Below are 56,641 nucleotides of genomic sequence, written 5' to 3'. Positions count from 1 at the left end.
TGCTCGCGGTCGAAGCGTCGAAATCCGCGGCCAAACCGGCCGCCAAGCCCGCCGCCAAGCCGAAGGCCCCGCGCAAGCCGGCCGCGAAAAGCGCCGCCAAGCCGAAGGCCGCGGCGGCAACCGCCGCCGAGAAACCGGCGCAAGCCAGCGACAAAGAGGGGGATACCTGATCCATGGATGCCACCCAGATTGAACAAAAGGCGAAGGCGCTTGCCGAACAGGCGGCCAGCCTCGCCGGCGAGATCACGCAATTCGCGGCCGACGCGGGCAGCGTCGCGACCGATGCCGCGACGGCCACGCATTCCGGGCCGTACAGCTTCATCTCGCTCTTCACCGTCTTCGTGCTGGCCTGCTTCGTCGGCTATTACGTGGTCTGGAAGGTCACACCGGCGCTGCATTCGCCGCTGATGGGCGTGACCAACGCGATCTCCTCCGTGATCATCGTCGGCGCCCTGATCGCCGCCGGTCCGGCGGAAATGAACTTTTCCCAGGTCATGGGCTTCTGCGCCGTGGTGCTGGCCTCCGTGAACATCTTCGGCGGCTTCATCGTCACGCAGCGCATGCTGTCCATGTTCAAGAAAAAGCGCTGAGGCGGGAGACACAGACATGACCGAGAATCTCTCCGCCTTCCTTTATCTGATCTCCAGCATCTGCTTCATCATGGCGCTGAAGGGGCTGAGTTCCCCGGACAGCGCCCGGCAGGGCAACATGTTCGGCATTGCCGGCATGACGATCGCGATCCTCACCACCCTGGCGATGCCGGAAGTGATGAGCTACGGCACCATTCTCGCTGGTATCGTGATCGGCGGTTCGATCGGCGCCTTCATCGCGCGCAAGATTGAGATGACGGCGCTGCCGCAGCTCGTTGCCGCGTTCCACAGCCTGGTCGGTCTCGCCGCCTGTTTCGTCGCGGCGGCGGCCTTCTTCCGGCCGGAAGCCTACGGCATCGGCACGCCCGGCAACATCGCCGTCGGCTCGCTGGTGGAAATGGCCATCGGCCTCGCCATCGGTGCCGTGACCTTCACCGGCTCGATCATCGCCTTCGGCAAGCTACAGGGCCTGATCTCCGGCAAGCCGGTCACCTTCGCCGGCCAGCATCCGCTGAACGCGGCGCTCGGCCTGCTGCTGATCGCACTGGTGATCTGGCTTTGCGTCAGCCAGAGCCCGACCGCCTTCTGGGCGATCTTCCTGCTCGCGCTGGTGCTCGGCATCCTGATCATCATCCCGATCGGCGGCGCCGACATGCCGGTCGTGATCTCGATGCTGAACTCCTATTCCGGCTGGGCCGCCTGCGGCATCGGCTTCACGCTCGGCAACTCGCTGCTGATCATCACCGGGGCGCTGGTCGGCTCCTCGGGCGCGATCCTCAGCTACATCATGTGCAAGGGCATGAACCGCTCCTTCTTCAGCGTCATTCTCGGCGGCTTCGGCGGCGAGAGCGAGGCGGCGGCGATGGGCGGACCGGGCGGCGACCGCTCGGTGAAGTCCGGCAGCGCCGACGACGCGGCCTTCATCATGGAGAACGCCTCCTCCGTCATCATCGTGCCGGGCTACGGCATGGCGGTGGCGCAGGCCCAGCACGCGCTGCGCGAACTCGGCGACATCCTGAAGTCGAAGGGCGTGAAGGTGCGTTACGCGATCCATCCGGTCGCGGGCCGCATGCCGGGGCACATGAACGTGCTCCTGGCGGAAGCCAACGTGCCATACGAGGACGTGCTGGAACTGGAAGAGATCAACCGCGATTTCAGCCAGACCGACGTCGCCTTCGTGATCGGCGCCAACGACGTGACCAACCCGGCTGCGAAGACCGACCCGTCGAGCCCGATCTTCGGCATGCCGATCCTCGACGTGGAGAACGCCAAGACCGTGCTGTTCGTCAAGCGCGGCATGGCGTCCGGCTATGCCGGGGTCGAGAACGAACTCTTCTTCCGGGACAACACGATGATGCTGTTCTCGGACGCGAAGAAGATGTGCGAGGAAATCGTGCAGGCACTCGACTAGATCGATTGCGTCGAACCGACAGAAAAGGGAGCGCCTCGGCGCTCCCTTTTTCGTTCGGGGATCAGTCGGCGAGGGCGACGCCCGGCTGAGTCACGACACAGCTCTCTGGCAACAGAACGCGGATCGTGGTGCCGACATCGAGCTCGCTCTCCACCTCGATACGGCCGCCATGGGCGTCGACGATCCGGTGCACGATGAACAGCCCGAGCCCGAACCCGTCCGATTTGCGCACATAGTCGCCGGTCGACTGGTGGAACGGCTCGAAAATCGCGCTCTGTTCCTCTGCCGGGATGCCGAAACCGTTGTCGGTGAATTCGATGACGATTTCCCGGTTCTCGTCCACGCGGACATTGACGGCAATCTTGCCGCGTTCGTCGGTGAACTTGAAGGCATTGGTCAGCAAATTCACGATGACCTGCCGCATCAGGCTCCGGTCCGCATGAATATGGCCGGCCGACCGATCGACCTCGAAGGTCAGGATCCGCGGCGACTTCGTGATCAGGCCATGCATGACCAAACGGCATTCGTTCAGAAGGGCGGACAGGTCGAAGATTTCCGGTTTCAGCTCGCTCTCGCCGCTTTCCATGCGGGAGATGTCGAGAATCGAGTTGATCAGCTCGAGCAGCAGGGTGCCGCTGTGATTGATGCTCTCGATATATTCAACGTAGCGCTGGTTCCCGATCGAGCCGAAGACCTGCGAGCGCATGAGGTCGGAAAAGCCGAGGATCGCGTTGAGCGGGGTGCGCAGTTCGTGGCTGACATTGGCGAGGAACTGGGATTTTGCCCGGTTGGCCCGGTTGGCCTCGCGCAAAGCCAGGTTCGTGGCCTGCTCGGCCGCCTTTCGCTCCGAAATGTTGCGGAAGGTGATGACATGGACGCGCCGATCGTTGCGCCGCCGCTCGAACCGGCTCTTGCTCGGCGGCAGGGTGATGGTGCTCACGACCATCTCGGTCTCGATCGGTTCTCCGTTGGGCTGCGGCAGAGTCAGGTCGAAGGGCTCCCCCGTGAGGTCCGCCTGGATGCGGCCCCAGATCTCCTGGAACAGCTCTGGAGCGAACAACTCCGCCAGGGGCCGGCCGTAGATCTGCGCGCTCGTCACCCCAAGCATCTTCTGCGCTGCCGTGTTGATGCTCTCGACACGGCCGAGACTGTCCGACATGACGAGGCCGTCGAAACTGTCGTCGACCACGCGGCGCATCAATTCGCGCCGGTAGGTTCCGGACATGCGCTGACGGAAGAGCCTGATGGCCTGTTCGTGAAGCGTCCGCAGCAGGTCGACCAGCCACCATCCGGCGAGGGCCAGAAGCCAGCCCGCGACGTTCAGAACCAGCGTGGACCAGGCTTGAAGCGCCACCGAAACTGCGAAGAGCGCCACGCCGGTCCCGAGGACGAAGGCGGCGGAGACCTGCCACCTGCGCCGGACGATCTGCATCCCGACCGGCAGCAGGCAGAGCAGGCCGATCAGCGTGACGAGAGCGGTGCTGCCCTGCAGGGTCCGGCCCTGGATCAGGCTCTCCGCGGCCAGGGCCTGGACATAGACGCCCGGCAGGAATCCGTAGCGCGGTACCGGCAGGTTATCGCCGAGTTCGATCGCCGCCGCGCCGATGAGAACGCGACGCCCCGCGATTTTCGCCGGATCGTAGGTGCCGTCCAGCAGGGACCACATCGAGATATGCGGAACGCTCTCGTAGGAGATCCCGTAATCGATCAGGAAACGGTCGCCGGCGACCTGTCCCTCCGCCACAAGCATGGCGAGGGAGGGCCGTTTCACGCCGCGATGAAGATCGAACGCGTCGTGGCTCCAGATCCGGGAATCCGCCTCCGGGGTGACATTGACGCTGCCGTAGCTCCCGGTCCCCTCCGCGAACTGCTCTGCGGCCCGGTCGACAAGCGCATCCTCGCCCCCATCGCGATGCCCGCGCTGGACGAATCTCGGCAGGACGACCCGCCCCCGGCTCTCGACGATGGCTGTCCGGAGGGCTTCGTCGTCGTCGGCTGAAGATTGTGCGCTGAAATCGATGTCGAGCGCGATCGTCCGGGCCCCGACACGATCCAACTCGGAAATCACCTCGGCATAGATTTTCCGTGGGAACGGCCAGACTCCGACGGCATCGATAGTGACGGGATCGATCTCGACAACGACGATCTCGCCGCTCGCGGAATGCGAGAGCCACCGGAATTTCTGCTCCAGAAGCGCCCGGTCGAACGGTGCAAGCCAGCCTGCGAGACCGAGGCAAATCACGAGCAAAGGTACCAGCCCGATCAGGAACCAGTCTCCCCGGCGGGAGACCAACTCCCCCATGTCCGGAAACGACCATCTGAACCTGGTCATTAGACTGGCGCCTCCCCGTGCATGCCTGGCATCAAGACCTCCGGCGCTTACTTGTTCTTGCCGTTGCCGCCGGCATTGCCGTTGCCATTGCCACCGGAATTGCTGTTACCGCCGGCATTGCCGTTGTCGTTGCCACCGGAATTGCCGTTGCCGCTACCGCCGGCATTGCCGTTACCGTTACCGCCAGAATTGCCGTTACCGTTGCCACCGGCATTGCCGTTACCGTTGCCACCGGCATTGCCGTTGCCGTTACCGCCGGAGTTGCCGTTACCGTTGCCGCCGGCATTCCCGTTACCGTTACCGCCGGCATTGCCGTTGCCGTTACCGCCGGCATTGCCGTTGCCGTTACCGCCGGCATTGCCGTTGCCGTTACCGCCGGCATTGCCGTTGCCGTTACCGCCGGCATTGCCGTTGCCACCGGCATTGCCAGCCAGCGCTACCCGGGTCGCGGCACGTCCGTTCGATTTGGCACTCGCGGACCGGTCGACGACGCGTGCGGATTCAACCGGTGCCCGCGCTGCAACCGCGCCATTCGCGGACACAGACGCATTGCCGAAACCGTTGCCGCCATTGCCGCTGGCTTTCTTCTGCTGCCCCGGAGCCGCGGCGCTGCGCACAAGGCCGTTCGTCGCCTTGGCAAAGTCTATCTTCGCCAGTCCGACAGGGCTGGCAAGGGAGAGGCCTGCAGCCTTCACCGTCGCGGAAGAGGATCCCGCAACACTGGAAACGGTCTGATCGGTCTCGACGACGGTCGCAGAGCCGGACGTGCCGGATTCCTGCGTGACAGACGCCGCAGCGACCTCCACGGCACTCGACGGTTGGCTGTCCGTTGTATCCGCCGCGCTGTCCTGGGTCGTCGCGCTGGCGGAATCCGTGCCGTTATCAACCGGCGTATTGTCGAGCTGCAACCCGCCGCCGGCGGAGGTCCGCGCCGTCTGTCCCGGACGGACGACGACATTGGCACCAGTCGACCCGTCGGTCACCTGAACGGCGCCTTCGACGACATGCACGAGCCCCTGGCCGTCACGCACGTTCACCGTGAAGGATGTCCCCTTGACGACGGCCGCGAGATAGGGCGTCACGACCTCGAAATGCGGCGCGAGCTTCTTCTCGACCTTGAATAGAGCAGTGCCGAGCGTCTGGATGATCCGCGTGCCCCAGCTCGGATCCTGCTCCGGAATGTTGAGCTCCGTGTTCGGACCGATGACGATCGAGTTCTCGCCGCGCGTCAGAATGATCCGCCCGGTCTCGCCGGTGCGGACCACGCTCCGTTCCGTGACGGTTGAATTCACCGACACATTCACGATGCCGGCCGCCTCATCGGCGATCGTGACCTCGCCGGCGATCTCCAGCACCTGCCAGACGACACGGTCCTGGGCACGTGCGGGCGCAGGTGCCAGCATGGCCGCCAGCACGAAGAATGCGAGGCCAAACACACCAAGAGCGCGAGATCGAGTGCAGGTCATCTGTTTCTCCCTTGCGGATTTTCTCCGCGACCATCTGGCTTCTGCCAATTTGCGATCACCAACGACGCTTATCGATAAACCGTGAATTATTTAGCGAACATTTTTATTGAATCTGAACTAAACTAGCTTTATCAATGACTTATGAGTACGTTTGTACCTGCCGACCCGCGAAACTACAACAATATTTTCTGGCGACAAATCCACTTATCCTTATATTTATTATTGATTAACCATTACCCTTTAGACTTGTTTTCGTTTCTATTTTCGATGCGGCCGATGAATACAGCTTCTGCTTCAAAATCGCCTAAAAAGCTGAAGATGAATACGATTTGCGTCATCGGCGTCATAGCGTTGTATTTTGTCGCGTTTTCGGCATCATCCGGGGCCCAACAGGCGACCCCCGTGCGGAACGCGTCAGATGCGCAGATCGAAGAACGGGTTCCACGTGGCGCTGAAAGACCCGCCTCTCGCCCCTCCACTCCCGACGCCCCTAAACCCGCAGCCGAAACCGCCGGAGAAGAAAAGACGTTTCTCCTTGCGGCGGTGACCCTCGAGGGCAACACGGTGTTCGACAAGAACACGCTCGCCCCCTATTACGAGGACATACTTGCGCGGCTCGTAACCTCGGCAGACCTTCAGGCGGCGGCCGAGAGGATCACCCGTCACTATCAGGACCGGGGCTATTTTCTGACCCAGGCCTATCTCCCGCCGCAGGATCTCTCCGCGGGCATCGCGCGGATCCGCGTTGCGGAAGGTTATGTCGAGCGGGTCGACTTTCACGGTAACGGAGAAACGGACGGCTACATCCAGCGCCTGGCGTCTGCGATCGACGAATTCCGGCCGCTGAAACGGTCCGATCTCGAGCGCGTGCTGCTGCTCATCGGGGATTCCTTCGGCCGGATCGTCGACAATGCCGAGATGGAGGAGATCGACCCGCTCGAGGGGCGGTATGCCCTTCAACTCACCCTCAAGGCCAAGCCCGAGAGCGGCGTTGTGGTCCTGGACAATCGCGGAACGACGACCTCCGGCCAGGAGCAGCTCTGGGTTTCGGTCTCGACCAACCGTTTCATCGGCCCCGACACGCAGGCAAGGGTCGGAATTTTCACGATCCCGATGCAGCCGCAGGAACTCAGGTACGGCGAGTTCGAAGTCAGCCGCATGATCGGGAATTCGGGCACGACCATAGGGTCGCTGGTCGCGGCCAGCCAGAGTGACGCCGGCGGGATCGATTCCTTCGACGGCATCGAGGGAGAAAGCGAGAGGATCGTGCTGAAAGCCGCGCATCCCCTCATCCGATCCATGGACAGGAGTCTCTGGCTCAATCTGTCGGCCGACGCCCGCAATGTCTCGGAAGACGACAATGGCGGGCGCAATTTCAAGGACCAGCTCCGAGTCCTGCGCGGTGATCTCTACATGTTTCTGGCGGACGATTTCGGCGGGCAGAACCAGATCTGGACCGAAGTCTCGACCGGTCTCGACGTTCTCGGCGCGTCCGAAAAAGGCGACTTCCGCTCCCGTCTCGGCGCCGACGCCAGCTTCGTCAAGGCCCGTGCCTCGCTCACCCGCCAGCAGGAAATCACCAACGAGATCGGTCTACGCCTCCACCTCGCGGGGCAATATGCGGACGACGAGTTGCTGTCCTCCGAGGAGTTCAGTCTGGGTGGCTCTTCCATCGGCCGGGCCTACGACTTCAGCGAACTCACCGGCGACCACGGCCTCGGTGGAAGCGTCGAGCTGCAGTACGGCGACAGCCTGCGGGACGATTACTTCACCTGGTTCCAGGTCTACGGCTTCTATGACGCCGGCATGGTCTGGAACGAGGGTACGTTCGAATTGCCGCACGAAAGTCTCTCCTCCGCCGGCTTGGGGCTCCGTCTCGACCTTACCGACAGCATCAGGCTTCAGCTGGAATATGCCCGGGGGCTGACCCGCCCCGTCGACGACAGCGGCGGTGATTTCCAGCGTGTCTTCTTCGAGCTCAGCAAGAATTTCTGAGACGCGCCGGAAGACCTGAAAACCGGCACCATTCGGTATGGAAAGCTCCGTCTCAGTTTGGTATGCACAAATCTCAATGAACTGGGGGACCGGATGAGATTTGCGTTACTGGCACTGGCGGCAAGCCTTGCCCTGAGCGGATGCGTCACCACACCGAACGAACCGCCGAAGCCGATCGAGCTGACCGCAGGCAACGGCGCGATGGCGATGAATGTGAGCGTCGATCAAAGCGCAGGGAAAAACTATTACATCTTCACTGTCGCGCAATTCGACCCAAACACCCGACGCGTCATTATGGAAGGCGACAGCCCGAAGTTCCGCGCGAGCTTCACCCAGAGCTTCAATCTCCAGGACGCCGGGGTCGGGTTCTGGAAAAGCCAGCTTCCTGCGGGTTCCTACGCGATCACCAAGATCCAGGCGAAACTCTCCACTGGCATGGGTCCGGGGCAAATTCCCTATGGCGCCGATCCGCTGGCTGTCCTGCTGGTCGGCCTGACCGTCATCGCCATTTCCGAAGCGACGGTGGACGAGCTGTCCTTCATCAACGAGTCCGGTCTGCTGATGGCGGACGCCCCGACCTTCGTGGTTGAGAGCGGCCGGGTGAGCTATCTCGGCAAGATCAGGGTGACCACGGACTCGAAGAGCGCCGATTTCCCGGAATACGACAAGGACGGTCACTGGGACGGCACGAGCATGATCACCAAAACCCAGTACCGCTACATGGCGGACTACAAGTATGACGAACTGGAGCTGAAGCCGTACGAGGAACAACTGAACCTCTCGGCCTATCCGCTGCTGCCGCAGCCGATCGAAGTCTTCAAGACCGTGCGCTTCGTCCTCGAGGATTATGACGGCGTGGAGGAGATCCAGCGGTCGGTGCAGCGTGAGCACAAATCCGCCGAAATCACGGCCCCCGCAGCCCCGGCGCCGGGCGCGCTGGACGGCAAGAGCCGGGCAGAACTGCAACGACTCTATCTCGATGGCGCACTCACGCCCAGCCAGTATGAAGCCGCCCTGAAAACGGCGAGCCAGTAGACACCGACGATCCAGCAGGAAATCACCATGAAACGAGCCTTCCTGATGACAGCAGCTCTCGGGCTGTTCACCGCCGCCTGCCAGACTGTTCCCGAACCGTTGCCGCCGATCCAGATCGCGCCGGGCAAAGGCGTCGCCGCACTCAATCTCTGCGTCGAGCCGACGGTGACGGACTATTCCTTTTCGATCTCGCTGGCGCCCGTGACCGCCGACGGACAGCGCATCGTCGAAGCACCGGCCTCCGTGAAGCAGACGACGACGATCAGCTTCGAGAGCGAGTTCCGCCGACAGGCCAAGCAGAAATTCGAACGGGTCTGCCGGCTCTGGGACCTGGAGCTTGACCCTGGACGCTACACGGTCGCGGATTTCAGCGGTCAGTACGCGGTGTCCGGCACGGACGTCGCCGTCGACCCGCTGTTCCTGCTGATCATCAAGATGGGCGCGGCCGCAGTCTCCGAGGCGAAGAAGAAGGTGATCACCTTCACCGGAAGCGACGGCATCCTCGCTGCCGAAGCACCGGTGTTCGAGGTGAACGAGGCCGAAGTCGCCTATCTCGGCGAGATGATCTTCCGGGCCAATACGCGCGTGCGCGACATCCCGGTGCGGGAGGCGAACGGTTATTGGGACGGTCAGTCGACGGACCGGATCACCGAACTCCAGGTGGTCGCGGACTATTCCGAGCCCGGCGCCGAGATCAGGAACCACGCGGAGCGGCTCAGTCTCGGCACCTACAGCAGCGAGCCGTTCGCGCTTGCCGGCATGACCGGGAAGACTTTCCTGCTCGAGGACTTCCCCGAGATCAAGCCGGGCGACCCCCAGTAACGATCGCTGGTCCTGTCACTGCCGGGGTTTGTCGCCCGGGACAAGCCAGCGCCAGAGCGCGGAGATCATTCGCCCGAGCCGCTGCCAGCGTCCGACCTCGCCGCTCAGGATGAACTCGCCGCGGCGCTTCACGGGCGGCGGCGTCCCCTTGCGTTGCTCAGACAAGGGCCCTCGCCGCGGCCGCGACGGCCTCTTCGGTTTGCGCGAGATCCGCTTCGGTCAGGGCGAGCGAGATATAGAACTTGCTGTCGGGCTTCAGGATGCCGTGCGCCCGGAGCGTGGCATTGAAGATCTTCGCCTGTTCGGCGTTGCCGTCCGTCGTGTCGCGGTAGTTCTTCACCGGCCGGCCGGTGAAGATCACGTCGAACAGGACCGGGTCGCCGACCACCTGGTGCGCGATACCGGCCGCCCCGAGCTCGCGGGTGATCGCGTCCATGACGCGCTGTCCGCTGGCGCGGAGCGTGTCATAGGCGCCCGGCCGCTTCAGCACCTCCATGGTCTTGAGGCCGGCGACGCTCGCCACCGGGTTGCCGCTGAGGGTGCCAATCTGGAAGGTAAAGCCGTCGCCCGCCTTCGCCTTGTCGAAATGGCGCATGATCTCCTCGCGGCCCGCAATCGCCGCGAGCGGGAAGCCACCGCCGATGACCTTGCCAAGCGTGCAGAGATCCGGCGTCACGCCGTATTTTTCCTGTCCGCCGCCATAGGCGAGGCGGAAACCGGTCACCACCTCGTCGAAGATCAGCACAATGCCGCGCTTCGCCGTTTCCTCCCGCAGCATGGCGAGGAATCCCGGCTCCGGCGGGATCAGGCGCTGCAGCGGCTCGACGATCACGCCGGCGATCTCGTGCCCGTGCTCATCCAGCAGGCCGCGGACGAAATCCGGATCGTTGAAGGGCGCGATCAGCATCGCCTCGCGCACCGCCTCCGGAATGCCGGCGCTGTCCGGCACCGCCTGCGGGAAGTTCACCCGCTTCGTCGGCGCGAGGCTCATCAGCGCCTCGCCGGACATGCCGTGATAGCCGCCCTCGAATTTCAGGATTTTCTCGCGGCCGGTATGGGCGCGGGCGAGACGCATTGCGTACATGTCCGCCTCGCTGCCGGTGGAGACGAAACGCACCTGGCCCGCGCAGGCCATGGCCGCCGCGATCTCCTCGGCGAGCTCGATGCCGTGGGTGTTGTTGGCGAAGAAGGTGAAGCCGTGCGCCACCTGCTCCTGCACTGCCTCCAGCACTTCCGGATGGCCGTGGCCGAGCATCATCGGGCCGGAGCCGATCAGGTAGTCGACATATTCCTTGCCGTCCGCGTCCCAGACCCGCGCGCCCTTGCCGCGGGCGATAACGACGCTCGGATCGAAATTGCCGAACCCGGCGGCAGGCAACACCGTCGCCGCCCGTTCGCGCCAGTCCTGGAGGCTCGGAGTGCCGCCCATCGAAATGCTCCCACAAATGTACGGCCGTCATTCAGGCACAGGCGCCGGAAGCATTGCAACGCGAAGAATGTATCGAGACAGGATTACCTGACCGGCTTCACCGTCAGCTTCACGGCGGCGTACCAGTCTGCCGCATCGCGGATCTCGTCATCCGACATCTCGGCGGCGATGGCGCTCATGATCTCGTGCTTGCGCTTGCCGCGTTTGAAGGCCTTCAGCTGGGTGTCGATATAGATATTGGTCTCGCCCGCGAGGTTGGGCGCGTCCTTGAAGAGCGCGAGCCCGTCCGCCCCGTGGCAGGAAACGCAGGCCTGCGGCGCACCTGCGGGATCGGTGCCCGACGGCAGTTCCGCCGTGACCTCGTGCGCCGCGTACCAGCTCGCCACGTCGGCAATCTGCTGGGCGGAAAGTCCCGCCGCGACCACGGACATCATCTCGTGCTGCCGCGCCCCCGTCTTGAAGGCCATGAGCTGGGCCTCGAGATAGGATTTCGGCTCGCCGCCGATATGCGGCGCGATCGGGATCTTCGCGTAGCCGTCGAGCCCGTGGCAGGTGCGGCACATGTTGGCAATCTTGCGTCCCGCCGCCGGATCGTCGGCAGTCGCGGGAACGGCCCCGGCGAGCAGCAGCCCGCCGAGGCCGATGATCATCGCTACTCTCACTTTGCGTAGCTGATCCGGTAGAGCGCGCCCGCGAGGTCGTCGGAGACCAGGATCGAGCCGTCGGGGAGCTGAGCGACATCGACCGGACGGCCGAGATATTCGCCCGTCGCCTCGTCCAGCCAGCCTTCCGCGAACGGCTCCATCGTCGCCTTGCCGTCACCGTCGATGAAGGTGACCATCACCCGCGCGCCGACCGGCGTGGTGCGGTTCCAGGAACCGTGCTGGGCGGAGAAGATCGCATTCTTGTACTTCTCCGGAAACATCCGGCCCGTATAGAAGGTCATGCCAAGGTCGGCCGCATGCGCCACCGTCGCCACGGCCGGCATGACGATGTCGGCGGGCGGCGTCTCGTCCTTGTATTCGTTGGTGCGGGTATCGCCGCCGCCATACCAGGGATGTCCGAAATTCTGCCCCGCGGCGGTCTGCCGGTTCAGTTCGCCCGGCGGAATGTCGTCGCCCATGCCGTCCACCTGGTTGTCGGTGAACCAGAGCTCACCGGTCGCCGGATGGAAATCGTGCCCGACCGAATTGCGGATGCCGTAGGTATAGACCTCGCGCCCGGAACCATCGAGATTCATCCGGATCATTCCGCCGATGCCCCACTTGTCATAAAGCTCGAGCTTGTTGGCCGGCGCCACGTTGAACGGCTGGCCGAGCGAGATATAGATCTTGCCGTCCGGCCCGATCCTGCAGACCCGCGCCGTGTGGTTGAAGCTCTCCTCCTCCGGCGGGATCAGGTCGCCCTGCTTCACCAGATTGAAGGCCGCCACATCCGGACTCTCGTAGAAGAACTCCGCGGCCGGGAACAGCAGCACCCGGTTCTGCTCGGCGATGTAAAGAAAGCCGTCCTTCGAAAAACACGGTCCGTTCGGGATGGCGAAACGCAGCGACGGGGCGAAATCCTTCACCTCGTCCGCCACCCGGTCCTTGTTGCGGTCGGTGACCGACCAGACCTTGTCCTTGCGGGTGCCGACGAAGGTGACGATCCCCTGCGGGCCGACCGCCATGTGCCGCGCATCCGGCACCACGGCATAAAGCTCGATCTTGAACCCGTCCGGCAGCTTGATCCGCTCCAGGGTCTTCTTGATCCCGGCGGCATAGTCCCCGCCCTGCTCGATGAAAGTGAATTCAGTGACGCCGGTGGTCTTGAAGCTGGAGAGCTTCTCCAGATTGTCCGGCACCTGGCCCGACTGCGCGAGCGCCCCGCCCGAGATGACAGAAGACGCCAGTATCGCTGCGATAATCCGCTTCATTGCATTCCTCCCTGCGGCTCGTTTTCAGCCATTATTATACAACCATGATTTGCGTCGCCATCACGTACGTCAAGACGATTCACGGCCTATTTTGTCGGGATTTGATTGAGGAATTAGGGAAGAAAGACTGACACAAGAGACAGCAACTATCTCTTATTGCGGGAAATCTTCCATCTTCTCCAGCGGCTGAATCAGGCCGCTGAGGCGATAAGCCCGCGAAGCCGGGCGGCCACTTGCACGTAGACCGCCGAGAGCCCGACGCACCAGAGCATCATCACGATACCCTGCGTCTCGAGCACGATGCCCCGGTCGATCAGGAGTCCGGTGATGGCCGGGCCGATGGCAGTGGAGAACACCATGGCCGAAACGGCGAGCGCCCGGATCGCGCCGAGGTTCCGGGTGCCGTAGATCTCCGCCCAGACCGCTCCGTTGAGGGCGCTGGAAAACCCGGAGCCGAAACCGATACAGCCGAGAACGACGCCCCAGATCCAGACCTCGTCGCTGGCCTGCAGCAGAACGATCCCGAGCCCTATGGGCAACAGAAAGAGCGGCAGCAGGGCGAGCGCGCCGAACCGGTCGATGATCCGCCCGGCAATGAAGACCGCCGCGATGGCGGAAAACGCATAGGCCGGGTAGCCCGCCGCCATCTCCGCCAGGCTCCAGCCCTTCTCGCCGGAGACATGGGCCTGATGGAAAAAGACCACCGTGCCGATGAAAGCGGGCGTCAGGATGCCCGGGAAGAGCGCCCAATAAGACCAGTGCCGGAGCGCTTCCGGACGGGTCCAGTGCCGCCCGAGCGCCCCCGGCGCCGGCCCGCTCGTCTCGCCGCCCTGGGGCGTGCGATCGCGCGCGAAGAGGACCCAGAGAGCGCCGCCGAAGACCAGCAGCACGGTCGCCGCCGCGAGCCACCAGGCGCCGCGCCAGCCGACCAGCGCGATCGCAAGCACGGCGGTCGCCGGTAGCACGGCCTCGCCGATCCCGTAGCCGAGGGAGGTGATCGCGATCGCCCGGCCGCGCCGCGCCTGGAACCAGCGCGCCGTCGCCGTCATCCCGACATGACTGATCATCCCCTGCCCGAAGAAGCGCAGCCCCAGCACCATGAGGAACAGCATCACGATCGAGTCGTGCAGCGCCATGCCGGCGCAAACCAGCGCGAAGGCGCCGACGACCACCATCGCCAGGGTTCGGAGCCGCATCGTGTCGGCGAATTGCCCACCCTTGATCAGCATCGCCGCCGAGGTCAGCGTCGCGCCGGCATAAAGACTGCCCCATGTCCCGGCGGTCAGCCCGTGCAGCTCCATGAGTTGATCGGCGAAGAGCGAAATGAAGAACGTCTGGCCGAAGGAGGAGCCGAGGGTGCAGAGCAGCCCGGCGGCAAGCCAGCGCGCATTCGAGAGGTAAAAGTTCGGGCGAGGAGGATCCTGATCCATCGACGTGCTTGGCGCCGAATGCCGGACGCTGTCAAGCCCGGGCGCCTCACATCAGCGCTGCCCGAGACGGGCCCGGGCGATCGAGGCGTGCACCTGCGCGCCGTGCAGCAGTGCGGCGTCGTTGAAATCGTAGGAGGGATGATGCAGCGGGGCGCAATCCTCGCCGTTGCCGATGAAGAGGAAGCAGCCCGGCGCATGATCGAGGTAGCGGGCGAAATCCTCGGATCCCGTGACCGGCTCGGCGGCTTCCCCGGCCCGAACCGAAACCGGGCGGGCGGCATCGAGCGCGGCTGCGGAAAGGTCCGCGTCGTTGACCAGGGAAACGAATTCGCGGCTGTAGGTCACTTCCGCCTCGACCGCGTGCAGCATCGCGATCCCGGCGGCGATCCTGCGCATCTCCTCCTCGATGCGGGCGGAGACCTCGGGCCGGAAACTGCGCGCGTCGCCGAGGATCCGGGCGAGGCTCGGCAGGGCATTCCGGGTCCCGTCGGTGGTCAGCTCGGTGACCGAGACGACGGCGATGTCGGCGGGACTGATCCGCCGGGAGACGATGGTCTGCAGTTCCATCACCAGCGCGCAGGCCGGGACCATCACCTCCCGTCCCCCTTGCGGCCGGGAGGCGTGTCCGCCCTTGCCTTTCAGCACGATCTCGAAATTGTCCTCGGCCGACATGAAGGGACCGGAGCGGGTTTCGACATGACCGACCGGCAGGCCCGGCATGTTGTGGATCCCGTAGATCTCGTCGAACGGAAAGCGGCTCACCAGTCCGTCCTCGAGCATGGCGAGCGCGCCCCGCCCCCATTCCTCGGCCGGCTGGAAGATGAAATGAACCGTCCCGTCGAACCCGCCCTCCTCGGCCAGCAGACGGGCGGCACCGAGCAGCATCGCGGTATGACCGTCATGGCCGCAGGCATGCATCGTGCCCGGCGTGGCGGAACTCCATTCGAGACCGGTCGCCTCGGTGATCCTCAGCGCATCCATGTCAGCCCTGAGCGCGATGGCCCGGTTCGAGTTACCCCGCCGGAGCGACCCGACCACCCCGGTCCCGCCGACGCCCTCCGCGACCTCAAGTCCGAGATCGCGCAAGACCTCCGCGACGAAACGGGCGGTCCTCCGCTCCTCGAAGCCGAATTCGGGATTGCGGTGGAAGTCGCGGCGCCACTCGGTCATCTGCCGCTCAAGAAGGGACAGGTCGGACATCGGTTGCTTCTCTCCTGCGGAACGCGGGTTCTGGCCCGGGGCGGATCACTCTAGTCCGGGAAAACGAACGATGTCGCCGGGAAAGCCGTTCCGCGCGCGGACTCGACAAGCGCCTCCGGCTCCAAGCACACTGACGCGATCCATCCTGCCGGGCGCCACTGCCGGACCGAACCAGAAGAGACTTCCGCATGTCCGTTGAGAACATCAACACGCTCGTCATTGGCGCCGGCCAGGCCGGGATCGCGATGAGCGAGCATCTCGGCAAGGCCGGCATTCCTCATCTCGTTCTGGAGCGCGGACGGATCGCCGAGCGCTGGCGCTCGGAACGCTGGGACTCCCTGGTCGCCAACGGCCCCGCCTGGCACGACCGCTTCCCGGGCATGGAGTTCCCGGATGCCGATCCGGACAGCTTCATCCCGAAGGAGAAGGTCGCGGACTATTTTGCCGACTATGCGGAAATGATCGCGGCGCCGGTGCGCTCCGGCGTCGAGGTGACCTCCGTCCTGCGCAACGAGGGCCGCCCCGGCTTTCATGTCGAGACGACGGAAGGCTCCATCGAGGCGGACAATGTCGTGATTGCCACCGGCCCGTTCCAGATCCCGGTGATCCCGCCGGTCGTCCCCGCGAGTGCCGGGATTGCGCAGCTTCATTCCAGCGCCTACCGGAACCCGGACCAGCTCGGCGACGGTGGCGTGATCGTGGTCGGCGCCGGCTCCTCCGGCGTGCAGATCGCGGACGAGCTGAACCGCTCCGGCAGAAAGGTCATCCTCTCGGTCGGCCCGCATCACCGCCCGCCGCGCGCCTATCGCGGACGGGACTATTGCTGGTGGCTCGGCGTGCTCGGCCTCTGGGACATCGCCGCGCCGAAACCGGGCACCGAGCATATCGCGATCGCCGTCAGCGGTGCGCGCGGCGGCGAGACGGTCGATTTCCGGAACCTCGCGCGCCAGGGCATCACCCTCGTCGGCCTGACCGAAGGCTACGAGGACGGAAGCATGCGTTTCGCCGGCGATCTCGCGCGCAATATCGCCGAGGGCGACGAGAATTATCTCTCCGTCCTGCGCCAGGCCGACGCCTTCGCCGCGCGGAACGGGCTCGACCTCCCGCTAGAACCCGAAGCCCATGTCATCGGCCCCGATCCCGACTGCGTCGCCAATCCGATACGGGAGCTGGAGCTGAGGGCGGCCGGGATCGGCACCATCCTCTGGGCCACCGGCTTCCGCACCGACTATGACTGGCTCAAGGTCGATGCCTTCGACGCGGACGGCAGGCCCCGGCACCAGCGCGGCGTCTCGAGCGAGCCCGGGATCTACTTCCTCGGCCTGCCCTGGCTCTCGCGCCGGGGATCGAGCTTCATCTGGGGCGTCTGGCACGACGCCATGCACATCGCCGACCAGATCGCCATCCAGCGCAGCTATCTCGACTACGACGCCGCCGTCCGCGCGCGCGGCGCGGCCGAATAAGGACCGCCGAGGCCCGCAGCAATTCCCACCGGAGACCCGACATGGCCCATGAGCGCCTCAGGACTTTCAACACGAAGGACACCTACCCGGAACAGAAGCTCGACAACGACCTCGCCCAGGCGGTGATCACCCGCGGCGGACGCACGGTCTGGCTGCGCGGCCAGTGCCCGCAGGAACTCGACACGGCGAAGAACATCGAGAGCCACGATCCGGCCGAGCAGACCCACAAGGTGATGCAGAACATCCGGCAATTGCTGGAGGAGGCCGGCGGCTCGATGGAGCATCTGGTAAAGCTCGTCGTCTACATCACCGACATCCGCCACCGCGAGGCGGTCTACCGGACCATTGGCGAGTACATCAGGGGCGTGCACCCGGTCTGCACCGGGCTCGTCGTACAGGCGCTCGCCCGGCCGGAATGGCTGGTCGAAATCGACGGCACCGCCGTCATCCCCGACGACTGAGCCGGAGCCCCCGATGACCTTCTCTCTTGTCGCCCGCTGCACCGAGACCGGCATGTTCGGGATCGCGATCTCCTCCTCCTCGCCCGCCGTCTCGGCGCGCTGCGCCTATACCCGTGCCGGAGTCGGGGCCGTCGCGAGCCAGAACGTGACCGACCCGCGGCTCGGGCCTCTGGTGCTGAACCACATGCAGGCCGGAATGACGGCCGAGGAGGCGATCGAGGCGATGCGGAAGGAAGCCCGGCATCTCGACTACCGCCAGGTGCTCGCCGTCGACAGGAGAGGCGGCACGGCGATCCATTCCGGCGGCAACGCGCTCGGAATCTGGGCCGAAGCGAAGGCGGAGAACGTCGCCTCCGGCGGCAACCTGCTCGCCAACAAGGACGTCCCCGCGGCCATCGTCGCCGCCTTCACCGCCTCGACCGGTCCTCTCGGCGACCGGCTGATCGCGGCCATGCGCGCCGGGCTCGCGGCCGGCGGCGAAGCTGGGCCAGTGCATTCTGCGGGCATGCAGCTGGCGGACAAATACGCCTGGCCGGTCGCGGACCTGCGCTGCGACTGGACCGAGGACTGCCCGATCGAGTCCATAGCGGAAGCCTGGGAGGTCTACAAGCCCCAGCTGGATGCCTATGTCACCCGCGCGCTCGATCCGCGCGCAGCGCCGTCCTACGGCGTGCCGGGGGACGAATAGGCTCAACAATCCCAGCGCATTGTTCTAGAAACGCCTCTGACCGGACTTCGTCCTGCATCTCATTCTGGGGAAAATCGATGCGTTCCATCATGGCGGCGATCGCCATCGCCCTCCTGCTGTCCGCCTGCAAAACCCTAGGCCCGGAGCCGGTCGCGGTTCCACCGCTGACCGTCGGTCCGGGCGAGGGTGCGGTCTCGTTGAAGCTGTGCCGCGAAGGAGACGTGGTCGACCGGAACTATCTGGTGGCCGTCAGCAAAGTCGAAGACGGCTCCGGCACACCCGTCATCAGCGCTGCCCCCGGCGATAGCCGGGCGAGAGGCATCTCTTTTCAGAACGCGACCTTCCTCAGAGATGGCCGCGCCTGTCATATGTGGCAGTTCGCCGCCACGCCCGGAATCTATGTGATATCCGCCATCGAGGAACGCTATCGCCCCGGCCCGGCCTTCAGTCTCCTTGAACTCACGACCCAAACCGTCATCGCCGCGAGCAAGCGGACCGACACGGTCCGCTTCGCGGATTCCTCGGGCCGCCTCGTGGAGCGGGCGCCGACATTCGACATTCGCAACGGCGAAGTCAGCCGCCTCGGCACCCTGATCTTCAATGGCCAGCTGGTTACTTTCCAGGTCCCCGTGCGCGACAAAACCGGATACTGGGACGGGCAGACGTCGGATATCGTCCACGAGCCGCGAATCTCGGCCCTCTATGAGGCTCCGGTTCCGGGCGAGACAGACAACGGCGCCCCGATCGTCGGCAATGTCAGCGGCATGACGCTCCAGACACTGGCCCCGCTCGTCGGCCGCGAGATCGTTCTGGAGGAGCCCGTAAAGCCGGAGTTTCCAGGCAACAGCTGATTCCGTCCGACATGGGACGGGGACCTGACGCCCCCAGACCTCAATGCCGCATGAAAAGGTCCCGCGAAGCCGGGCGGGCACGCAGCCGGGTCAGCAGCCAGAGGCCGATCCCGACCACGCCGAAAACCAGCCAGGCCGGGAGCAGCAGGAGCGTCACCATCACCGGGTGCCAGAGAAAGGGATGGAGATGACGCGAGATCGCCGGCTCGGCGAGCTGCAGGCTGTCCTGGTGCAGCCCGGCCCAGAGCGTGCCGGCATCCATGATGCGCACGGCCTCGGCCTGCCAGCTCGCATAGCCGTCCCGCGCCACCAGCGCCAGCGCGATCAGAATCAGGATCAGCGCAATCAAGCGAAACAACCGCCTCATACATCCCCCGGCGCGCCCCGACCGGCTTCCCGGCGGTCCCGCGCGCACCAACTGCTGTGCCCCCTAACCTGCTGGAAAGCCTACACCAAACGGGTAGGTGGACGAAACAGCGGACACGCACAATCGCCGGAACAGCCCGCCCGCATCTTTTTGCAATATTTCGACGCGCAAACCGTTGCAAAGCCGGAAGGCCTTTTGTATGGTCCGCGCCTCTTCAGGAGGGATGGCCGAGCGGTTTAAGGCGCACGCCTGGAAAGCGTGTTGGGGTGGAAGCCCCTCAGGGGTTCGAATCCCCTTCCCTCCGCCAGAGCCTCCGGGCTCTCCGGTTCCAGACAATCCGCTGTCTGGGCCACGGCGTCGAAGCGCCGTCGGCAACATGATTTCCCTATCCGCACCGCCCCCACCTAGATGCCGCCGAAAGTTGCAAAAAAACCGGCAAGGCCATTGCCATATCTCGCCGCCTCGTGGGACACTCCTGAGTATGTTGTGATGCGATTTTCTCGCAGCCACGCCTACCAGAAGTCACAAGAGAAGAGGCAGTAGACAGATGACGGCCACTGGCACATTCCCGCCCCGCTCGGCCCGGCGCCGGCACGTTTGACGGAGCGCGCGGCGCCATCCGATAAAACGAACGAGATAAACTTAAATTCAATTTTTGAGCGCGCTCCCGCGCCGGAGTTTCATAATGGGTGTCTGGTCGGTCGGAATTATAGATTCAGGGGTAACGAACGAGACCGAGGCCAGGCTCGGGCGGAATCTTTACGAATACGATTACTACTACCGGAACGGCGAGACCGACGGCGGGCGCAGGACCTCTCACGGATCGACCGTTGCCGAGTCGGTCGAGCGGACCAACGCCGCGCTCGAGCGGATCGACCTGCAGGTCACCAGCAACAGCGGATATTCCGTCTCTATTCCGGCGATCCAGAACGCTCTGGGCAAGTTGGCAAGCCTGAACGACGCCGGATGGCATATCGGCGCCTACAATATGAGCTTCGGCAGCCCCTATGCGTCCTGGGCCTCGTCGTTCCAGTCGCAGATCAATGCTCTGGCCAATCGCGGCATCTACGGTGTCGCCTCGGCAGGTAACAGCGGTAGCGCAACCGGTCTCGAGAACCCGACCTATCCGGCCGGTCTCTCCAACGTAATCTCGGTCGGCAGCCATGACGGCGCCGGCAACCCGAGCAACTTCTCGCAAAACAGCCCTGCGACGGTCCACGTGCTTGCAGACGGCGAGGGCTTCCCGGGTTCGACAGATTTCGGAACGAGTTTCGCGGCGCCGCAGGTAGCCGCCACGGTCACCACCGTCCAGGCGCTGGTCGAAGGCGTCACCGATCACCGGCTTTCTTTCGGTCAGGTCATCGACGTGCTGCAACTCGGCGGCGCCGGTCCGCAATCGGCGGCCGACCCGGCGAACGGCGTGACGACATATTTCCTCCATACCCATACCGGGTCGGTCGATTACGCGCTCGCGACCTATGTCGATCCGAATTTCAGCGGGCTCGAGTACATCGCCTCGTACTCCGATCTGGAGGCGGCGTTCAGCAGGGACGCGGGCGCGGCGCGGGCGCATTTTCTCAATGCCGGCGTCTATGAAGGCCGTACGGTCGAGTTCGACGGCCTGGAATATGTCGCCAGCCACCCGGACCTGATCGGGTCCATCGGCACCAACCGTGAAGTGGCGGCCGCGCATTATCTGGACACCGGACGCCGCGAAGGCCGCCTGACCAATTTCGACGCTGACAATTACATGAAAGCGAATCCGGATCTCGCTGCCGCCTTTGGCGGGGACGACGATCTGGCAACCCGACACTACATCACCAGCGGTTATTTCGAGGGCCGTTCGACAGGTGACCTCGATGGTCCGTCCATAGGGGCTCCGCAGATCAGCTGGGGCATTTCAGAGGGGACAACCGATCTGCCCTTTGCCAGAAATACCCACGGATACGTAGGCGTCGGCCAGAGCGTTACGGGAACGGTCGCAGTTCCAGTAGGAGGACAGTACGACCTGGACCTGTTTCGTACGGACCTTGTCGCTGGACAAACCGTCGTCATCCACGCGCGCGGTGGTCACTCGGGTGGAGGAAACCTGCACGATCCATACGTCGCGATCTATGACAGCGACGGTTTCTTTCTGGCCAACGACCGCAATAGCGGCGTCGGTCTGGATGCCGCATTGACCTACACGCCCACTGAAAGCGGAACGCATTACATCATGGTGACCGGCGGCTTAAATCATTTTGGCACCTACACGGTCGATGTGTTGCGGGTCCACAATGCGATGCTCGCTTCCGCGACGGACGAACCGGCCGCGTTCGAACTGTCCGCGGTCGAACCGGCACCGGAGCCCGAATCGGACGATATCCAGCTGAAAGCCGTCGGCCCGGAGCCGGTCTACACCGACTGGGTCTACTGACCCGCGCCCCTCACCGCTGCCCGCGCACCACCGTGCCGGGCAGAGCCTCGGTCGCCTCGCCGCCGCGATAGGTGATCTTGCCGGAGACGATGGTCGCCTCGTAGCCGGTCGATTTCTGCATCAGCCGCTTGCCGTCCGCCGGCAGGTCATGAGTCACGTAGGGATCGGAGAAGCCGACGCGGTCCCAGTCGATGATATTGACGTCCGCCTTCTTGCCCGGCGCGAGCACACCCCGGTCGGAGAGACCGGCGGCGCTCGCCGTATCCGAGGTCAGGCGCCGGATCACGTCGGTCATAGGGAAGCGGGCGCGATCACGGCCCCAGTAGCTCATCAGCCAGGTCGGATAGCCCGCATCGAGGATGAAGCCGACATGGGCGCCGCCGTCGCCGAGCCCCATGATCGCGTTCCGGTCCGCCAGCATCTCCTCCGGCGCGCTCATGTCGTAGTTCGCGTAGTTGACGAGCGGCGTATAGATGAAGCCGCGCCCCTCGCGCTCCAGCAGGATGTCGTAGGCGACCTCGGGCGCCGTCCGGCCTTCCCGCTCGGCAATGGCGGCGATGGACTGGTCCTTCGCCGGCTCGTAATTCGCCGGCGAGCCGAGGCGGAACATCTTGGAGAAGGAGATCCGGTGGATCAGCGGGAAGGTGCTGTTCTTCACCGGATCCTCGGAAAGGATCTTCGCCCGCACCTCCGGGTCGCGCATCGCCGCCACGCGGTCCTTCAGCGGGAGGTCCTGGATCGAGCGGTAGGTCGCGGTGCCGGAGAACGGATTCTGGCTGCCCTCGAGGCCAAGCAGGATGCCGATCGGGCGCGGCGCCACCACCGGGCGGATCGAGAGCCCGTCATTGGCCGCCTCGCCCGCGAGCCGCAAGAGATCGCGCCAGAAATGCGGCCGGTCGTGGCGCTGGTTGAGAGTGAAGACGGCGGTCCGCCCGCTGGTCTCGATCACCCGGCGGAGCATGGCGAATTCGGTCTCCGGGTCTGGCTGGTCCCAGTCAGACACCATCTCGAGAAAACCGGACCCCGCATCCGCCATGCCCATGGCGATGCCGGTCAGCTCCTCCTCCTGCGCGCGCAGGGTGGGCGTGTAGTCGCCGGCGAGGCTCTTGTGGCTGATCGTGCGGGAGGTGGAGAAGCCGAAGGCGCCGGCGCGGACCGCGTCCGCCGCGATCTGCCGCATCTTCGCGATGTCCTCCGCCGTCGCGTTTTCCAGCTGCAGCGCCCGCTCGCCCATGACATAGACCCGGACCGCGGCATGGGGCAGCAGCACGCCGAGATCCATGTCGCGCGGCAGCTTCTCCAGCACGTCGAGATACTCCTCGAAGCTTTCCCACTGCCAGTTCAGCCCCTGGTGCAGGACCGGGCCCGGGATGTCCTCGACGCCTTCCATCAGCTCGACCAGCTTGTCCCGGTCGGCCGGCTTGCAGGGCGCGAAGCCGACGCCGCAATTGCCCATGATCGCCGTGGTGACGCCGTGCCAGGCGGAGGGCGCGAGATGGCTGTCCCAGACGGCCTGCCCGTCATAATGGGTGTGGATGTCGACGAAGCCGGGCGTGACAAGCTTGCCGCGCGCGTCGATCTCCTCGACGCCGCGCCGTCCCGCGACCTCGCCGATGGCCACGATCTTGTCACCGGCGATGGCGAGATCCGCCTCCACCGGCTCCGCCCCGGTGCCGTCGACGATGGTTCCGTTGCGGATGATCAGAGTAGGCTCTGCGGACATGGCGACGTCTCCCTGGGATTATTCTCTTTTTCCAAGAGTGTGAGCCACCGCACAGGCGCCGTAAAGCAACGCGCAGGCACGAGTGTGGTGCCGGACTTCTCCACTCTCCGCAGCTCTGCCCCGCCCTGCTGCCAAATCTTCATCAATCGTCGCCATCTGGCTTTGCTAGCCTCCTTGCCAACAAAGGAATGACGGCATCCGGGGAGGAACGCGGAATGGACAGCACAAGCAAGGTCGCCATCATCGGCGCGGGACTGATGGGACACGGGCTCGCCCTCGTGCACGCGATCGCCGGACATCCGGTGAAGATGACCGACATCAGCGAACGCCAGCTGAAGACCGGCATGGAGCTGATCGGCAGCGCGCTTGAGACCCTCGTCGCCGGCGGTAGTGTCGCAAAGTCGGAGACGGCGGCGATCCTCGCCCGGATCACGCCGGTCGCGACCCTGAAGGACGCGGTCGCGGACGCCGATTTCATCGTCGAGGCGGTGGTCGAGAACCGCGAGGTGAAGACGACGGTCTATGCCGAGCTAGAGAGCGCGGCCCCGGCGGCGGCGATCATCGCCAGCAACACCTCCTATCTCGACGCCTTCCCGCTCGCGCCGGCGTCCCTGCAGAGCCGCTTCATCATCACCCACTGGTACACCCCGCCCTACATCATCGACCTGGTCGATATCGCCGGCGGGCCGGAGACCGACCGCAAGATCCTGGAGGCCGTGCGCGACCATTACGCGGCGATCGGCAAGAAGCCGGTGCTGTTCGAGCGTTTCGTGCCCGGCTATGTCGCCAACCGCCTGCAGGCGGCGATGACGCTGGAGATCACCCGCCTGCTCGACGAGGGCTATGCCGATGCCGAGGCGATCGACACTTCGATCAAGTATGGCCTCGCGCTCCGCATGGCGACCATGGGCGCGCTGATGAAGGCGGACTTCACCGGCCTCGACATGAGCCGCCGCGCGCTCGCCAACAAGATGTACATCCCGCCCGAGGTGAAGGGGAAAAGCGAGACGCTGGAAAAGCTGATCGCCGACGGCAAACAGGGCGTGATGAACGGCTCCGGCTATTTCGACTATGGCGACATGAAGCCGGAGGAACTGTTCCGCAACCGCGATGTCGGGCTCCTGAAGCTGAAGGCGGCGGTGGAGAAGGTCGAAGAGGAACTGCCGCTCCGGCCGAAGGGGTGAGTGGCGGAAAGCCTTCCGGATTGCCGATCCCATCGACGCCAGGCCAATTGCGACCCTTCGGCGCTTATCGACGGAACAATCCGGAGATGATCAAATAATCCGGAACACAAGCCGCCTGACGCAAACACATCACGAGCTGGAACGGAAATGGTTCAGAGCGCATCGGCCGATCGATCGAACAGCGACCTGGCCTCCTCCCTGGCCGCCGCCGAAGAACGCTACAAGGCGGAGAACCCGAAGAGCGGCGCGAGGGCAGAGGAAGCGGCACGGGCCATGCCGGGCGGAAACACGCGGACCGTCGTCCACTACACGCCCTATCCGTTGACGATCGCGTCCGGCAAGGGGGCGACGATCACGGATATCGACGGCCACCTCTATACGGACTTTCTCGGCGAGTATACCGCCGGCCTCTATGGCCACTCCGATCCGAGACTGGTGAAGGCCGTCACCGATGCCGTGGAGGCCGGTGTCGGTCTCGGCGGGCCGAACCGGTACGATGCCGAGCTGGCGCAGTTGATCTGCTCGCGCTTCCCGTCCGTCGATCTGCTGCGCTTCTGCAATTCGGGGACCGAAGCCAACCTCTTCGCCCTCTCCGCGGCGCGCGCGTTCACGGGCCGCAGCAAGGTCATGGCCTTCGCGGGCGGATACCATGGCGGCGTCTTCTATTTCGGCCAGGCCGGATCGCCGATCAATGCGCCGTTCCCGTTTGTCATGTCGACCTTCAACGATATCGATGGCACCGCCGCGCTGATCGAGGAACATGCGGGCGACCTGGCGGCCATCATCGTCGAGCCGATGATGGGAAGCGCGGGCGCCATCCCGGCGGCTCCGGGGTTCCTCGAAACGCTCCGCGAACGTTCCGCCGCCCACGGCGTGATCCTGATCTTCGACGAGGTCATGACCTCCCGGCTTGGCCCCGGCGGCCTGCAGGAGAAGACCGGGGTTACGCCGGACATGACGAGCTTCGGAAAATATCTCGGCGGCGGCATGACCTTCGGCGCGTTCGGCGGCCGGCGCGATATCATGAGCATGTTCGACCCCTACGCGCCCAACGCGGTCTCGCATCCCGGGACCTTCAACAACAATGTCCTGTCGATGGCGGCGGGGCTTGTCGGCCTGCGCGACATCTATACGCCCGAGGCGGCGGAAACACTGAACACCCGCGGCGACCGCTTCAGGGAGCAGCTGGGCGCGGTGATCGCCCGGCACGATGCACCGATGCAGGTGACGGGAATGGGCTCGATCCTCGCCCTTCACTTCCAGCGCGCGCCCATCCGCCGGCCGCAGGACACCTGGCCCGCGGATGCGAAGACAGCCGCGCACAGGGAAGGCCTTCGCAAGCTGCTCCACCTCGATCTGATCGCATCGGGCATCTACATGGCGCGGCGCGGTTTCATCTCCCTGTCGCTGCCCCTCGGCCAGCCGGACTTCGACGGTTTCGCCGGGGCGCTCGATGAATTCCTGACGGTCCGCGGCGATCTTCTCGATGACGCCTGACGGCAGCGAAGGAAAAGCGGAGAACGAACAGCCTCTCGGCAAGAAGGGATGATGCGCGTGGAGACTCTGGAAACGGATTATGTCGTGGTCGGTGCGGGCTCGGCCGGCTGCGTCGTCGCGAGCCGGCTCAGCGAGACCGGGGCGAGGGTCCTGCTGCTCGAGGCCGGGCCGCCGGACCGCCATCCGCTGATTCACATTCCGGCCGGCGTGAAGAGCCTGCTCTACAATCCGGCCGTCAACTGGAACTATGCGAGCGAGCCGGAGGAAGGCACGGCCGGACGGGCGATCCACTGGCCGCGCGGCCGCGTGCTCGGCGGCTCGCACTCGATCAACGGCATGCTCTATGTGCGCGGCAACCCGGCCGACTATGACGGCTGGGCGCAGCTCGGCTGCCGGGGCTGGAGCTTCGAGGAGGTACTGCCCCTCTTCCGCCGCTCCGAGCGCTACGAAAAGGGCGAGGACGAGATCCGCGGGCGGGGCGGCCCGATGCCGGTCGAGGATTACCGCACCATCCTGCCGCTGACCCATGCCTTCGTGCGGGCGGCAGAGGAGGCCGGTTTCGCCTTCAACCCGGATTACAACGGCTCGGCCCAGGAGGGCGTCGCCTATTCGCAGATGACCCGTCGCGGCCGCTGGCGCGCCTCGACCGCCCGCACCTTCCTCGCCGAGGCGCGCAAACGCCCCAACCTCCGGGTCGAGACCGAAGCCCTGGTGCAGAAGCTCAGTTTCGAGGGACGCCGCTGCACCGGGCTGGTGTTCCGCCGCCACGGCCAGGAGGTCGCGGTCAAAGCCGCGTGCGAGGTGGTGCTCTCCGGCGGCGCCGTCAATTCGCCGCAGCTCCTTCAGCTCTCCGGCATAGGCCCAGCCGGCCATCTCGCGAGCCTCGGGCTGCCGGTGGTGCAGGACCTGCCGGGCGTCGGCGCCAACCTCTCCGACCATTACGTCACGCGCATCACCCACCGGGTCAGGGACGCGATCTCGATGAACCAGCTCTCCCGCGGCTGGCGGGTGCTGCGCGAGATCGGCCGCTTCGCCCTCTTCGGCAACGGCGCGCTGACCTTCGGCGTGACCAGCGCGATGGTGTTCTGCCGCAGCCGCGAGGGCCTGGAGAGCCCGGACCTGCAGCTCCTCTTCACCCCGGCCAGCTACGATCCGGACAAGCCGCTGGCGCTGGAGCGCGCGCCCGGCATGGCGACGGTGATCTGCCCGACCCGCCCCTCCAGCCGCGGCACCGTGATGGCCGCGAGCCCGGATCCGACGGCGCCGCCGCGCATCAAACCGAACTACCTCTCCGACCGCGACGACCTCCGCGTGATGCTCGCCGGCATGGCGCATGTGCGCCGGATCTTCGCCGCGCCGTCGCTCGCACGCCACAGCGCGGCGGAACTCTGGCCGGGCGCGGAGGCGGCGGACGAGGCCGCGCTCGCTGAGTTCGCCCGGGAGCGCGGCACCACGCTCTACCACCCGGTCGGTACCTGCAAGATGGGGATCGACCCGCTGGCGGTCGTCGACCCGGAGCTCCGGGTCCGCGGCATCGAGGGGCTCAGGGTCGCGGATGCGTCGGTGATGCCGTATCTGACCACGGGCAACACGAACGCGCCGACGATCATGATCGCCGAGAAGGCGGCGGAAATGATCAATGCTGCGGCGGGGTGAGCGGCATGAGCGCCCTCAGGCGCAGAGTGTCTCTTCGTATTCCGTCGCCCGCTGCCGCAGCATCGGCCCGATATGCACCTCGCCGCCCGCGACGGCGAGATTGGCCTGCCGGACCAGTTCCGCCTCGACCGCGACCGAGGGGGCGAGCTTGCCGTTGCAGGCGAGCCAGCGGGCGACCGTCGCCCATTCCCAGAGCGGACTGTCCGAGGTCACGCGCGCCACTGGCGGCGGAAAGCCCTCGCCCCGGCAGCCCCGGTAATAGTTGGAGATTGCCGCCCGCGTCATCTCGGCGCGTTTCGCGATGTCGGAGAGGCTGACCAGCGGGTCCGGCTCCAGCCGGTCGATCCGCGCGCCGGTCGCGGCGACATTCTCCAGCGCCGAGGCGACGGCATCGCCGAAGCTCTCCGCCTCGCGCGCGAAATCGACGATGACATGGCCCTTCTGGAACGAGACCAGCGCGTCGTCGCAGCCATGGTCGTAGAACCGCGCCTCGAAATCCTCCGCCGCCGGGTCCAGCCCGGAGGCGATCACGCTGAACTCAAACGTCTCCATCATCACTCTCCCCCGGCCCCGTGCGGACACCGGTTGATCGCCCGCAAGATCTGCCGCGCGTGATTGCCCGCATTCCGCGGCGTTCCATTGACCCCGATCTGGCAACCCTCGCGGTCATGCTGGGGACAATAGAGCCGTCCCCAGTGCCCCTGCGGCCTCCAGGTCCAGCCCAGCGCCTCAGCCTGCCGGACCGCCGCCTCGACCTCTTTGTCCGGATGGCGCGGGCGGGTCATTACGTGCTCCGAATATGGATTGCGTGTTTACAAATGTCAACAATTTGACTTGTGCGACTTTTACGTGCGTGAGAAATATCAACAGCCAGCAGTCGGGCCGTCAACTTGGGCGCTTTACAAGATGACCGTTCGTGGTGGCTTCGAGAGGGCGGAGCAAAACGCTCAGAAAGCTGATCGCCCCGGGCACGCAGGGCGTGAGGGACGGGCCCATCTATTTCAACCATGGCGACAAAGCCGGAGGAACTGTCCGCGACCGGAATGTCGGCCTTCTGAAACTGAAGGCGGCGGTGGAGACGGAACAGGAGTCGCCGCTGGGGCGGAGGGATGAAGAGAAATTAGGATCTTTTGTTTTTATTAAATCGATCCGTCAGATACCCGATCCCGACAACGGATATTAGAAGAAGAGCGGTAGCAATACCTGCATTGGCGTGTTCGGAGAATCCCCCCCTAAACAGGTCCGTTCCGAAGATCGTGAAAAAAAGAACCGCCCCCGCGATCAGGATCGTCAATGCAGCCTTCCGGCCACACAGGATCAGAACGATAACCTCCACAAGAAGGAGGCCGGAACAAACGACATACACAACATAGCCGTTGGCTTCGATCCAATCCCAAGCAGTTTGTACAGCCAAGGAAGCTATAACCAAACCAATAAGGGCAAGGCCATTGACGAATCTATCGAACGCTTTATCGAACATAACGGCTGAAGCCTAAACGAGAATATCCGGAGAAAGGAACCGGGAAATCCGGGGACACAAGGCTCATTTACCCGATAGCTCGACACTTTGCGCACCTGCGTAGTTTCCCCGTATCGAATTGAATCTCGTGCCCCCGGAACCGGACAAGCACTTCCAGTGATTCTTTGAGTGGTCGTGCTGATCGAGCTCTGGTTGTCGATTGTCGCAATCGCCAAAACCCTCAAGACAACTGACGATGACGACAAAGGCACATAAGCGAAGGGATCGAATAATGACCAAATTCAATGAGGACGAGGCGGTACTGCGCCTAGCAGGGTTTCGAGACAGAGAAACCGATACGCATCGGCGCCTGGAAGTGACAATTGAAAACGAGGGGTTTCTGGCGCGAAAAGTGATAGCCCGCGAAGCAACGGCAACACGGCGAACCATAACCTTCGCGACGCTCTTTCTGGCGCTTTCCATCTGGATGATTGCGGAACGGTTTTTCGGATGGGGAGCTGCGCAATGACCGACCCTGATGACTTCAACTTTGAAGACGAACCCGACCGCTTTAGGCGCCTCGAAATGATGATCCGGCACGAAGCAAGAGGAACACGAAAGCTCATATTTGCGCTTTGGCTTTGCACCGTCGGCGTTGCGCTGATCGAATACTATTTTGGATAGAAGATTAGGTAGCCGCTTCCCAATGCGCCAAACCCGCCGGGCTGACAAACCGCATCATTTGCACCCGCACCACATCCGGCTCATCCCCAAGCCGGGCGCTTTCTTTTTTGGCCAGGGAATTGACGGTGCACGAGACTCAATTGACGCCGCGCGCATCCTCCCGAAATTCAAGATCACCCCGACACCGCCTCCCCAAGCGCCACCACCAGCGCATCCAGCGCCGCTTCGGTGAACAGCCACATATTGGCCTCCCGGTCACACTTCCCCGTCTCCAGCGTGAACACCCGCGTCACCGGGCCCGAGAGCGCGATGCAGGTGTGGCCGGCGGCGTCGCCGTAGCGGTTGCCGCTCGGGCCGGAGGCGCCGGTCTCCGCGAGGCCCCAGGTCGTGTCCATCCGCCGGCGCATGGTCTCGGCGAGCAGGGCGGCGTAGGGCTCGGAAGAAGAGCGCATGCCCGGATGCTTTTCGAAGTCGATCTCCGCCAGGATCTCGCGCGCCGTCTGGGTATAGATCACGCCGCCGCCGACGAAATAGGCCGACGCCCCCGGGACCGCGAGGAGGGAGGCGGAGATCAGGCCGCCGGCGGAGGACTCGGCGACGGCGATGGTCTCGCCGCGCGCCTTCAGCAGGTGTCCGGCGGCGTCCCCGAGCCTCCCCAGTGCGACCATCCCGGCGTCCTCCCCCTTACGCGACTTCGTGCCCGGCCAGCATCTCCAGCGCCTTGACCATCGCCGAGTGATCCCAGGCCTTGCCGCCATGCGCCGCGCAGGCGTTGAAGAGTTCCTGCGCCGTCGCCGTGTTCGGGAGGCTGAGGCCCATCTCGCGGGCGTTGGAGAGGGCGAGGTTCAGGTCCTTCTGGTGCAGCTCGATGCGGAAGCCCGGATCGAAGGTGCGCTTCACCATGCGGTCGCCGTGCAGCTCGAGGATCTTCGAGGAGGCGAAGCCGCCCATCAGGGCTTCCCGCACCTTGGCCGGATCGGCACCTGCCTTGGAGGCGAAGAGCAGGGCCTCGCCGACCGCCTCGATGGTCAGCGCGACGATGATCTGGTTGGCGACCTTGCAGGTCTGGCCGTCGCCGTTGCCGCCGACCAGCGTGATGTTCTTGCCCATCAGCTCGAACAGCGGCTTCACCCGCTTGAAGGCCTTCTCTGAGCCGCCGCACATGATGGTGAGGCTCGCCGCCTTGGCACCGACTTCGCCGCCGGAGACCGGGGCGTCGATATATTCGCAGCCGAGCTCGTTGATCTTGGTCGCGAATTCCTTGGTCGCGAGCGGCGAGATCGAGCTCATGTCGACCACGGTCTTGCCGTCCGAGAGCGCCTCGGCGACGCCGTCCGCGCCGAACAGGACCTCTTCGACCTGCGGCGTGTCCGGCACCATGATGAAGATGATGTCGGCCTGCTTCGCCACCTCGGCAGCGGTCGGGCAGGCCTTGCCGCCGGCGTCGGTCAGGCTGCGCGGCACCTGGCCGATGGTGTTGAGATACACCTCGTGCCCCGCCGCGATCAGGTGCCCCGCCATCGGCACGCCCATGATGCCGAGGCCGATAAATCCGAGCTTGCTCATATCCCTGTCTCCTCCCAGAGAGATCCCGTGTTCGCTTTGGCCGCCATCTTGCCGCGCCCGGCCCCGCGCCGTCACCCCGAATTCCAAAGCCGAAGCACCGGAGCGCGTTCCGTCCCGGGAGGGGCCCTTGATCGGGGGCGCTCTGCTGTCCTACGATTCGGCGGCTGCGACCGACGAAGCGCCCGACACCGGACCCGGAGAGCCATCCTGTGCATCCCCTGTTCCTCTTTGCCGGCTATCTCGCCGTCGCCCTGATGCCGCTCCTGCTCGGCGCGCTGCAGGACCTGCCGCCGCGACACTGGCGGGACGAGATCGCCTCCGGCCTCGGCATGAGCGCCTTCGCCATCCTGCTGGTCGAGTTCGTGCTCTCCGGGCGCTTCCGCACCATCTCGGCCCGGATCGGCATGGACGTCACCATGCGCTTCCACCAGCTCGTGGCGCGCACGGCGCTGGGTTTCGTCATCCTGCATCCCTTCCTCTACCTCACCTCGCCCATGGGCACGCCCCTGCCCTACGACCCCACCGGCCAGTTCACCCTCGGCCTCGATACGGGCTCGATGCTGACCGGCGTGCTCGCCTGGGTGGCGCTGCCCTGCTTCGTGCTGATGTCGATCTTCCGCGACCAGTTGCCGTACCGCTACGAGGCCTGGCGGGCGATGCACGCGCTCGGCGCCCTCGTCATCGCGGGTGCGGTGACACATCACACGTTTGAGGCCGGGCGCTACAGCGCCGACCCGCTGCTCGCCGGCTTCTGGGTCCTGCTGCTTGCCGGCGCGCTGGCCTCGCTGGTCTGGACATACCTGCTCTCGCCGCTCCGCGAGGCGCGACACCCTTACGAGGTCAGTTCGGTCGCCAAGATCGCGCTGAAGACCTGGGAGCTGACGCTGCGCCCGAAAGATGGCGACGCGCTCCCCTTCGAGGCGGGGCAGTTCGCCTGGCTGAAACTCGGGCCGAGCCCTTTCACGCTGGCGGAGAACCCGTTCTCCATCGCGTCCGCCCCGGCGGAGCGGCCGGACGTCCGCTTCGTCATCAAGGAAGTCGGCGACTTCACCCGGAGGATCGGTAAGGTGGCGCCCGGAACCAATGCCTATCTCGGCCGGGCGCACGGCAACCTGACGCTCACGGGGCGAGAGGCGAAGGGCGTCGCGCTGATCGCCGGCGGGGTCGGCATCGCGCCGCTGCTCTCCATCGCGCGGCAGATGCAGGCCGACGGCGACACCCGCCCGCTGACCCTGCTCTACGGCAACCGGACCGCCGGGCAGATCGTCTATGCAGAGGAACTGGACCGGCTGGCCGACCGCGCGGACACGAAGGTCGTGCATGTGCTCTCGGAGCCCGCGCCGGGCTGGAGCGGGCGGAAAGGGATGATCAGCGCGGAGCTGATCGGCGAGATTTTCGACGCTGAGGACGCGAGGGACTGGCTCTATATCCTCTGCGGCCCTCCGGCGATGCTGGAGCTGGTCGAGGACGCGCTGCTCGCGCATGGCGTGCCGCCGAAGAACATCCTCGCCGAGCAGTTCTACTATGATTAGGAACCGGCCGTGGAAAAGCTGAGACACCGCATCCTGGCCGCCGTCTGGGGCGCCAGCGCGCTGATCCTGCTCGCGATCCTCGTCTTCGCTTTGCGGTAAGGCGGGCCTAGCCGGTCATCCCGAATTCCTTCGCCAGCAGCGTGTAGCTGCGCTGGCGCACCGCCTCGTCATGTGCCCAGGTGACGACCGCGACCTCGTTCAGATTGAGGCGCCCGGCGAGCGCGCGGATCTGCTCCGCGACCTTCTCCGGCGTGCCGACCATGGCGCTCTGGCGGAGCTGCTCCATCCGTGCCGCCTCGCTTTCGGAATAGGCCGCGTTCATCGCCGTCTCGGCGCTCTCCAGCGGCGTGTAGCGGCCGCGGTCGCGGAAGATCTGCCAGCGCGCGCGGGAGGTGAAATGGTACTGCGCCTCCTCCTCGGTCTCGGCGGCGAGGGCCCAGACGCAGATCCCGGGGCAGGGCTCGGGGAAGCGCTCGGAGGGCTGGTAGCGTTCGCGGTAGATCTGGATCGCCTCCGGGCCGCCCTGGCCCTCGGTAAAGAACCAGGCGAAGGCGTAAGGGAGCCCGAAATGGGCGCCGACCTGGGCGCCGTAGAGCGAGCTGCCGAGCATCCAGATCTCGGGCGAGGTCTCGCCGGCGGGACGGGCGCGGACGGCGGCGAAGGGATGGCCCTCCGGCAACGGCGCCCCGGAGACCCAGGCGCTGAGGTCGGCGACGTCGGCGGGGAACTGGTTCGGGCGCTCCGCCGCGAGCGGGTTCAGCGCCAGCGAGGTGCGGCCGTCGGAGCCTGGCGCACGGCCGAGGCCGAGATCGATCCGCCCCGGCGCCAGCGCCTCCAGCACGCGGAACTGCTCGGCCACCTTCAGCGGCGCGTAGTGCGGCAGCATCACGCCGGCCGAGCCGATGCGGATGCGCTCCGTCTTCATCGCGATGGCGGCGAGCAGGATCTCCGGCGCGGTGCCGACGATGGTCGGATGGGAATGGTGCTCGGAGACCCAGAAGCGCTTGTAGCCGAGGCGCTCGCAATGTTCCGCCATGGCGATCGTGTCGAGGATCGCCTGGCCCTCGGGACGGCCGACGGCGGCGATGGACTGGTCGAGCACGGAGAGGCGCAGCATGGGGGTCCTCCTGAACGGACGGTCTTCGTTTTGCCGCCAGCATAGAACCATTTGCCGGGATAATGCCCTTGCCGATCCGCGACGAGACTTTATCCCCCCGCCGAATTTCGCTTGCGGCCGCCGCTTGCTCCCGCGTGCTATGAGAAAGCCGACCGGAGACACGCCGCGCCATGCAGACCTTCACCATCCTCCTCTTCGCGCTGACCTATCTCGGCATGGCCGCCGGGCGCGTGCCGGGCCTCAAGATCGACCGCGCCGGGATTGCGCTGCTGCTCGCCGCCGTCGCGGTCGCGAGCGGCGCGCTGCCGCCGGGCGAGGTCGCGGGCGCGATGGACTTTCCGACCCTGCTGCTGCTCGCCGGGCTGATGGTGCTCTCCGCCCGCGTCCGGGCCGCCGGGATCTATGCCCGCGCCGCGCTCTGGATCGGCCGGCAATCCGCCAACCCGCACCGCCTGCTCGCCCTCACCATCGGTGTCGGCGGCCTGCTCTCCGCCGTGCTGGTGAACGACATCGTGGTCTTCGCCATGGCGCCGATCCTCTGCACCAGCCTCGCCGCGCGCGGGCTCGATCCCCGGCCCTATCTCTTCGCGCTCGCCGCCGCCAGCAATGCCGGCTCCGCCGCGAGCCTGATCGGCAATCCGCAGAACATCCTGATCGGCCAGGTCGGCGGGCTCGGGTTCTGGAGCTATGCCGCCAGCGCCGCGCTTCCCGCGCTGGCGGCGCTCGCGATCTCCTATGTCTGCATCGCGCTGGTCTGGCGGCGCCATCTGCTCGCCGTCCCCGAGGTTCCCGCCGCGCCGCCCGCCGACATTCCGCGTGCCGAGGGGCACCGGGGCGAGACCGCGCTCTGTCTCGGCGCGCTCTTCCTTTTGCTGGCATTGTTCACGACGCCTCTGCCGCGGGAGATCTCCGCCCTGCTCGTCGCCGGCGGGCTGATGCTGAGCCGCGCCGTGCCGAGCCGCCAGCTGCTCGACGAAATCGACGCGCCGCTGCTGATCCTCTTCGCCAGCCTGTTCGCGATCAACGGCGCCTTCGCCCTGACCGGCCTGCCGGAAGCGGCGGTCGCGGCCTTCGCCGAGGCCGGCTGGCTGCCGGAACGGCTCTCCTTCCTGCTGCCCTTCACGCTCGCCGCCAGCAACACGATCGGGAACGTGCCCGCGGTGATCCTGCTGCTGCAGGCCTGGACGGGACTGCCGGACGGCGCGCTGACCGCGCTCGCCCTGCTCTCGACGCTGGCCGGGAACCTGCTGCTTGTCGGCAGCCTCGCCAACCTGATCGTTGCCGAGCGCGCCGCCCGCTCCGGCGTCATGCTCACTTTCCGCGATCATGCGAAAGCCGGGGTACCGATCACCCTGCTCTCGATGGGGTTCGCCGCGCTCTGGCTCTGGTTCGGCGGGCATGTCGCCCTCTGAGGCCGGCATCCGATCTTTTCCGTTCCGCCACTTCTCTCTTCTCCGCACGCGAATCCGGCGTATTCCGCTGGAACCCGCCGGTCTCCGCGCCTAGGCTCTCCGCAACCGATCCGTCCGGTACGTCCGGGCGGCTCCAGACAAGGCGGGACCGCCCGCGAAAGAAGGCATGACGGAAACGCCTGAGACACAAATCGTGACGCCGAAGGCGCGCAAGCGCTGGGGCCGCGCCCTCATCCGCATCCTGCTGCTCGGCGGCATCTGTTTCGCGGCATGGGAGGCCGGGTCCTGGTGGTATGCCCAGACCGGACGTTTCGTCACCACCGAGAACGCCTATGTGAAGGCGCCGATCATCGCGGTCAGCCCGCCGATCGACGGCCGCGCGGTCGAGGTCATGGTCGGCGACAACCATCCGGTGACCGCAGGCGACCTTCTGTTCCGCATCGATCCCGCGCCCTACCGGGTGCAATTGAAGATGGCCGAGGCAAAGCGCGCCGCGGTGATCAACGACCTGCTCGCGACCAAGGCGGAACTCGGACAGATCGCCGCCGAGATGGCGGAGATCGGCCCGCGTGTCAGGTTCTTCGCCAAGGAAGTCGAGCGCCAGCAGCGGCTGGTGAAGAGCTTCGCCGGCACGGAAGCGAAACTCGACGAGATGCAGATGGAGCTGGATACCGCCGAGCAGCGGCTGCGCTCCCTGAAGGAAAAGCGCGAGGTCGTGCTCGCCAAGCTCGGCGGACAGCCCGACCGGCCGGTGGAGGAGCATCCTCTGGTCCTCGCGGTCGACGCGGAGATCGAGCGGGTGAAGCTCGATCTCGACTACACCGAGGTCCGGGCGCCGGTCTCGGGCATCGTCACGCGCATGAAGCTGCAGGCCGGCGAATGGGTCGAGGCCGAGACGCCGACCTTCGGCATCATCGGCACCGGACTCGTCTGGGTCGAGGCCAACCTGAAGGAAACCCAGCTCGCCGCGATCACGCTGGAACAGCCTGTCGAGATCCGCGTCGATGCCTATCCGGACGCGGTCTGGGAGGGACGGATCGAGAGCCTCAGCCCCGCGACCGGCGCGGAATTCTCCGCCCTGCCGCCGCAGAACGCCTCGGGCAACTGGGTGAAGGTGGTGCAGCGCCTGCCGGTGCGCATCGCGGTCGATGCCGATGCCGCCAAGCCGGAACTCCGGGCGGGCATGAGCGCCTTCATCTCCATCGATACCGGACGCAGCCGCGATCTCGGCGACACGCTCGCGAAACTGACCGGCGACTGGATCTCGAAGGCGAAGGCGGAATAGGGCTCACGCCACCTTGCGGATCTTCACGAAGACCAGAACCGGCAGGGTCGCGAAACAGGTCAGCGCGTAGAACCAGAAACAGTTGGTGAAGCCGGTCAGCGCGGACTGGCGCCAGGCCTCGCCGGCGATCAGGCCGAGACTATCCATCCACTGCACTGCGCCGGCGCCGACCGCTTCCGGGAATTTCAGGCGCTCCTCGAACGGGCCGATGCCCTCCACCATCTCGGCGTAGCGGATCTTCGAGGTCCGCACGAGCAGGAAGATGCTGGCGGCAACATAGAGGCTGGTCCCCATGTTGCGGATCAGGTGGAAGAGCGAGGTCGCGTCCGGCAGCAGCTCGCGCTCCAGCGTCGAGAAGCTGACCATGGAGAGCGGCACCCACATGAGGCCGCAGCCGATGCCCTGCAGGATGCTCGGCCAGGCGAGGGCCCAGAAATCCATGTTGAGGTCGTAGAGGCTCATCATCCAGCCGCTGGTCCCGATCGCCAGCGTGCCGAGCACCAGCCCGATGCGCGGGTCCATCTTCCCCATCTTCGCCGCCGCGTAGAAACCGGCGATCATCCCGACGCCGCGCATCGCCAGCACCAGGCCGATCAGCGTGTCCGGATAGCCCCGATAGGCCTGCAGCAACTGCGGCAGCAGCACCAGCGGCGTGAAATTCACCGCGCCATAGACGAAGACGAGGAAAAGCCCGACCACATAATTCCGGTTCTTCAGCAGCGTGGGCCGGATGAAGGGGCGGTCGACGCAGGCACTGTTGGCGACGAACATGGCGAAGGCGGCGCACATCACGATCACCAGCGTGACGATGGTGCCGGACTGCAGCCAGTCCTCCCGCTCCCCCCGGTCGAGCACGAGCTGCAGCGCGACGATGGCGATGGAGAACAGCAGGAAGCCGAGATAGTCGAAGCGCGGCAGCGCGGTCTTGCCGCCCTCGCGGATCCAGCGCAGCACACCTGCAAGGGCGAGCAGGCTGAACGGCACGATCATCAGGAAGACGAAACGCCAGTTGTACTCCTCCGCCAGCCAGCCGCCGATCGACGGGCCGATGGCGGGGCCGATGACGACCGACATGCCGAGATAGCCGTTTGCCTTGCCGTATTCCTCCTTCGGCCAGGTCTGAAGCACGATGGCCTGGCTGAGCGGCACCACCGGCGCGCCGAAGCCGCCCTGCAGGATGCGGAAGAACAGCACCGCCTCGAGCGAGGTCGCCATGGCGCAGGCGAGCGAGGCGAGGGTGAAGCCGGTAAGGCAAATGACCAGAAGTTTGCGTTGGCCGACCCAGGCGACCAGGGAGCCGGTCAGCGGCGTCACCACCGCCGTCGCCACCACGTTCAGCGTCACCACCCAGGAAATCTCCTCGGTGGTCGCCGAGAAGGCACCCTGCATCTGCGGCAGGGCGACATTCACGATGGTGAGCGTCAGCGCGTAGAGCATGCAGGCGCAGGCCATGGTGACCAGCACCAGCATCTTGTAGGCGCCGTCCGCCTGTGTGCCCTCCTCCGCCGTGACGGCCGACATCCACGCTCCTCCCCGGCGCCTCGTTCCTGAGGCGCTTCTGTTCTTGGATCAGCTTAGACGATCAGCGCCGGAGGACACACCCGGGAATGATCTTCCACCTCGCTTCGGAAAGGGAAACTGCGGCGGGAGGCGAAGGACTGAGAGCGATGATGCCACGGCGACACGAACCGTCCGGATGATATGCATCAAAAAGTAATCACAACGATAATATTGCGATCGACGCATCCCGGACAGCAAACCACGCCCTTTTCCTCGCAATCAACTAACAGTGGGAGCCATTACGTTTGGCCCGGAGATTCGATGATTCGCTTGACCCGCGCCGGATTATATATGAATGCTGCGTTATAAGTATTTGAATCAAGATTAACGGAAAAGCGTTTTAAACAGAGATTTCCCTAATTTTTCTCGGGAGAGTTCAGTGACGAAGCCATTGATACTGATCGTCGACGATGAACCTGAGATTGCGCAATTGGTTTCCGAAGTTGCGTATGAGATCGGAATCGCTTCCGAGACCGCCGGAAGCGCAAAAGCCTTCATGCGGCATTACGAAACGTTGCACCCTTCCGGCATCGTCATGGATCTCGTGATGCCGGATATGGACGGGATTGAACTCGTGCAATGGCTGGCCGAGCGGGACTGCGACGTCCCCATTCTGCTCATGAGCGGTTTCAATCCCAGTTACGCCGATGCCCTGGTCGAAATCGCCAAGGCGAACAACATCAGGATCTCCGACCGCCTGACCAAACCGGTCGGGATCGAAAAGCTGGAAGCGGCACTATTGGCTCTCGTATCCGCCTCCGCAGAGGCGGTTTCCACGAGCAGCGGCACGGTCCGCTGACGGTCACCGGACCGTTAGGCCCGCCCCGGGAGAAGCGATCGGATAAGAGCAATGCGCCGTGGCCGGAACGCCGCCGTCAGAGATCAGATCCCCGCCGCCTTGCTGGTGTCGATATAGACCTGCCGCAGACGCTGGGCGATCGGACCGGGCTTGCCCTCGCCGATTTTGGCGCCGTCGATCTCGATCACCGGGTTCACGAAGCTCGTCGCGGAGGTCGAGAAGGCTTCCTTCGCGGCCTTGGCTTCGGCAACGGTGAAGGGACGTTCCTCGATCTTCAGCTGCAGCTCCTCGGCGCATTTCAGCACCGCCTTGCGGGTGATGCCGTGCAGGATGTCGGTCGAGAGATCACGGGTCACGATGGTGCCGTCCGCCGTGACGATATAGGCGTTGTTCGAGGAGCCTTCGGTGATCTCGCCGTCGAGCACCATCCAGGCATCGTCCGCACCGGCGTCATGCGCCTGGTTCTTGACGAGGGAGGCATAGAGCAGCTGCACCGTCTTGATGTCGCAGCGGCGCCAGCGCAGATCGTCGACCAGGATGATCTTCTGGCCGCGCTCGGCGAGCGCGCTGTTGATGAGCGACTTCTTCTGCGTGAAGAGCAGAAGGGTCGGCTTCACGTCCGGACCGGGGAAGAGGAAGTCGCGGTCGGCGGCACCGCGGGAGATCTGCAGGTAGACGAGGCCTTCCTCGATGCCGTTCAGCTCCACCAGCTTGCGATGGATCTCCAGCAGCTCCTCGTCGGTGGCCGGCGACGGCAGCTTCAGCTCAGCGAGCGAACGGCGCAGCCGCGTCATGTGGCCTTCGTAGTCGATCAGCTTGCCGTCGAGGACCGAGGTCACCTCGTAGACGGCATCGCCGAAGAGCGAGCCGCGGTCGAAGATCGAGATCGAGGCCTCGTTTTCGGGAACATAGCTGCCGTTGACAAAGACTGTGCGCATTCTTTCAGACTCGCGTTAGATGGATGGAGGGCCGGACGGCGTCCCTGGATGGCGCCGGCGGCGCTTGGCGGCCGACGGAGCGATCATAGGCGCGGGACCGCCCCCGAAACCAGTCCTGTTTTGCGCCGCAGCACGCCCGCAGCGGCGAAGGCGCTCGGGAAACCCTTCAGTCGAGCCCGCGCCGGATCGCCGCGGCGCAGACATCGATATGCCCCGAGAGCACGCCCCCGCCCGCGACAAGTCCCCGATCAGGCCCCGTAGCCGCTGCCCGCTTTCTTGTAGGCGCCCCGCGGCGGGCTGAAGACGTCGATCACGAAGCAGCCGTCGGGACCGGCCTTCAGGCCGTGCTCGACATTGCCGGGCGTGCACCAGAAGTCACCGGCCTTCACGTGATGCTCGACGCCGTCCTGGGTGCGGACACCGCTGCCTTCCAGCATGATGCCCCACTGCTCCTCCGGGTGACTGTGGATAGAACCTTCCGCGTTCGGCTCGATCCGCACCACGGAGAACATCAGGTTCTCGCCGGGAAAGATCCGTGCCGTCAGACCTTCGGCGAGCTTGCGCTGAATGCCCTGATCGAGATCGTGAAGATTGAAGAAATTTCCGTTGCTCATCGTCTGGCCTCCCATGCGTTGAACGGTTGTCGGAGCATTGATCCTCCAAGCCCGGGCGGCAAGGTACGTTCCCGCGCTTCGGCAAGCGGGGATCAGGGGCGCACCAGGATGCGATCCAGCACTTCGGTTTGCCCGTCTGTCCCGATTCTGAGGAGCAGAACCTCGCCCGACGCCGGGAAGACATCCGTCAGCGCGGTGATATTCACCTGGTGCGTAACCAGAAACACCGTCTCTCCGGCCGGCAGAGCGGCGAGAAATCGGCGGGTTTCGGCTGTCTGGGCGCCTGCCGTCGAGCGGTCCTGAAAGAATGAATTGAGGCTCGGCAGTTCCTCGACATCGCCGAGACCGAGCAGTCTCGCCGTCTCGAGACACCGGCACCATTGGCTGGACATCACCCGGTCGATTTCGACTCCGGCTTCGCGCACCGCGGCGCCGATCCGTTGCGCCTGCTCACGTCCCGTCTCGTCCAGATTGCGTTGTGTCGAACAGTCCCCAAGGCGGAACCCGGCCGGATCGCCGCCGCCCGGGGCGATGGCATGGCGCATGATCGCGACGGTCCGGGGCTCCTCCAGGAGCGTCCATCCGGTCGCACTTGCCCTCGCCTGATGCAGGGGAAACGCCGAGTGCACGAGAACACAAAGACAAAAGAGCAGCGTACGCATTCGTCTCCTCATCGTTCCGGTTGCCGGGCCCGAAGCTGAGGTAGCGCCGGGACGCATGCCGGCAAGACGGGAAAAGGGAAACGGCGGCCGGAAAAAGAAAGCCCCGCCAGAGGCGGGGCCGTCAGGTGACGATGACAGGAGCTACAATCGACACCAGTTAGATCGCGAGATACTCCTGACGGAGTGCCTCGTCATCCAGCACTTCTTGAGCGGTGCCATCAAAGACGACCTGGCCCATATCGAGGATCAGGGCGCGGTCCGCGAGATGAAGCGCGGCGATGGCGTTCTGTTCGACGATAATGGTGGTGAGCCCGAGCGTCTTGATCTCTTCGAGGATCTTCTCGATCTCGCGCACGATGACCGGTGCGAGACCTTCATAGGGTTCGTCCAGCAGCAGCAGCTTCACATCCCGGGCGAGCGCGCGGGCGACGGCCAGCATCTGCTGCTCGCCGCCGGACATGGTCACGCCTTCCTGATTGCGGCGTTCCGCGAGGCGCGGGAAATGCTCGTAGAGCCGCTCGATCTCCCAGCCGCGCGGGCCGTGGATCTGCGCAAGCTCCAGGTTTTCCTCGACCGTGAGGCCCGGAATGATACGCCGGTCTTCGGGCACCAAGCCGACACCGTTCTGCGCCGCCTCGAAATCCTTCATGCGGTGCAACGGCTTGTGGTCGAGCCAGATCTCGCCGTGCTGCAGTTCCGGGTTGGCCATCCGGGCGATGGTGCGGAGCGTCGAGGTCTTGCCGGCACCGTTCCGGCCGAGCAAGGCGACGATCTCGCCCTCGTGGATGTTGAAGCTGACATCCTGAACGATGTAGCTCTCGCCGTAATAGGCCTGCATGCCCCAGCAGGAGAAATAGGCTGACGGTGTCCCGACGTTCTTGATCGGGTTCTCCGGCTTGACCATGCGGTCTTCCGGCTGCTTGAGGAGGGTTTCCTGGCTCATAGATGGGCTCCCCCGAGATAGGCTTCCTGGACGCGCGGATCGCCTTTGATCTGTTCCGGCTTGCCCTCGGCGATCACGGTGCCCTGGGCCATGACGGAAATCTTGTTGGCGAGCGAGAACACGACATGCATGTCGTGCTCGATCACGATCTTGGTGATGCCGCGCTCACCGATCCGCTTCAGCAGGTCGATGGTCTTGTTGGTATCGGCACGGGACATCCCCGCGGTCGGCTCGTCCAGCAGCAGCAGCTTCGGATCCTGGACCAGGCACATGGCGAGCTCCAGACGCCGCTTGTCGCCGCGCGAGAGAGAGTTCGCGATCATGTCCTTCTTGTCCTGCAGATCGACGTCCGCCAGCAGATGCTCGGCCTTCTCGCGGACCTCGGCGATGCTGTCAACCCGCTGCCAGGGGTTGAGCTTGAAGGCGCCGTCCCGCCGCGCGAGCGTCGGGATCATGACGTTCTCGACCAGGCTGAGATCGCCGAAAATCTCCGGCGTCTGGAACACCCGGGAAACGCCGACCTGGTTGATCTCGTGCGGCTGCTTGCCGAGCAGGGACGTGCCGTCGAAATCCACCGTGCCCGTGTCGGGCGTCAGACGGCCGACGAAGCAGTTCAGCAGCGTCGACTTTCCGGCGCCGTTCGGGCCGATGATCGCGTGCACCGTGCCTTGCTCGACCGAGAGTTCGACGTTGTTCAGGGCCTTCAGACCGCCAAAGCTCTTATTGACGTTCTTGACTTGAAGAATGCTTGTCATCTTGCCGCCCTCACTCGCCCGGAGCCGTGGAAACCGAGGAGTTGGCCGCACCGCCGTCCTTGCGGAACAGTTTGGCGATCCGGCCAACGCCCTCCATCAGCCCCCCCGGCAGGAAGATCACGATGATCATGAACAACGCGCCCAGCGTCAGGTGCCAGCCTTCGCCGACGAAGAGGCCGGAAACCGTCACGACGATGCCCTGCAGCCATCCCGGCAGGAAGTCGAAGATGCTCATCAGGATGTCGTGGTTGAAGGCGCTGAAGATGTTCTCGAAGTATTTGATGACGCCCGCGCCGAAGACCGGACCGAGCAGGGTTCCCGCCCCGCCGAGGATGGTCATCAGCACGACCTCGCCCGACGCGGTCCACTGCATGCGCTCCGCACCGGCCAGCGGGTCGGTACAGGCGAGCAGCGCGCCCGCGAGCCCGGCATACATGCCGGAGATCACGAAGGCCGCCAGCGCATAGGGCCGGGTGTTGATGCCGGTATAGTTCAGCCGGTTCTGGTTCGACTTGATCGCCCGCAGCATGGTGCCGAAGGGCGAGCGCGCAATCCGGACCGCGATGACGAAGCCGATGATCATCAGCACGGCGCAGAAATAGAACCCGGGATAGCCGGTCATCTCGGTGCCGAAGAGATCGGTCGTCGGCAGGGCCGCGCCGTAGTCGATCCCGGCCATCTTGTCGAGGATCCGGGGATCGCTGGTCGTCAGCTGCAGCCCGGTCTCGCCGTTGGTGATCGGCGTCAGGACCGAATAGGCGAGGTTGTAGGACATCTGCGCGAAGGCGAGGGTCAGGATCGAGAAGTAGATCCCGGTCCGCCTGAGGCTGATGAAGCCGATGGCGAGCGCGAAAAGCCCGGACACAAGGACCGCGAAGAACACGGCCGGCAGCACGTTCATGGTCAGCAGCTTGAAGGACCAGACGGCGGCATAGGAACCGACGCCGAGGAAGGCCGCGTGACCGAAGGAAAGGTAGCCGGTGAAGCCGAACAGAATGTTGAAGCCGATCGCGAACAAGCCGTAGATCGCGAATTTCTGCAACAGGTCCGGATAGCCGGCGCCGATCGGTGCGAGCCAGAGCGGGGCGGTCAGCACCGCCGCCGCGAAGGCTCCGATCAGGATGAGGTCGTTTCTAGCCGTAGGCGCGATCATCTTAGCCCTCCATCACGCCTTTGCGGCCCATCAGCCCGCGCGGACGCACGAGAAGGATAACCACCGCAACAAGGTAGATGATGATCTGGTCGATGCCGGGAAGAATGGACTTCACCTCGTTCATCGACGCGAAAGATTGCAGGATACCGAGCAGGAAGCCGGCCGCGACGGCGCCCCCGAGCGAGCCCATGCCGCCGACGACGACGACCACGAAGGACAGCACCAGGAAGTCCATGCCGATGTGGTAGTCCGGCGGCAGGATCGGCGTGTACATGACGCCCGCGAGCCCCGCGACCACGGCGGCGATGCCGAAGACGATGGTGAAGCGGCGCTGGATGTTGATGCCGAGAAGGCCGACGGTCTCACGGTCCTGCATGCCGGCACGGACGACCATGCCGAAAGTGGTGAATTGCAGGAAGGCGAAGACCGCCGCGATCACAACGCCCGAGAAGGCGAGATAAACCAGCCTCCACCAGGGATAGACGACTGAGTCGCCGAGTCCGAACAGGGCACCGATATTGGCGCTGCCCGCGACCGCTTCCGGGGCCGGCTGAGGGATCGGGTTGGCGCCGAAATAGGCCTTCACGATCTCCTGCAGCACGATGGCAAGACCGAAGGTCACCAGGATCTGCTCGGCGTGTGTGCGTTTATAGAAATGCTGGATCAGGCCGCGCTCCATGGCGAGGCCGATCAACAACATGATCGGTATGGCGAAGAGAATCGACAGCGGAACCGCCAGATCGATGATCATGGTACCGGTCTCGCCGAACCAGACCTCGAGATAGGGAACCTCTTTATAGGCGTCGAAGAAGGTGATGCTCTCGTCCTTGACCTTCATCGACAGCGTCAGCAGCTCGCGCAGGCTGACGGCGCAGAAGGCCCCGAGCATGAAGAGCGCGCCGTGCGCGAAATTCACCACCCCGAGAGTGCCGAAAATCAGGGTCAGGCCGAGGGCGATAAGCGCGTAGGCGCCGCCCTTGTCCAGACCGTTCAGAATTTGCAGAAGTATGGCATCCATGCCGCGATTCCCGTACGGGCCCCCCGCTACCTTGGTCCAGAAAGCGCCGGCCGCCGCTGTGGCGGCGGCCGGACACCGTTATGGCAGATATTAGGCGCCGTTATTGCACGGGCCGAGATCACCCGCGAACTGCGGGATGTTCGGATCGTAGGTCACCTGCTCGCGCGGCACTTCCTGCACGACCTCGAGAAGGTCGAACTGGGAGGTCGGGTTTTCGTTACCCTTCACGACCAGCACCTTCTTGAAGCACTGGTGGTCTTCCGCACGGTAGAGGGTCGGACCGTTGCCCAGACCGTCGAACTCGAAGCCCTCGAGCGCCTTGACGACTTCGCACGGGGCGAAGGTGCCGGCGCGCTCGCAGGCATCGGCATAGAGCAGGGTCTGCACATAGCAGGTGTGCGCGGCCTGGCTCGGCGGGAAGCCGTATTCGGCACCGAAGGACTTCACGAAGGCCTGCGAGCCCTCGTCCTTCAGCGACCAGTGCCAGTTGGTGGACCCGAAGATGCCCTTCACGTTGGCGCCCGCACCCTGAGCCATCAGGCGGCTGTAGAGCGGAACGACGATCGCGAAGTCCTTGCCGTTCACCTTCTTGTCGCGCAGACCGAACTGAACCGCCTGGGTCAGGGAGTTCACCATGTCCTTGCCGTAGTGGTTCAGCACCAGCACGTCCGCACCCGAGTTCAGAACCGGGGTGATGTACTGGGAGAAGTCACCGGCGCCGAGCGGGGTCTTCACCGCGGCGGCGGTCTTCCAGCCGACGGCCTCGGTCGCGTTCTTGATCGACTCTTCCTGGGTCCAGCCCCAGGTGTAGTCGGCCGTCAGGTGATACGCGACACGATCGGTGCCGTAGTTCGCCTTCAGCACCGGAGCCAGCGCGGCGCCGGACTGATAGGCGTTGAAGAAGTGACGGAAACCGTTGCGGCGGCGGTCCTTACCCGTGGTGTCGTTGGAGTGGGTCAGGCCGGCCATGAAGATGATGCCCGCGTCCTGGCAGAGGCCCTGGACCGCGATGGCGACACCGGAGGACGAACCGCCGGAGATCATCAGGGCGCCGTCCTTCTCGATCATCCGCTTGGCGGACGCGCGGGCGGCGTCGGACTTGGTCTGCGTGTCGCCCGTGACATACTCGACCTTCTTGCCGAGCACGCCGTTGCCCTTCAGGGCCTTGGAGGAGAAGGTGTTCAGCATGCCGCCGTCGCCTTCGCCGTTCAGGTGCTTGACGGCCAGCTGGAACGCACGGAGCTCGTCCGCGCCTTCGTCGGCGTAGGCACCGGTCTGCGGCACGTTGAAGCCGAGCTTGATGCTCGCCGCATTGCCCGGATTGTTCAGAAAGTCAGCGCCGAAGGCGTGACGCGTGAAAAACGTCGGCGCGGCAAGGGCGCCGGACAGCGCAAGGCCGCCCTTAAGCAGATTACGCCGGCTCACGCCGGTGTCGAATTTTGCCATTATTTCCTCCCGTTATTCCTGAGGAGCGCACCGTCCCCAACGCGCTTCCCCGAATTTGAGCTAAATGGTCGCTCCGTCAACGAGACTACGCACTGTCAGTTAACTTGCGAATAAGTATTTGAAATATGCGTATTTTTTTGTAAATATTACCTTCAGTGAAAACACGGTTTTGTAAATAATTTACGCTGCGGCGCAGCAACTCGAACCAAATCAAGGGGTTGGGAATGGCCCGTGCGCCTATCGGAATGCGACTGCGCGACAGGCGCAAAAGTCTCGGCCGCACGCAAGCGGAACTTGCGGCCTCTGTCGGCATCTCGGCGTCCTACCTGAACCTGATCGAGCACAACAAGCGGCAGGTGAGCGGCGCTCTCCTGCTGCGCCTCGGCGAAGCGCTCGAGGTCGGCATCGATTATCTCGACGGCGCGGCGGAACGGCGGCTGATCCAGGATCTGGACGAAATCGCCGCCGACCCGGCGCATGCGGATCTCGACATCGATCCGGACAGCACCACCGATCTTGTCGCCCGTCACCGGCCCTGGGCCAGTCTGATCGTCAAGCTGCACCGAGACCATCTCGACAAGACCGCGGCGCTGAGGGCCCTTTCCGACAGGCTGAGCCAGGACCCTTTCCTCTCCGATGCGGTGCACGGGATGCTGTCCAACATCGCCGCCATCCGCTCGACCTCGGAGATCCTGGCAAGCGTGAGCGACATTCCGGAAGACCAACAGGCGCGTTTTCACCGCAACCTCGCGGACGAAAGCGCACGGCTCTCCGATATCGCGCAGGCGATGGCCGGCTATTTCGACCGCGCTCCGTCGCGCCTCGGCTCGGTCACGCCGGCGGAGGAGGTGGACGACTTCCTGCTCGAGAACCAGAACTACTTTGCCGCCATCGAAGGTGCGGTGAGCGGTTTCGCCGCCGGCCTCGGCTGCGACCCAGTGGCACCGGAATTCGAGAGCGTCGCGCAGGCCTATATGGAAAAGGCCGGCGCCGGCTCCCTCGAAGCGCTGGATGCAGGCACAGCTGCGCTTCCGGCGCCCAGCCGGCGCTTCGCCGTCGCCCGCGCCCTTCTCCTCCCGGACCTGCGCGAGAATATCGAGGAAATCGTCGCCTCGGCGGATCTGCTCACAAGCGACGCCGCCCTCGTAAGAGCCCGGCGCGCCCTGCAGTCTTACGCCGCGGCGGCCCTGCTGATGCCTTATGACCGGTTCCGCGAGGCGGCCGTCGCGTCGCGCTATGACATCGACAAGCTGCAATACCGCTTCGGCGTGAGCCTCGAACAGGTCTGCCACCGGCTCGCCTCGCTCCGTCGTCCCGGCGCGGAGGGCATTCCCTTCGCCTTCATGCGCTCGGACCCCGCCGGCTACATCACGAAACGTCTGCCGCTCCGCGATCTGCCGCTTCCGCGCTATGGCGGCGCCTGCCCGCTCTGGGCGATCTACCGGGCCTTCCAGACTCCGGACCGGGTATTCCGTCATCTGGTCGAATTCGCCGACCGCAGCCGGTTCCTGTTCATCGCCAGGACCGTCGCCAAACAGGCCACCGGGTTCGACCGCCCGCAGCACCTGGTCTCGATCATGCTCGGATGCGATGCGCTCTATGCGCCGGACCTGGTCTATGGCGACGGGCTGGACCTCTCCTCGAAGTCTGCGGCCGAACCCGTCGGCTCTGCCTGCCGCGTCTGCCCGCGCGAGGACTGCCGGCATCGTCAGGAACATCCGATCACCGGGAGCTAGGCCGCGCGTGGCGCTTGCGTCACCCTCAACCTCGGTTAAACTCCGGAAAACCGGCAAACAGTTAATGACCGGGAAAACAAGGAGGCATTGGGGGAAACAGCGTGACAACACGCGTCTTTATCGCGGAGGACGAACCGAACATCCTTGAGTCGCTGAGCTTTCTGCTCGGCCGTGAGGGATGGGAGGTCACAAGCGCCCTCGACGGCAACGCCGCCCTCGAACAGCTCAATAACCAGGCCCTGCCCGATGTCGTGATCCTCGACATCATGCTGCCGCACCGCAACGGCTTCGAGATCCTGCGCCAGCTTCGCGCCTCGCCGCGGACCAGCAAGCTGCCGGTCATCGTGCTGACCGCAAAAGGCCAGGAAAAGGATCGCAAGACCGCGCAGGAGATCGGCGCGGACGCCTTCGTCACCAAGCCGTTCTCCAACCGCGACGTGATCGAGCAGGTCAAGAAGCTGGCCGGGCTTTAGACGATGCGCCCCTCTTCCCCCAGCGTGGCCGCAAAATACCGTGACGCGGCCTTTTTGCTCCCGCTGGCGGGGCTGTTCCTGCTGATGCCGCCCTTCATCGACCTGTTCGCCGTGCATGAGACGCTGTTCGGCATCCCGCTGATCGTCGCATACGTCTTCGGGCTCTGGACCGCGATGATCCTCGTTGCCTTCTGGTTCTCCCACCGGCTGAGCGATCCGGAACATCACGCGCCGTCGCCGCCGGACACCAGCTCGCCGGGCCGCTGATGCTGTCCGCCAATCTGATCTTCACCATCTCGCTCGCCTATGTGGCGCTGCTTTTCATGGTCGCGTTCGTGGGCGACCGGCAGGCACGCACAGGGCAATCCTCCTGGATCCAGTCCCCGGTCGTCTACACGCTGTCGATCTCGGTCTACTGCACCTCTTGGACATTCTACGGTGCGGTCGGATCGGCGGCGCGCAGCGGGCTGGAGTTCGCCACCATCTATCTCGGGCCGACCCTGGTCTTCATCGGCTGGTGGTTCCTGCTGCGCAAGCTGGTCCGGATCGGACATGTCCACCGCATCACCTCGATCGCCGACCTGATCTCCTCGCGCTACGGCAAGAGCACGAGCCTCGCCGTGCTGGTAACGCTGATCGCGGTGATCGGCACGACGCCCTATATCGCGCTTCAGCTGAAAGCGGTGACGACGAGCATCCAGGTCATCGTGTCCTCCGATCCGGGCAACCTCGCCAATCCGCCGAGCGACCAGCCGGCCTCAGAGATCGCCTTCTGGATCGCCGCCGGCATGGCGCTCTTCACCATCATCTTCGGCACCCGCACGATCGACGCGAACGAGCGCCACCATGGCGTCGTCGCCGCCATCGCGCTCGAAGCGCTGGTCAAGCTGCTGGCCCTGATCGCCGTCGGCCTGTTCGTGATCTTCGCGCTGGCAGACGGGCCCGCGGACATCTTCAGCCGCGAAGCCGCGAAGGTGCTGCAGACCGAGGACATGTTCGATGCCCGCTGGGTCGCCCTCACCTTTCTCTCCGGCGTGGCCATCATCTGCCTGCCGCGACAGTTCCAGGTGACCGTGGTCGAGAATACCGGCGAGGATCAGCTGCGCATGGCCTCCTGGCTGTTCCCTCTGTATCTGATGCTGATGAGCCTCTTCGTGCTGCCGATCGCCATCGGCGGGCTCAGCGTCCTGCCGGAAGGCGCCGACCCGGACATGTTCGTGCTGACCGTGCCGATGTCGGTCGGTCAGGACCTTCTCGTCCTGCTGGCCTTCCTCGGCGGCTTCTCCTCGGCCACCTCGATGGTCATCGTCGCCTCGATCGCGCTCTCGACGATGATCTCGAACCACATCGTCATGCCGGTGATGCTGCGCACGCCCTGGACCTCGATCGAGCGCAGCGGCGACGTGCGGCGTCTCTTGCTGGTCAGCCGGCGGATCAGCATCGGCGTCATCCTGCTGCTCGGCTATGTCTATTTCCGGCTCAGCGGAAAGTCCGACGCGCTGGCCGCGATCGGCCTGATCGCCTTTGCCGGGGTCGCCCAGTTCCTGCCGCCCCTGCTCGGCGGCATTTACTGGAAACGGGCGACTGCGACCGGGGCCAAGATCGGCCTCGCCACCGGCTTCATCCTCTGGGGATACACGCTCTTCCTGCCGAGTTTCGAGGGCGACCTGCTGCTCTCGGCCAGCACGATCGAACACGGCCCGCTCGGCATCGGATTGCTGCGCCCGCAGGCGTTGTTCGGGCTGACCGGCCTGGATCCGCTGGTGCATGCCCTGTTCTGGAGTCTCAGCGCCAATGTGGTGCTGTTCGTTCTCTGCTCGCTGCTGGTCGAACCAAAGCCGCTCGAACGGCTGCAGGGGACCCTCTTCGTCGACGTCTTCCGCACGCCGGCGGGCGATGAGCACCGCTTCATCCGGCGCTCCGCCTCGGCCGAAGACCTTTTCATCCTGGCACAGCGGATCCTCGGCGCCGCCGAGGCCCAGCGGCTGTTCCGCGAATTCGCCGCGGGCCAGGGGAGCGACAGCGACTTTCCGCAGCCGACCGACGCCTTCATCGCCCATCTCGAACGCCGGCTCGCCGGCTCGATCGGCGCCGCCTCGGCCCGCGCCATGGTCTCACAGATCGCCAGCGGCGAGACCATCAGCCTCGACGAGCTGATGAAGATCGCCGACGAGACCGCGCAGCTGATGGAATACAGCCAGGAGGTCGAGAAGAAGTCGATCCAGCTCGAGGCGACCGCCCGGGAGCTCCGGCGGGCGAACCAGAGGCTGACCCTGCTCGATGCGCAGAAGGACGATTTCCTCAGCCAGGTGAGTCACGAAGTCCGCACACCCATGACCTCAATCCGCTCCTTCTCGGAAATTCTGCTCGAGACCAGGGATCTGACCAGCCCGCAGGCCCAGCGCTTCCTCTCCATCATCCACGAGGAAAGCCTGCGCCTCACACGGCTGCTCGACGAAATTCTCGACATGAATCTGATGGACAGGGGCGAGGCCTCCTGGAACCTGCACGAGCTGGACGCCTCGGTCCCGCTGTCCCGGGCGGTCGAGACCTGCCGAGGACTCGCCCGGTCCGCAGGCGCCGAAATTCACTTCGGCGAGCCGGCCAGCGCGATCGTCATGGCCGACCCGGACCGCCTGCAGCAAGTCGTCATCAACATCCTGACAAACGCGATCAAGCACAACACCACCGCGGAGCCGGAAGTCCATGTCGAAGGCCGCCTTGTCGGCGGGGAATACGTGATCGAGATCTCGGATAACGGTCCGGGAATCCCGAGCCACCTTCGCCCCTTCATCTTCGAGAAGTTCCAGCGCGGGGCCGCCCAATCCTCGACCGGCGGAATCGGCCTCGGGCTCGCGATCAGCAAAGAGATCATGAAGCGGCTCGGCGGCACCCTCGCCCTCGTCGAGGATGACGGCCCCGGCACCAGATTCAGGATTGCGCTGAACGCCAAAGCACTCAGATCGGTGGCACAACGCCAAAACCAAGCCGTTGAATAAAATTTTATCGAATTAACGATTTCGTGACCAATTGAAGCGATTTTCCAGCAGATCGAGTTGCGTTTGCAGGCTCCCGGAAGGTCGGCGACGGGTTACGTGAACCGCATACTGCCGGGATTTCTATAGCGATATCACCGCAAACCCGCTGCTTGCGCCGCTCGAACCACGATCAACCGCCAGATCGCGGGTCGACGTGCTGCATATCGGGGCGCTTAGAATGGCCGATAAGACGGACGGGCCGAAATTCAGCCTGCAACCAGGGCTCCGGGCATGGTTCTTCATGACCCCAATTTTGACCATTCTCGTTTTCTCGGGACTGTTCTTCGCGGTTCTGGAACACTCGCGCACGCATCAGATCGAACTTTCGGCGGGACAGTCCAACGCCCGGGCGAAGTTCGAAGCGATATCCGCCATCAACAGAAGCGTTACCGAAGTTCATCTCGCGATCACGGGGCACCTGGGCAAGGCTCACAATCTCGACAAGGCTGAGCTCTACAACCTGATCAGACCCTCCCTAAGAAAAGCTTTCAGCGTCAAACGAGAGCTCGAACGGTCGCGGGCTCTGCTTGCGACAGGATCCGAGACAGATGAGGTGCTGGCTTCGCTCTCGGACGCGTTCGAAATGCTTCGGCGTCAATATGTTTCCTCCGTCGTCAGGACGTCGTTCGACATCGGCCGGTTCGATCAGGAGATGCGCGCGACGAACGCGTCCTATCTTTCCGCATTGACCTTGCTTGGGCGGCTGACCCAGATCGTGCTTGAGGACAATGCGGCTGCCTCGGAAGCCGTTTCCGCGCATGACCGGCAGATCGTCCGCACTCTCGTGATCGGCCTTGTGCTTTGCGCAGCATTGTCCCTTGCCGCCTCATGGCTGCTCTCCGTCCGCTATACACATTCCCTCGGGAGCGCCATCCAGGCGCTCACGAACCTGGCCAGCGGCAAACCCTCGGACATCGGACTGGACAAGTCCCGCAAGGATGAAGTCGGCGCCTTGGCCCGCTCCATCGACTTCTTCGAAGGCGTGCTCGGCCTTCTTAAAGAGGAGATCTCGGTACGGGAAAAGAACGAAGCCCAGCTCCGGCACCTGTTCGACAGTGCCGGTGACGCGATCCTCGTCATGGAGGACGGAAAATATGTCGCCGCGAACAAGCAGGCGGAAAGGATGTTCGGCGTCGACGCGGCCAGGATCCGGGACTACAAGCTCGGCGCCTTCGCCGACCCCTCCAGCTACAGCCAGGACGAGCTCGCCGCGATTTTCGCGGAGAAGATAGACGCAGCGCTCGACGGCGCGCCGCAAACGTTCGAATGGAGCAACTCCCGCTTCGACGGGACGACCTTTCCGACCGAATGCACGGTTGCCGCGTTTACCAGCCCTGACGGCAAGAATATCGTGCAGATGATCATTCGGGACATCAGCTCGCGAAAAGAAGCCGATCGGTTGCGTCGGGACATGACGCTGGAGCTTGAGCGGATGGTCTTTGAGCGGACTGCCGAGCTGCAGAGAGAGATCGCAGCGCGGTGCGAGACAGAGGAAGCGCTCGAAACGGAACGCCGGACACTTGACGCCGTCGTGGACCATGCCCCGATCGGCATGATCCTGCTCGATGCCGAACACCGCATCCGGCTCGTGAACAGCTGGATCCGGGCTGCTCACGGATTGCCCGAGAATCTCTGCCGACCGGGAACGGATTATGTCGAGATCCTGCGCTTCATTCACAACAGCAGACGCAACAGCCAACGCAGCCCGGAGGTTCTGGAGGCGATCCTCGCAAAGCGGATCGCGCTGCTTGAGCGCCGCGAAAGCAACGTGTTCGAGGATCTGTTACCCGACGGGTCCTACCACAAGGTCGAGCGCCGGTTCGTGGACGGCGTCGGGTGCATCGTCACCAACACCGACATCACCGACCTCAAGAACGCGCAGAACGATCTTGTACGCCAGGAGAAGATGGCCGCGCTCGGCGGCCTCGTCGCGGGCGTCGCGCACGAGGTGAATACACCGCTCGGGATCTGCGTGACCGCGGCCACGCATGTCTCTTCAATCATCCGGAATTTCCGTCAGCAGGTCCTGAGCCCGGACGGCGGCCTTTCCCGCAAGCTTGCGATCGAGACGCTGGACAAGACCAGCGAAGGACTGACCATCGTCGAGCAAAATCTGAACAGAGCCGCCGACCTTATTAAAAGCTTCAAGATGGTCTCGGTCGATCAGGCGGCCGACGACTCCCGGGAGATCGACCTTGGCGAGTATCTCCGGGACATGCTTCAGAGCCTGACAGCGGAAACGAAGCGGAGCAGACTCAACGTCGAACTGGTGCGGCCGGAGACGAAACTCATACGCCATACCTATCCCGGGGCGCTGGTCCAGATCGTCACCAACCTCGTGATCAATGCCGGACTCCACGCCTATGAGGGGAACGGCGGCGATATCCGGATCGAGGTCGGGCGACTTGCCGACGGGTCGGACCGCATATCTGTCCGCGACTACGGAAAGGGCATGGACCAGACCGTCCTCTCGCAGATCTTCGATCCCTTCTTCACCACCAAACGCGCCAACGGCGGAACCGGCCTCGGCCTGCACATCGTCTACAATCTCGTGACCCAGCGCCTGGGAGGACAGATCCGATGCGAAAGCATTCCGGGCGAGGGAAGCGTATTCGAGATCACCCTGGATTAGGGCCGACCGGCCCCCCGGAAGCACTAAGCCGAATTGACCGCGTCCGTCGCCGCTACATCGGGCGCCGCGCGATCGGCGCGCTCGACCCGGTTCCGCCCGAGATTTTTCGCCCGGTAGAGTGCAAGGTCGGCGGCGTTATAGAGCTCGCTCCAATGCATTCCGCGCGCCGCTGTGGCAACGCCGGCGGATATCGTCATCCCTCCGTCGGGAAGCGGCCCCTCCTCCGGATCCGCGTCGAAGCGCGTCACCTCGATCCGGCGGCGCAAGCGCTCCGCGACCCGGGCCGCCGCGTCCATGTCCGCATTCGGGAGGATGATCGCGAACTCCTCTCCCCCGAACCGGTAAACCCTGTCCTCACCGGCGCCGAACCGGTCAAGATTCCTGATACCCGCCCGGAGATCTCCCGCCAGCGCCTTCAGAAGCGCGTCGCCCGCGGCGTGTCCGTAGCGGTCGTTCACCTTCTTGAAATGGTCGACATCAATCAGCAGCAGGCTGAAAAGCGTGCCGTTCCGCTGCAGCCTGCGGAAGTCCTCCTCGAGGTCGTCATGCAGGGCGCGTCGGTTCTTCAGGCCGGTCATCTGGTCCGTCCGCGTCTGCCCCTTCAGGCGCGACAGGAGCTCGAAGAGGCGACCGCGGAAGCTGAGGAAAGACATCCCGAAATAGCCGGCAAACACCGTCGCGATAACGAACCCCAGATAGGCTTTGGGCGGGATCTGCCCGTCCCGTGCGACGAGGAAGGCGATCGCGCCGACGACGAGCGTGATCAGAATGTCGCGCCGGGTCTGCGCCATGGTCGTCACGGCGACGAGCGCGATGGAATAAAAGAACGCGGCGTTGTGCGGCTCGACCACCTGGGCCAGCGTGACCGACCTCAGGATGAAGAACGAAATGCCCACGGTGAAGGCATGGCGGAGCTCTGAATCATACCGCGGCAGCGCCCACCAGTATCCGACCGCAAGCAGCGTGATAGAGATCCGGACCGCCTTCATCCACCAGGGAACCGAGAGGAACCAGTCGAAATTGACGATCAGTTCGGTGAGTGTGGATATCGAGGCGGCGGCGCAAAGCCCCCGCACATAGGAGAAATATTCGCGGCCGATTCTGGCACGGTCTTCTTCGCCCGAACCTGCGGTTTCATCCATCTGCGCACTTCCGGAGAAGAAAAGCCATGCTCACGACCGATAGTCGGTCCCTAAACCCCAGGATTACAATGAAAGCTCCGGCAAGGACCCTCCGGAACCGGGCTGACCCTACGACGCGTGCGACGGCGGGGTCCAGTCTCTCGCTACGCCTGTCATCGCCTAGTACTTCGGTGCCTGGAACTTCGGCAGCGCGGCGAGCTGGCGATCGTGGAAACCGGCGAGAAGAAGCTGGGCGAGGATCGCCCCGCTTCCGGCAAGCGCCATGTCCTTCTGGGTATCCCAGATGTCACCCTGGGTGGCCAGGAAGGCATCGGCGTCTCCTCCGACCAGCACCGCGGCCAGCCACTCGAGCAGCTCATAGCTCGCACTCACGCCGAGCACCGAAAAGACGATGATCGCGAAAAGCCACCGCCCGGGCCGCAGCGGCGAGGTACGAAGCAGCAGTTCGCGGATCGCGATCGCCGGAATGAAGCCCTGCGCCAGATGGCCGACGCGGTCATAGTGGTTGCGCGAGAGATCGAAGGCGTCACGGATCCAGTGGAAGAGCGGAACCTCGGCATAGGTGTAATGCGCGCCGACCAGAAGGATCACGGAATGCAACGCGATCAGCAGCGTGAGAAGCGGCGTCAGCGGAAACCGCCGGCGGACCGCCCAGACCAGCGGATAGACGATCAGAACCGGAAGGGCCTCCATCCACCAGGTCAGCCGGTCGGCCGCATCGACATAGGACCAGAGGCAGACCAGCG

General features: G+C 64.7%; 53 protein-coding genes and 1 tRNA gene (2 of these 54 running past the window's edge). 26 read left to right on the top strand and 28 right to left on the bottom strand.

Translation table 11 applies throughout. From position 1 onward, the window contains the following. The 3 genes in view from JJ959_RS10455 to JJ959_RS10445 are tightly spaced (at most 16 nt apart) and all read left to right on the top strand, a layout consistent with a single transcriptional unit that may run on beyond the window. Nucleotides 1-170, top strand: the 3' end of a protein-coding gene (locus JJ959_RS10455; RefSeq protein ID WP_292883138.1) for a Re/Si-specific NAD(P)(+) transhydrogenase subunit alpha. 1,147 nt of this gene lie to the left of the window's left edge; only the last 170 of its 1,317 coding nucleotides appear in the window; its start codon lies off the left edge, out of view; the stop codon is at nt 168-170. Nucleotides 171-173: 3 nt separating this feature from the next. Continuing rightward, nucleotides 174-590, top strand: coding sequence for an NAD(P) transhydrogenase subunit alpha (locus tag JJ959_RS10450; RefSeq protein ID WP_292883136.1), 417 nt, complete (start codon nt 174-176; stop codon nt 588-590). 16 nt (nt 591-606) lie between these two features. Beyond that, nucleotides 607-2,001 (top strand): NAD(P)(+) transhydrogenase (Re/Si-specific) subunit beta, encoded by a 1,395-nt coding sequence (locus tag JJ959_RS10445; RefSeq protein WP_292883134.1) that lies wholly within the window; start codon nt 607-609, stop codon nt 1,999-2,001. A gap of 61 nt (nt 2,002-2,062) precedes the next feature. On the opposite strand, the gene JJ959_RS10440 is transcribed toward JJ959_RS10445, so the two are convergent. From JJ959_RS10440 to JJ959_RS10430, 3 genes are all read right to left on the bottom strand, one after another. After that, on the bottom strand, nt 2,063-4,333 hold the full coding sequence (locus JJ959_RS10440) for a CHASE2 domain-containing protein (protein ID WP_292883131.1): 2,271 nt from the start codon (nt 4,331-4,333) through the stop codon (nt 2,063-2,065). 47 nt (nt 4,334-4,380) lie between these two features. Beyond that, nucleotides 4,381-5,799 (bottom strand): FecR family protein, encoded by a 1,419-nt coding sequence (locus JJ959_RS10435; RefSeq protein ID WP_292883128.1) that lies wholly within the window; start codon nt 5,797-5,799, stop codon nt 4,381-4,383. Nucleotides 5,800-6,032: 233 nt separating this feature from the next. After that, nucleotides 6,033-6,374, bottom strand: a complete 342-nt coding sequence (locus JJ959_RS10430; RefSeq protein ID WP_292883125.1) for a hypothetical protein — start codon at nt 6,372-6,374, stop codon at nt 6,033-6,035. On the opposite strand from JJ959_RS10430, the gene JJ959_RS10425 reads away from it, so the two are divergent. The 3 genes from JJ959_RS10425 (at nt 6,364) to JJ959_RS10415 (ending at nt 9,651) form a co-directional block, all read left to right on the top strand. Next, entirely contained in the window at nt 6,364-7,794 is a 1,431-nt protein-coding gene (locus tag JJ959_RS10425) for a ShlB/FhaC/HecB family hemolysin secretion/activation protein (protein WP_292883122.1), read from the top strand. The genes JJ959_RS10430 and JJ959_RS10425 overlap by 11 nt on opposite strands. Nucleotides 7,795-7,887: 93 nt before the next feature. After that, the gene (locus JJ959_RS10420) at nt 7,888-8,829 is read left to right on the top strand and encodes a hypothetical protein (protein WP_292883119.1); all 942 of its coding nucleotides are present in this window, start codon (nt 7,888-7,890) and stop codon (nt 8,827-8,829) included. 27 nt (nt 8,830-8,856) lie between these two features. Next, nucleotides 8,857-9,651: a hypothetical protein gene (locus JJ959_RS10415; RefSeq protein WP_292883116.1), complete on the top strand. Its 795-nt coding sequence runs from the start codon at nt 8,857-8,859 to the stop codon at nt 9,649-9,651. A gap of 15 nt (nt 9,652-9,666) precedes the next feature. Here the strand turns inward: JJ959_RS10415 and JJ959_RS10410 are convergent, their stop codons facing one another. The 6 genes from JJ959_RS10410 to JJ959_RS10385 form a co-directional block, all read right to left on the bottom strand. Beyond that, nucleotides 9,667-9,816: a hypothetical protein gene (locus JJ959_RS10410; protein ID WP_292883113.1), complete on the bottom strand. Its 150-nt coding sequence runs from the start codon at nt 9,814-9,816 to the stop codon at nt 9,667-9,669. Continuing rightward, on the bottom strand, nt 9,809-11,080 hold the full coding sequence (locus JJ959_RS10405; RefSeq protein ID WP_292883110.1) for an aminotransferase class III-fold pyridoxal phosphate-dependent enzyme: 1,272 nt from the start codon (nt 11,078-11,080) through the stop codon (nt 9,809-9,811). Before JJ959_RS10405 ends, JJ959_RS10410 begins: the two co-directional genes overlap by 8 nt. Nucleotides 11,081-11,163: 83 nt before the next feature. Beyond that, a complete protein-coding gene (locus JJ959_RS10400; protein WP_292883107.1) occupies nt 11,164-11,730 on the bottom strand; it encodes a c-type cytochrome in 567 nt (188 codons plus the stop codon). Nucleotides 11,731-11,738: 8 nt separating this feature from the next. Then, nucleotides 11,739-12,995 carry a PQQ-dependent sugar dehydrogenase gene (locus tag JJ959_RS10395; RefSeq protein ID WP_292883104.1) on the bottom strand — a complete coding sequence of 419 codons (1,257 nt, stop codon included), beginning with the start codon at nt 12,993-12,995 and terminating at the stop codon, nt 11,739-11,741. A gap of 191 nt (nt 12,996-13,186) precedes the next feature. Then, nucleotides 13,187-14,425, bottom strand: coding sequence for an MFS transporter (locus tag JJ959_RS10390; protein ID WP_292883101.1), 1,239 nt, complete (start codon nt 14,423-14,425; stop codon nt 13,187-13,189). Between the two features lie 51 nt (nt 14,426-14,476). Continuing rightward, on the bottom strand, nt 14,477-15,625 hold the full coding sequence (locus JJ959_RS10385) for an amidohydrolase (protein WP_292883098.1): 1,149 nt from the start codon (nt 15,623-15,625) through the stop codon (nt 14,477-14,479). A 188-nt stretch (nt 15,626-15,813) separates the two neighbouring features. Between JJ959_RS10385 and JJ959_RS10380 the strand changes: the two genes are divergently transcribed. The 4 genes from JJ959_RS10380 to JJ959_RS10365 all read left to right on the top strand — a co-directional run bounded on the left by JJ959_RS10380 (nt 15,814) and on the right by JJ959_RS10365 (nt 19,088). Next, nucleotides 15,814-17,088 (top strand): NAD(P)/FAD-dependent oxidoreductase, encoded by a 1,275-nt coding sequence (locus JJ959_RS10380; RefSeq protein ID WP_292883095.1) that lies wholly within the window; start codon nt 15,814-15,816, stop codon nt 17,086-17,088. Between the two features lie 41 nt (nt 17,089-17,129). Next, nucleotides 17,130-17,549 carry a RidA family protein gene (locus JJ959_RS10375; RefSeq protein ID WP_292883092.1) on the top strand — a complete coding sequence of 140 codons (420 nt, stop codon included), beginning with the start codon at nt 17,130-17,132 and terminating at the stop codon, nt 17,547-17,549. Nucleotides 17,550-17,562: 13 nt separating this feature from the next. Further along, nucleotides 17,563-18,237, top strand: a complete 675-nt coding sequence (locus JJ959_RS10370) for a DUF1028 domain-containing protein (RefSeq protein ID WP_292883089.1) — start codon at nt 17,563-17,565, stop codon at nt 18,235-18,237. 77 nt (nt 18,238-18,314) lie between these two features. Continuing rightward, a complete protein-coding gene (locus tag JJ959_RS10365) occupies nt 18,315-19,088 on the top strand; it encodes a hypothetical protein (protein WP_292883086.1) in 774 nt (257 codons plus the stop codon). A gap of 40 nt (nt 19,089-19,128) precedes the next feature. On the opposite strand, the gene JJ959_RS10360 is transcribed toward JJ959_RS10365, so the two are convergent. Then, complete coding sequence (locus tag JJ959_RS10360) at nt 19,129-19,446, bottom strand: hypothetical protein (RefSeq protein ID WP_292883083.1); 318 nt, start codon at nt 19,444-19,446, stop codon at nt 19,129-19,131. Between the two features lie 226 nt (nt 19,447-19,672). Between JJ959_RS10360 and JJ959_RS10355 the strand changes: the two genes are divergently transcribed. Continuing rightward, nucleotides 19,673-19,762 (top strand) — tRNA-Ser (locus JJ959_RS10355). Nucleotides 19,763-20,140: 378 nt separating this feature from the next. Beyond that, a complete protein-coding gene (locus JJ959_RS10350) occupies nt 20,141-21,871 on the top strand; it encodes a S8/S53 family peptidase (RefSeq protein ID WP_292883081.1) in 1,731 nt (576 codons plus the stop codon). A 10-nt stretch (nt 21,872-21,881) separates the two neighbouring features. On the opposite strand, the gene JJ959_RS10345 is transcribed toward JJ959_RS10350, so the two are convergent. Beyond that, a complete protein-coding gene (locus JJ959_RS10345; protein WP_292883078.1) occupies nt 21,882-23,594 on the bottom strand; it encodes an amidohydrolase family protein in 1,713 nt (570 codons plus the stop codon). A gap of 215 nt (nt 23,595-23,809) precedes the next feature. Between JJ959_RS10345 and JJ959_RS10340 the strand changes: the two genes are divergently transcribed. From JJ959_RS10340 to JJ959_RS10330, 3 genes are all read left to right on the top strand, one after another. Beyond that, entirely contained in the window at nt 23,810-24,778 is a 969-nt protein-coding gene (locus tag JJ959_RS10340; protein WP_292883076.1) for a 3-hydroxyacyl-CoA dehydrogenase family protein, read from the top strand. 147 nt (nt 24,779-24,925) lie between these two features. Further along, nucleotides 24,926-26,275, top strand: coding sequence for an aminotransferase class III-fold pyridoxal phosphate-dependent enzyme (locus JJ959_RS10335; RefSeq protein WP_292883073.1), 1,350 nt, complete (start codon nt 24,926-24,928; stop codon nt 26,273-26,275). A gap of 57 nt (nt 26,276-26,332) precedes the next feature. Further along, nucleotides 26,333-27,931 (top strand): GMC family oxidoreductase N-terminal domain-containing protein, encoded by a 1,599-nt coding sequence (locus tag JJ959_RS10330; RefSeq protein ID WP_292883070.1) that lies wholly within the window; start codon nt 26,333-26,335, stop codon nt 27,929-27,931. A 15-nt stretch (nt 27,932-27,946) separates the two neighbouring features. On the opposite strand, the gene JJ959_RS10325 is transcribed toward JJ959_RS10330, so the two are convergent. From JJ959_RS10325 to JJ959_RS10315, 3 genes are all read right to left on the bottom strand, one after another. Continuing rightward, the gene (locus tag JJ959_RS10325) at nt 27,947-28,486 is read right to left on the bottom strand and encodes a hypothetical protein (protein WP_292883068.1); all 540 of its coding nucleotides are present in this window, start codon (nt 28,484-28,486) and stop codon (nt 27,947-27,949) included. Next, nucleotides 28,486-28,716, bottom strand: a complete 231-nt coding sequence (locus tag JJ959_RS10320) for a hypothetical protein (protein ID WP_292883066.1) — start codon at nt 28,714-28,716, stop codon at nt 28,486-28,488. Before JJ959_RS10320 ends, JJ959_RS10325 begins: the two co-directional genes overlap by 1 nt. A gap of 335 nt (nt 28,717-29,051) precedes the next feature. Continuing rightward, on the bottom strand, nt 29,052-29,411 hold the full coding sequence (locus JJ959_RS10315; protein ID WP_292883064.1) for a hypothetical protein: 360 nt from the start codon (nt 29,409-29,411) through the stop codon (nt 29,052-29,054). A 271-nt stretch (nt 29,412-29,682) separates the two neighbouring features. On the opposite strand from JJ959_RS10315, the gene JJ959_RS10310 reads away from it, so the two are divergent. Further along, nucleotides 29,683-29,919, top strand: a complete 237-nt coding sequence (locus JJ959_RS10310; RefSeq protein ID WP_292883062.1) for a hypothetical protein — start codon at nt 29,683-29,685, stop codon at nt 29,917-29,919. Then, nucleotides 29,916-30,074, top strand: a complete 159-nt coding sequence (locus JJ959_RS10305) for a hypothetical protein (protein ID WP_292883060.1) — start codon at nt 29,916-29,918, stop codon at nt 30,072-30,074. The genes JJ959_RS10310 and JJ959_RS10305 overlap by 4 nt, the downstream gene beginning before the upstream one ends. Before the next feature lie 173 nt (nt 30,075-30,247). On the opposite strand, the gene JJ959_RS10300 is transcribed toward JJ959_RS10305, so the two are convergent. After that, a complete protein-coding gene (locus JJ959_RS10300; RefSeq protein WP_292883057.1) occupies nt 30,248-30,742 on the bottom strand; it encodes a CinA family protein in 495 nt (164 codons plus the stop codon). Between the two features lie 16 nt (nt 30,743-30,758). Further along, a complete protein-coding gene (gene glxR, locus JJ959_RS10295; RefSeq protein ID WP_292883054.1) occupies nt 30,759-31,640 on the bottom strand; it encodes a 2-hydroxy-3-oxopropionate reductase in 882 nt (293 codons plus the stop codon). A gap of 209 nt (nt 31,641-31,849) precedes the next feature. Here glxR and JJ959_RS10290 point away from each other — a divergent pair, with 209 nt between their 5' ends. Continuing rightward, complete coding sequence (locus JJ959_RS10290) at nt 31,850-33,172, top strand: ferredoxin reductase family protein (RefSeq protein WP_292883051.1); 1,323 nt, start codon at nt 31,850-31,852, stop codon at nt 33,170-33,172. Between the two features lie 106 nt (nt 33,173-33,278). Here JJ959_RS10290 and JJ959_RS10285 read toward each other — a convergent pair whose 3' ends face one another. Beyond that, complete coding sequence (locus JJ959_RS10285) at nt 33,279-34,289, bottom strand: LLM class flavin-dependent oxidoreductase (RefSeq protein WP_292883048.1); 1,011 nt, start codon at nt 34,287-34,289, stop codon at nt 33,279-33,281. 170 nt (nt 34,290-34,459) lie between these two features. Between JJ959_RS10285 and JJ959_RS10280 the strand changes: the two genes are divergently transcribed. Next, complete coding sequence (locus JJ959_RS10280; RefSeq protein ID WP_292883045.1) at nt 34,460-35,701, top strand: SLC13 family permease; 1,242 nt, start codon at nt 34,460-34,462, stop codon at nt 35,699-35,701. Nucleotides 35,702-35,867: 166 nt separating this feature from the next. After that, nucleotides 35,868-36,986, top strand: a complete 1,119-nt coding sequence (locus tag JJ959_RS10275) for an HlyD family secretion protein (RefSeq protein ID WP_292883042.1) — start codon at nt 35,868-35,870, stop codon at nt 36,984-36,986. Between the two features lie 3 nt (nt 36,987-36,989). On the opposite strand, the gene JJ959_RS10270 is transcribed toward JJ959_RS10275, so the two are convergent. Next, nucleotides 36,990-38,507: a DHA2 family efflux MFS transporter permease subunit gene (locus JJ959_RS10270; RefSeq protein ID WP_292883039.1), complete on the bottom strand. Its 1,518-nt coding sequence runs from the start codon at nt 38,505-38,507 to the stop codon at nt 36,990-36,992. A gap of 418 nt (nt 38,508-38,925) precedes the next feature. Between JJ959_RS10270 and JJ959_RS10265 the strand changes: the two genes are divergently transcribed. Next, entirely contained in the window at nt 38,926-39,345 is a 420-nt protein-coding gene (locus tag JJ959_RS10265; RefSeq protein ID WP_292883036.1) for a response regulator, read from the top strand. An 83-nt stretch (nt 39,346-39,428) separates the two neighbouring features. On the opposite strand, the gene JJ959_RS10260 is transcribed toward JJ959_RS10265, so the two are convergent. From JJ959_RS10260 to JJ959_RS10225, 8 genes are all read right to left on the bottom strand, one after another. Further along, complete coding sequence (locus JJ959_RS10260) at nt 39,429-40,283, bottom strand: D-amino-acid transaminase (RefSeq protein ID WP_292883033.1); 855 nt, start codon at nt 40,281-40,283, stop codon at nt 39,429-39,431. A 248-nt stretch (nt 40,284-40,531) separates the two neighbouring features. Then, nucleotides 40,532-40,897 carry a cupin domain-containing protein gene (locus JJ959_RS10255; RefSeq protein ID WP_292883030.1) on the bottom strand — a complete coding sequence of 122 codons (366 nt, stop codon included), beginning with the start codon at nt 40,895-40,897 and terminating at the stop codon, nt 40,532-40,534. Between the two features lie 92 nt (nt 40,898-40,989). Further along, nucleotides 40,990-41,559, bottom strand: coding sequence for a histidine phosphatase family protein (locus JJ959_RS10250; RefSeq protein WP_292883027.1), 570 nt, complete (start codon nt 41,557-41,559; stop codon nt 40,990-40,992). 157 nt (nt 41,560-41,716) lie between these two features. Then, on the bottom strand, nt 41,717-42,502 hold the full coding sequence (locus tag JJ959_RS10245; RefSeq protein ID WP_292883024.1) for an ABC transporter ATP-binding protein: 786 nt from the start codon (nt 42,500-42,502) through the stop codon (nt 41,717-41,719). Beyond that, the gene (locus tag JJ959_RS10240; RefSeq protein ID WP_292883021.1) at nt 42,499-43,257 is read right to left on the bottom strand and encodes an ABC transporter ATP-binding protein; all 759 of its coding nucleotides are present in this window, start codon (nt 43,255-43,257) and stop codon (nt 42,499-42,501) included. The genes JJ959_RS10245 and JJ959_RS10240 overlap by 4 nt, the downstream gene beginning before the upstream one ends. Before the next feature lie 10 nt (nt 43,258-43,267). Beyond that, complete coding sequence (locus JJ959_RS10235; RefSeq protein ID WP_292883018.1) at nt 43,268-44,410, bottom strand: branched-chain amino acid ABC transporter permease; 1,143 nt, start codon at nt 44,408-44,410, stop codon at nt 43,268-43,270. 1 nt (nt 44,411) lies between these two features. Continuing rightward, complete coding sequence (locus JJ959_RS10230) at nt 44,412-45,428, bottom strand: branched-chain amino acid ABC transporter permease (protein ID WP_292883016.1); 1,017 nt, start codon at nt 45,426-45,428, stop codon at nt 44,412-44,414. A gap of 90 nt (nt 45,429-45,518) precedes the next feature. Then, nucleotides 45,519-46,874, bottom strand: coding sequence for a substrate-binding protein (locus tag JJ959_RS10225; RefSeq protein WP_292883013.1), 1,356 nt, complete (start codon nt 46,872-46,874; stop codon nt 45,519-45,521). A gap of 224 nt (nt 46,875-47,098) precedes the next feature. Here JJ959_RS10225 and JJ959_RS10220 point away from each other — a divergent pair, with 224 nt between their 5' ends. The 5 genes from JJ959_RS10220 to JJ959_RS10200 all read left to right on the top strand — a co-directional run bounded on the left by JJ959_RS10220 (nt 47,099) and on the right by JJ959_RS10200 (nt 54,753). Next, nucleotides 47,099-48,610, top strand: coding sequence for a helix-turn-helix domain-containing protein (locus tag JJ959_RS10220; protein WP_292883010.1), 1,512 nt, complete (start codon nt 47,099-47,101; stop codon nt 48,608-48,610). 101 nt (nt 48,611-48,711) lie between these two features. Then, the gene (locus tag JJ959_RS10215; protein WP_292883007.1) at nt 48,712-49,083 is read left to right on the top strand and encodes a response regulator; all 372 of its coding nucleotides are present in this window, start codon (nt 48,712-48,714) and stop codon (nt 49,081-49,083) included. Between the two features lie 3 nt (nt 49,084-49,086). Next, a complete protein-coding gene (locus tag JJ959_RS10210; protein ID WP_292883005.1) occupies nt 49,087-49,350 on the top strand; it encodes a hypothetical protein in 264 nt (87 codons plus the stop codon). Beyond that, nucleotides 49,350-52,082, top strand: a complete 2,733-nt coding sequence (locus tag JJ959_RS10205; protein WP_292883002.1) for a sensor histidine kinase — start codon at nt 49,350-49,352, stop codon at nt 52,080-52,082. The genes JJ959_RS10210 and JJ959_RS10205 overlap by 1 nt, the downstream gene beginning before the upstream one ends. 217 nt (nt 52,083-52,299) lie before the next feature. Beyond that, entirely contained in the window at nt 52,300-54,753 is a 2,454-nt protein-coding gene (locus tag JJ959_RS10200; RefSeq protein ID WP_292883000.1) for an ATP-binding protein, read from the top strand. Nucleotides 54,754-54,776: 23 nt separating this feature from the next. Here JJ959_RS10200 and JJ959_RS10195 read toward each other — a convergent pair whose 3' ends face one another. Continuing rightward, entirely contained in the window at nt 54,777-55,895 is a 1,119-nt protein-coding gene (locus tag JJ959_RS10195; RefSeq protein WP_292882997.1) for a GGDEF domain-containing protein, read from the bottom strand. A 159-nt stretch (nt 55,896-56,054) separates the two neighbouring features. Then, nucleotides 56,055-56,641: the 3' portion of a DUF2238 domain-containing protein gene (locus JJ959_RS10190; protein WP_292882995.1), read on the bottom strand. Its footprint extends 58 nt past the window's final position; only the last 587 of its 645 coding nucleotides appear in the window; the start codon falls outside the window, past its right edge; its stop codon occupies nt 56,055-56,057.

This window comes from Nisaea sp. (assembly GCF_017640745.1).
Classification (GTDB): domain Bacteria; phylum Pseudomonadota; class Alphaproteobacteria; order Thalassobaculales; family Thalassobaculaceae; genus Nisaea.
Note: the sequence above shows the minus strand (reverse complement) of the source record. Positions and strands in the feature narration are given on the sequence as shown.

What these genes read in the sequence shown, in the direction of transcription:
- JJ959_RS10435 (WP_292883128.1), bottom strand. Translation starts at nt 5,799, where the DNA reads ATGACCTGCACTCGATCTCGCGCTCTTGGTGTGTTTGGCCTCGCATTC.
- JJ959_RS10450 (WP_292883136.1), top strand. Translation starts at nt 174, where the DNA reads ATGGATGCCACCCAGATTGAACAAAAGGCGAAGGCGCTTGCCGAACAG.
- JJ959_RS10200 (WP_292883000.1), top strand. Translation starts at nt 52,300, where the DNA reads ATGGCCGATAAGACGGACGGGCCGAAATTCAGCCTGCAACCAGGGCTC.
- glxR (WP_292883054.1), bottom strand. Translation starts at nt 31,640, where the DNA reads ATGAGCAAGCTCGGATTTATCGGCCTCGGCATCATGGGCGTGCCGATG.
- JJ959_RS10300 (WP_292883057.1), bottom strand. Translation starts at nt 30,742, where the DNA reads ATGGTCGCACTGGGGAGGCTCGGGGACGCCGCCGGACACCTGCTGAAG.
- JJ959_RS10305 (WP_292883060.1), top strand. Translation starts at nt 29,916, where the DNA reads ATGACCGACCCTGATGACTTCAACTTTGAAGACGAACCCGACCGCTTT.
- JJ959_RS10365 (WP_292883086.1), top strand. Translation starts at nt 18,315, where the DNA reads ATGCGTTCCATCATGGCGGCGATCGCCATCGCCCTCCTGCTGTCCGCC.
- JJ959_RS10210 (WP_292883005.1), top strand. Translation starts at nt 49,087, where the DNA reads ATGCGCCCCTCTTCCCCCAGCGTGGCCGCAAAATACCGTGACGCGGCC.
- JJ959_RS10335 (WP_292883073.1), top strand. Translation starts at nt 24,926, where the DNA reads ATGGTTCAGAGCGCATCGGCCGATCGATCGAACAGCGACCTGGCCTCC.
- JJ959_RS10255 (WP_292883030.1), bottom strand. Translation starts at nt 40,897, where the DNA reads ATGAGCAACGGAAATTTCTTCAATCTTCACGATCTCGATCAGGGCATT.
- JJ959_RS10340 (WP_292883076.1), top strand. Translation starts at nt 23,810, where the DNA reads ATGGACAGCACAAGCAAGGTCGCCATCATCGGCGCGGGACTGATGGGA.
- JJ959_RS10375 (WP_292883092.1), top strand. Translation starts at nt 17,130, where the DNA reads ATGGCCCATGAGCGCCTCAGGACTTTCAACACGAAGGACACCTACCCG.
- JJ959_RS10225 (WP_292883013.1), bottom strand. Translation starts at nt 46,874, where the DNA reads ATGGCAAAATTCGACACCGGCGTGAGCCGGCGTAATCTGCTTAAGGGC.
- JJ959_RS10245 (WP_292883024.1), bottom strand. Translation starts at nt 42,502, where the DNA reads ATGAGCCAGGAAACCCTCCTCAAGCAGCCGGAAGACCGCATGGTCAAG.
- JJ959_RS10320 (WP_292883066.1), bottom strand. Translation starts at nt 28,716, where the DNA reads ATGACCCGCCCGCGCCATCCGGACAAAGAGGTCGAGGCGGCGGTCCGG.
- JJ959_RS10390 (WP_292883101.1), bottom strand. Translation starts at nt 14,425, where the DNA reads ATGGATCAGGATCCTCCTCGCCCGAACTTTTACCTCTCGAATGCGCGC.
- JJ959_RS10220 (WP_292883010.1), top strand. Translation starts at nt 47,099, where the DNA reads ATGGCCCGTGCGCCTATCGGAATGCGACTGCGCGACAGGCGCAAAAGT.
- JJ959_RS10350 (WP_292883081.1), top strand. Translation starts at nt 20,141, where the DNA reads ATGGGTGTCTGGTCGGTCGGAATTATAGATTCAGGGGTAACGAACGAG.
- JJ959_RS10445 (WP_292883134.1), top strand. Translation starts at nt 607, where the DNA reads ATGACCGAGAATCTCTCCGCCTTCCTTTATCTGATCTCCAGCATCTGC.
- JJ959_RS10405 (WP_292883110.1), bottom strand. Translation starts at nt 11,080, where the DNA reads ATGGGCGGCACTCCGAGCCTCCAGGACTGGCGCGAACGGGCGGCGACG.
- JJ959_RS10235 (WP_292883018.1), bottom strand. Translation starts at nt 44,410, where the DNA reads ATGATCGCGCCTACGGCTAGAAACGACCTCATCCTGATCGGAGCCTTC.
- JJ959_RS10380 (WP_292883095.1), top strand. Translation starts at nt 15,814, where the DNA reads ATGTCCGTTGAGAACATCAACACGCTCGTCATTGGCGCCGGCCAGGCC.
- JJ959_RS10395 (WP_292883104.1), bottom strand. Translation starts at nt 12,995, where the DNA reads ATGAAGCGGATTATCGCAGCGATACTGGCGTCTTCTGTCATCTCGGGC.
- JJ959_RS10325 (WP_292883068.1), bottom strand. Translation starts at nt 28,486, where the DNA reads ATGATGGAGACGTTTGAGTTCAGCGTGATCGCCTCCGGGCTGGACCCG.
- JJ959_RS10420 (WP_292883119.1), top strand. Translation starts at nt 7,888, where the DNA reads ATGAGATTTGCGTTACTGGCACTGGCGGCAAGCCTTGCCCTGAGCGGA.
- JJ959_RS10275 (WP_292883042.1), top strand. Translation starts at nt 35,868, where the DNA reads ATGACGGAAACGCCTGAGACACAAATCGTGACGCCGAAGGCGCGCAAG.
- JJ959_RS10400 (WP_292883107.1), bottom strand. Translation starts at nt 11,730, where the DNA reads ATGATCATCGGCCTCGGCGGGCTGCTGCTCGCCGGGGCCGTTCCCGCG.
- JJ959_RS10270 (WP_292883039.1), bottom strand. Translation starts at nt 38,507, where the DNA reads ATGTCGGCCGTCACGGCGGAGGAGGGCACACAGGCGGACGGCGCCTAC.
- JJ959_RS10195 (WP_292882997.1), bottom strand. Translation starts at nt 55,895, where the DNA reads ATGGATGAAACCGCAGGTTCGGGCGAAGAAGACCGTGCCAGAATCGGC.
- JJ959_RS10205 (WP_292883002.1), top strand. Translation starts at nt 49,350, where the DNA reads ATGCTGTCCGCCAATCTGATCTTCACCATCTCGCTCGCCTATGTGGCG.
- JJ959_RS10280 (WP_292883045.1), top strand. Translation starts at nt 34,460, where the DNA reads ATGCAGACCTTCACCATCCTCCTCTTCGCGCTGACCTATCTCGGCATG.
- JJ959_RS10385 (WP_292883098.1), bottom strand. Translation starts at nt 15,625, where the DNA reads ATGTCCGACCTGTCCCTTCTTGAGCGGCAGATGACCGAGTGGCGCCGC.
- JJ959_RS10370 (WP_292883089.1), top strand. Translation starts at nt 17,563, where the DNA reads ATGACCTTCTCTCTTGTCGCCCGCTGCACCGAGACCGGCATGTTCGGG.
- JJ959_RS10230 (WP_292883016.1), bottom strand. Translation starts at nt 45,428, where the DNA reads ATGGATGCCATACTTCTGCAAATTCTGAACGGTCTGGACAAGGGCGGC.
- JJ959_RS10345 (WP_292883078.1), bottom strand. Translation starts at nt 23,594, where the DNA reads ATGTCCGCAGAGCCTACTCTGATCATCCGCAACGGAACCATCGTCGAC.
- JJ959_RS10260 (WP_292883033.1), bottom strand. Translation starts at nt 40,283, where the DNA reads ATGCGCACAGTCTTTGTCAACGGCAGCTATGTTCCCGAAAACGAGGCC.
- JJ959_RS10315 (WP_292883064.1), bottom strand. Translation starts at nt 29,411, where the DNA reads ATGTTCGATAAAGCGTTCGATAGATTCGTCAATGGCCTTGCCCTTATT.
- JJ959_RS10310 (WP_292883062.1), top strand. Translation starts at nt 29,683, where the DNA reads ATGACCAAATTCAATGAGGACGAGGCGGTACTGCGCCTAGCAGGGTTT.
- JJ959_RS10285 (WP_292883048.1), bottom strand. Translation starts at nt 34,289, where the DNA reads ATGCTGCGCCTCTCCGTGCTCGACCAGTCCATCGCCGCCGTCGGCCGT.
- JJ959_RS10440 (WP_292883131.1), bottom strand. Translation starts at nt 4,333, where the DNA reads ATGACCAGGTTCAGATGGTCGTTTCCGGACATGGGGGAGTTGGTCTCC.
- JJ959_RS10250 (WP_292883027.1), bottom strand. Translation starts at nt 41,559, where the DNA reads ATGCGTACGCTGCTCTTTTGTCTTTGTGTTCTCGTGCACTCGGCGTTT.
- JJ959_RS10240 (WP_292883021.1), bottom strand. Translation starts at nt 43,257, where the DNA reads ATGACAAGCATTCTTCAAGTCAAGAACGTCAATAAGAGCTTTGGCGGT.
- JJ959_RS10415 (WP_292883116.1), top strand. Translation starts at nt 8,857, where the DNA reads ATGAAACGAGCCTTCCTGATGACAGCAGCTCTCGGGCTGTTCACCGCC.